Source organism: Aliivibrio sp. S3MY1 (genome assembly GCF_028765575.1).
GTDB lineage: Bacteria > Pseudomonadota > Gammaproteobacteria > Enterobacterales > Vibrionaceae > Aliivibrio.
Genome location: NZ_JARACO010000011.1, coordinates 1 through 57,671, shown reverse-complemented (window position 1 = coordinate 57,671; position 57,671 = coordinate 1). Strand labels below are relative to the sequence as shown.

The following is a 57,671-nucleotide window of genomic DNA, read 5'->3' as shown; positions in this document are numbered from 1 at the left end:
GGTTTTACCATTTTCAGGATCAAGCGCTTTAACAAGACCATCTCGACTTGCAACATAAACTTTTTGATAAGCATATACTGGTGTTAGGCGAGAAAAATAATGCCCAACACCATCGCCAATTGAACTTGTCCATTCCGTTGTTGGTTCAAATTGATTTTGAACCACAGGAACCGGTGCCATTACGATTGTATCTTCTTCGCTCGCACAGCCAAAAAGCATGGAGAAACCAAAGGTACATAATGCCGCTTTTTTTAACACCTTACGCATTCAGTTGTCCTTACTCTGCTAAGTCATCCAGTTTCATTTGAACGGCTTGGTTCATACCAGCTTGGAGTGCTTCTGTATAAGCAGAACGAGCCGTTGCTACATCACCTTGACGAAGAGCAATATCACCTTTTAACTCAGCAACACGAGCAGCCCAGCTCGCAGACGTAACACTCGCTAATGTCGCTAATGCTGCATCAAACTGTGCTTGTTCTGCTTGAATTCGAGCAGCACGCACTTGAGCTGTCGCAATTAATGACTCGTCTTTGCTGTTGCTTGCAATCCAGTTTAGTTGCTCAAGAGCGGCATCCAATTGACCTGCTTCTACTTGTACTTTTGCTAACTGAAGGGCAGCAAGAACTGCGTACTCACTGCTTGCATTTGCGCTAATAAACGCCTGAGTCGATTCAGCCGCTTCTGCACCAGACGCTTGCAAAGCCGTTAGGGTTTTCTCATAAGATATTGAAGCGATATCTTTCGCTTCAACTTGTGCTGATTGGTAATATTTCCAGCCTAAAATAGCACCTATACCAACAACGCCACCAACAACGACTGCCTTGCCATTTTCTTTCCACCAATTTTTAATGGCTTCAACTTGTTGTTCTTCAGTTTCGTAGGCTTCCACGTCCTATCCTCTTAAATCAAATCAGCTAATTTTGCGAATACGTCAGTTTGAGCGAACGTTTCTTGCTCACCTGTACATAAATCTTTTACGTTAACAGTCTGCTCTGCAACTTCACTCTCACCTAAAATAAGAGCAACAGCTGCACCTGCATTATCTGCACGTTTAAATTGCTTTTTAAAATTACCACCACCGAAGTGGCACATAACGCGTAAGCCAGGAACTTGTTCACGCAGTGATTCAGCTAGTTTCATACCAGCCATTAATGTACCTTCACCAGAAGTCACCATGTACACATCTACTGAGCGACGTACATTGGTTAATTCTAATGTTTCCATCAATAACACTAAACGCTCTAGGCCCATTGCAAAACCAACGGCAGGGGTTGCTTTACCACCTAGTTGTTCAACAAGACCATCGTAACGACCGCCACCACATACTGTTCCTTGAGCACCTAAACTTTCAGTGATCCACTCAAAAACAGTACGGTTATAATAATCTAATCCACGAACTAAACGTTCATTAACTTGATATTGGATGCCAGCAGCGTCAAGTAGTTCACATAATCCAGAAAAATGTGCTTTTGAATCATCATCTAAATACTCAGATAGCTTAGGTGCGTCAGCTAAAATAGCTTGTACATCTGGATTCTTCGTATCAAGAACACGCATTGGATTTGTATGCATACGACGTTTACAATCGTCATCCAGCACATCTAAATGCTGTTCTAAAAATGCAACTAATGCGATACGGTAGTTAGCTCGTGACTCTAATGAACCAATAGAGTTAAGCTCTAAACGTACATGCTTATCAATACCTAGTTCACGCCATAAACGAGCAGTCATCATGATAAGTTCAGCATCAACATCTGGACCATTTAAGCCAAAAACTTCAACACCAACTTGGTGGAATTGACGGTAACGGCCTTTCTGAGGACGCTCATGACGGAACATAGGCCCCATGTACCATAAACGTTGTTCTTGGTTATAAAGTAAACCATTCTCTATTCCTGCACGCACACAACCCGCAGTCCCTTCTGGACGTAACGTTAGGCTATCGCCATTACGGTCTTCAAACGTGTACATTTCTTTTTCAACAACGTCGGTTACTTCACCGATAGCACGCTTGAATAAGTTTGTTTGTTCAACAATCGGCATACGTACTTCGTTGTAACCATATGCACTAATTACGCGTTTTACGCTATCTTCAACTTTGTGCCACAATGGAGATTGTGTTGGAAGGCAGTCATTCATGCCTCGAATTGCTTGGATTGCTTTAGCCACGTTCACTTCCCGATGGATTTCATTTATATCTGGTTCGCTAATCAGTCAATCTGATTAACATCAATTTGGTTTTCTTTAGATAACATTGCTGCTTTCGCACGGATCTTAGCTTCTAGTTTGTCCACAATGTTGTCATTATCAAAGCGTTCTTTTTGACGAATTCCATCTTCATAGAATGCACTTTTTCGATTACTTCCGGCAATGCCTAAATGAGACACTTCTGCTTCACCAGGGCCATTAACCACACAACCAATCAAAGAAACATCCATTGGTGTGATTAAATCTTCTAGACGCTGTTCTAACTCATTAACCGTGCTAATAACATCAAACTCTTGACGAGAGCACGTTGGACACGCAATAAAGTTAATACCGCGCGAACGAATACGTAATGATTTTAGAATATCAAAACCAACTTTGATCTCTTCAATTGGATCAGCAGCTAATGATATACGCAATGTATCACCGATACCTTCAGATAGAAGTATACCTAAGCCTACCGCCGATTTCACAGAGCCTGCACGCGCACCACCCGCTTCAGTGATACCTAAATGTAATGGTTGAGAGATCTGCTTAGCCAATAGTCGATAAGAGTCTACCGCTAAAAAAACATCAGATGCTTTTACGCTGACTTTAAATTGGTCAAAGTTCATTCGATCCAAGATATCTACATGGCGCATTGCAGACTCAAGTAACGCTTCTGCTGTTGGCTCTTTGTATTTAACTTGAATGTCTTTTTCTAATGAGCCGCCATTCACCCCAATACGAATTGGAATGTTTTTATCTCTAGCACAATCAACAACAGAACGAATTCGTTGTTCATTACCAATATTACCTGGATTAATACGTAAGCAATCTACGCCATATTCTGCAACTTTTAATGCGATACGATAATCAAAATGAATATCAGCGACTAATGGCACAGATACTTGCTGTTTAATGATCTTAAACGCTTCTGCAGCATCCATCGTGGGTACTGAAACACGAACGATATCAGCACCTACTTTTTCAAGTGCTTGAATTTGAGCAACAGTTGCTGCTACGTCTGTCGTCAAGGTGTTTGTCATTGACTGCACTGCGATGGGTGCTCCATCACCAATAGGAACATTACCCACATAAATGCGAGTAGATTGGCGACGTTTAATTGGGGACTCTATATGCATGGAATCAACTCATTATTGAGGTAAGGTTAATCGTGCAACTTTACCTGCTGGATAAGCAGATAAATCAACAGGTTTGCCTTTATAAGTTAGTGTCACGGCACTTGGTGCGCCAATAATTAATTTATAAGGGGCTTTCCCTGTTAGTTTTAATGTTTGATTTGCTTTTTTTACGCCAGAATACAAACGATTGTTTGAAGCGTCTTGAACTTGTAGCCAGCAATCATGGTTAAAAGTCATCATTACATCTTCAGTAACGATAACTTTTGTCTCAACCATTTTTTCAGCTTTTTCTTCAACCGGAGAAATAAGCTTAGGATCTTCTTCGATTTGCTTTTCAAGTTCAGCAGGATCTGTTTCTAAATCAGAAATCTTAGTATCTAACTCAAGCATTTCAGCTTCTGTTAATGTTGGCTCCAGCTCTGTCGCAGTAGCATCATTTTCTGTTGGTTCAATAGCTTCTGCTGTTGGTTCAATTGCTTCTGCTGTTGGTTTAATTGCTTCTGCCGTTGCTACATCACTTATCAATGTAACATCCTGTGTACTTTCTAGTTGGGCTTGTTCTTGCCACCACCACAAAACAGACATACTTAAGATCAGAGTAAAAATAACCCATGTTAGTTTCATAATACGATTGTCATGTTTTTCTCTTTTTGTCTTACGAGAAAAACTTTGCATGTCATGCTCTTCTATTAAGGTTTTACCAAGCTGATCTAAGGCATTTAATACTTTAACTTCTGGTACGTTCACCACTTTGGCGTAAGAGCGATAATAGCCTCGAGTGAACGTGGCTAATTTCCCCATATCAAATTCGTCAGCTTCAATTTGTTGTAAAACTTCGACACGCAAACGTAAACGAGATGAAACGTCCTCAAGTGTTAGTCCTAGCTCTTCACGGGCTTCTTTCAATAATTGCCCTGGAGCAATAAGAGTCTCTTTTACTTCACTTGTTGTTTCAATATTTTCAGTAGTCATAATTTATATAGTTCTGATATTCGATGGAGTCCGGATAGTCTGTCCCAAGTATATTTGCGTACTTATTAACTAAGTGCATATTGCCTGCTTTTTTTTCTAATTCTATGAGTAAGCTTAGGCTAACGGGCTTATATCCGTACTTCTTATTAAATTTAAACAGTAAAACTCTCGGTTCTGAATAGTTGCCTTCATCAATATTCAATTTTGCTAATTGAAGAGTAGAACGAACACGATTTGGATCATGAGCCAGCGAGCGCTCAAAATACGTTTTAGCTGTCACTTTATCCCCACTACTCAATGCACACATTGCGGCATTTTCATAACTTGCAGAAACAAGATAGTAGTCAGGTAATTCGATTGCTTGAGAAAACTTTTGCTGAGCTTTCTCATATTCGCCATTTTTACAAAGAAAAACGCCGTAGTTATTTAATACATTACCATTTTTTGACGAAGAACGTAATGCTCGTTTGTAAGCCTTTTCAGCTAAAGCTGTTTCTTGGACTTGTTGGTAATAATAAGCGAGGGAGGTTTGAGTGCGGTAATAGTCAGGGGCATACTGTGCAGCTAATTCCAAATTTTCACGGGCTTTGATCATATCCCCCGCATTCAAATAGCTTAATCCAAGAGAAATTCGAGCTTCAGCCGCTCGAATTTCCTCTTCTTTGCTCATGTCATCTATTTTATTAACAGTGACACAACCAGCACTAATCAATAATCCAAACGTTATTAGTGCTGCTCGCCATTTTTTCATTCTGCCTTCCCTTGCTGTTATACACCAAGATTAAACAGTTTTAACAGGGATCCCTTCGCCTTGCTGTTTAACTTGAGTACGTTTCGTTCTATCGATTACATCACCTACCAACTGGCCACAAGCGGCATCAATATCGTCACCACGTGTTTTACGAACGGTTACCGTAAAATCATATTCCATTAGTGTTTTCATGAATCGGTCAATTCGTGAATTACTTGGTTTCTTGTATGGTGACCCAGGGTATGGGTTAAATGGAATCAAATTAATCTTTGCAGGGGTTTCTTTTAATAGTTCTGCGAGTTGTCTTGCATGGTTCATATCATCATTAACATGATCTAACAGTACATACTCAACCGTCACACGACCACGGTTAGCATTTGATGAGGCAATGTATTCACGAACACACGCTAAAAACGCTTCAATATTCCAACGGTCATTAATCGGCATAATTTCACTGCGCAATTCATCGGTTGGTGCGTGAAGAGAGATAGCTAAAGCAACATCAACTTTACCAATCATTTGCTCTAAACCTGACACAACACCTGATGTAGATACTGTTACACGACGTTTAGACAAACCAAAACCAAGATCATCAAGCATGATGTCTAGTGATGGGATCAAGTTTTTCATGTTTAGTAATGGCTCACCCATGCCCATCATTACAACATTGGTAATTGGACGGCGACCTGTTTCTTTTTCTAAACCAATTTCACGAGCTGCACGCCAAATTTGGCCTACAATTTCAGATACTTTTAAATTACGGTTAAAACCTTGTTGAGCCGTTGAACAGAATTTACATGCTAGTGCACAACCCACTTGAGAAGAGACACATAACGTTGCACGATCTCCATCTGGGATGTATACCGTTTCAACGTCTTGATCGCCAACTTTCATTGCCCACTTAATCGTACCATCAACTGAATGTTGAGCTTCAGATACGTAAGGTGCACGGATTTCACACTTGTGTTTTAGTTTTTCACGAAGCTTTTTGTTGATGTTATTCATTTGATCGAAGTCATCACAACCAAAGTGATACATCCACTTCATAATTTGATCGGCTCTGAATGCTTTCTCTCCTAATTCCTCAGAAAAAAATGCTCGAAGTCCTTTACGATCAAAGTCCAGTAGATTGATTTTAGCTGTAGTCATGTTGCCTCTCTGATAAATAACATCACCGCGAATATCGGGCGCAGAATTGTACAAGTTTTGAGAGAATATTACTAGAGGTAGAGCTATGAGGAAAAATCACAGAATAGAAACTATACGCACTTCGTGCCTAGATACTATAAGAGCAGATATGCAGACAGCATAAGCTACACTGCTCTTATAGGAAGCGAGGCGATTCGTTTCTAGTTAATCTAGAAAGCTTCGCTCACTTTTTAACATGACTTTATTCTGCTGGACGTGGGCAGATTTCATCATCAGCGAAGAAATACGCAATTTCACGCGCTGCAGATTCAGGACTGTCTGCACCATGAACTGAGTTATGACGCATGCTGATGGCATAATCTGCACGCAATGAACCACAAGCAGCTTCTGCTGGGTTAGTCTTGCCCATTAACTCACGGTAGCGAACAACCGCATTTTCCCCTTCCAATACCTGTACCATTACTGGACCAGACATCATATAAGCAACTAGATCATTAAAAAACGCTTTACCTTCATGCTCTGCGTAAAAACCTTCCGCTTGCTCTTTAGTTAAGCGCAGCATTTTAGCCGCTACAACTTGCATACCTGTTTTTTCAATACGACGATAAATAGCGCCAATTAAGTTACGTTTAACAGCGTCTGGTTTTACAATTGAAAAAGTACGTTCTATTGTCATTTTACTTTCCTTTAAAGTGTCTTTTTAGATCTTATATTAATTCCGAGCAGTACTCTTTATTCTCTTAAATCGACAATAAAAATACTGATGGGAATTATATAAAATAAAAAAGAAGACCGAGCATGACTCGATCTTCATTCTATTTATTTCGTTAAAAGGTTCGCTAATGTTCTTACACCAACCCCTGTTGCTCCTGCAGACCATTTATCTGATGGCGCAGTACGGTAAGTTGCTGAACAATCCATATGCAACCACCCTTTCTTATAATCATCAACAAAGTAAGAAAGAAAAGCTGCAGCTGTACTTGCACCTGGTGAATATGGACCAGAACCAATATTTGCTAAATCAGCAAAACTTGATGGCAACATCGTTCGGTGAAATTCCATTAACGGTAAGCGCCATAGCCCTTCATTTTCTTCCTGAGCAGAAGCTAATGCTTTTTGACTTAACTCATCATCAAAACTTAATAAAGAATGGAAGTCATTACCCACAGCCATTTTTGCAGAACCCGTTAAAGTTGCACAATCAATTATCAGTTCTGGATTTTGTGCTGAAGCAAATTGAAGACCATCAGCTAATACTAAACGACCTTCTGCATCGGTATTTAAGATCTCTACTGTTTTACCATTTTGGTAGGTAATGATATCGCCTAGCTTTAATGCTCGACCAGAAATCATATTTTCAGCACAACATAAAATCAATTTAACATGCTTGTCTAAACCACGAAGAATCGACATTGCAAGACCTGCCGTCGCTAATGCTGAGCCGCCCATGTCCGCTTTCATTGACGCCATGCCGCCAGACGGTTTAATACTGTAACCGCCAGAATCGAACGTAATGCCTTTACCAACCAAACATGCGAATACTGGTGCATTTTCGTCGCCCGTTGGATTGTAATCTAACTGCAACATGGCTGAAGTGCGTTCAGAACCGCGGCCTACGGCATAAATACCCGTCCAACCTTCAGTTAGTAAATCTTTATCTTTAACAATCTTCGCCGTAACGGTACCAGCAGGTGCCACCGATTTAATAAACTCAGCAGCCATTGTCGTTAACTGACGAGGGGCAACTTCTTCTGCCGTTTTATTGATAACTTCACGAGTCCAATTAGTCGTCAAAATACGATCATTCAACTCTTTTTCATCTGCCGCTGCAAGCGCAGTCCAAGTCACATCATTATTGCTTTTCGAATCACGGAAGCCTTGAACAAAAGACCAAATAGACTCTAAGTCCCATTCTGGACCTTCTAGTTCAACAGCAACAAGACCTTGGCCAGTTAACTTTCGAGCTGCACGTTGAATTTCGCTATAAACGTCGCTGTCAGTACAGTGGATAACAGCACCTTCAGCCGTAAATGAAAGCGGTGCGTTATCACCCCAATGAGTAGGTGCCGTAATTGATGAAAGTTGTACAGTCAACTTTTGTGACATGGTGAATCTCCTTTAAGCACGCAATAACTCCATACAATCATACAGATGAGCTCTGCCAATTATTTATATTGCGCTAATACAAAGCGGTAATAAGCGAACAGAATGTTCTTTTTAATATAATTTGCCTACTTTACCTTGGCGATACAAGAAATTTCAGCAAAATCTAAGAGATTGATCTAAGCAGTTGGTGGGAATTTAGTCGTTATAACTGAATCGATTAATTTTAGTAAACTAATCCCATTCATCCATCCAACAAAGAACTATCGCTTCCAGTACTTTCTCTCCAGAATGTTTAGGATCATCATCAAAGTCGTCTAACGCTAAAACCCATTGGCACAAATCCGTAAACCGTACTGTTTTTGGATCCGTATCCGGATACTTATCTGACAATTCAATCGCTATTTCTCTAGAATCGATCCATTTCAAACTCATTGTAAACTCCTTTTAAATTGGTCATTTTATCGCTAATAAAAAAGGCAAGCTTGAGGCGAGTAATCACTTACTTCTCAAAACTTGCCCTCTTATTAACATCTTAGGTTCTGAAGATTAATGATCTTCTGATGCTAAGTTTAGTGTATATTTTGGAATTTCTACCACTAAATCTTGTTTTGCCATTCTCGCTTGGCAACCAAGGCGAGATTCGGGTTCTAGCCCCCACGCTTTATCTAGCATGTCATCTTCAAGCTCATCACTTTCTTCAAGTGAATCAAATCCTTCACGGATAACAATATGACACGTTGTACATGCGCATGATTTCTCACACGCATGTTCAATTGCAATGCCATTTTTAAGGGCTACGTCTAAAACCGTTTCGCCTTCATTCGCTTCAAGTACTGCGCCTTCTGGGCATAACTCATCGTGTGGTAGAACAATAATCTTTGGCATTTCTATACCTCATCAATAGATTGACCGGCTAATGCGGCGCGAATAGATGCATCCATTCGACGCGCAGCAAACTCTTGGCTTGCTTCATCAGCGTGTTTAATTCCATCTTCAATTGCTTGCGTATCTGTACCTTGACGTACTGTGATCAACGCTTCAACTGCTTGTAAAATTTCTGCTTGCTCTTCTTTGGATAGTAATGTGTCACCATCATTATTAAGTGCAACAACTAACCCTTCAATCACACGGTCAGCTTCAACTTGCTGCTCTGCTAATGCACGAGCTTGCATATCTTCTTTAGCAAACGTCATTGAATCTTTCAGCATGTTCGCTACTTCATTATCACTTAAACCATAAGAAGGCTTAACTTGAATATGAGATTGAACACCGGTACTTTTTTCCATTGCCGTTACTGATAAAAGACCATCCGCATCCACTTGGTAAGTCACTCGGATATGTGCCGCACCGGCAGTCATTGGAGGTATACCTTTTAGTGAAAAACGAGCAAGAGATCGGCCATCGTCAACCATCTCACGTTCACCTTGAACAACATGAACCATCATGCCTGTTTGACCATCTTTAAAAGTGGTAAATTCTTGTGCTTTCGCTACAGGGATCGTGGTATTACGCGGAATGATTTTTTCAACCAAGCCACCCATGGTTTCTATACCTAGAGACAATGGAATAACATCAAGCAATAACATTTCAGCATCAGGTTTATTACCCACTAAAATATCCGCTTGAATGGCAGCACCAATAGCAACCACTTGATCAGGGTCGATACTGGTTAATGGCATTTTTCCAAAATAGTCACCAACAGAACTGCGCACGATAGGCGTTCTTGTCGAGCCACCAACCATAACCACTTCCATTACTTCTTCTGAAGTTATATCTGCATCTTTTAATGCTCGGCGACAAGCCATTAGTGTTTTCTTCACTAACGATTGAATTAATTGATTAAAAACATCAACCGTAATACTGCCTGACCATTCTTTAAAAGAAACAGTCACTGAATCGGCATCTGACAATGCCACTTTAGTTTCTGTTGCTAATGTCAAAAGCTCACGCTGCTCTTGATTAGAAAGTGCTGATGTAATACCTGCTTGATCTTTAATCCATTGCGCTACGGCATGGTCAAAATCATCACCACCCAGAGCAGAATCTCCACCTGTTGCTAATACTTCAAATACGCCTTTTGATAAACGTAGGATTGAAATATCAAACGTACCACCACCAAGGTCATAAACGGCAATAACACCTTCTTGGCCTGAATCCAAGCCATATGCAATTGCTGCTGCTGTTGGTTCATTCAGCAAACGTAAAACGTTTAAGCCAGCAAGTGTCGCGGCATCTTTGGTTCCTGCGCGCTGCGCATCATCAAAATATGCAGGTACTGTAATTACAACACCCTCAAGAGCACCACCTAACGTTTCTTGAGCTCGGTTAGATAATGATTTAAGGATCTCTGCTGATACTTGAACTGGGTTCACATCACCTTGAGGTGTACTAATAACAGGTAACCCATTATCACTTTCTGTAAATTGGTAAGGTAGATCAGGGTAACGTGCTTGAATGTCTTGTAACGAACGGCCCATTAAACGTTTTACCGAAATAATGGTATTTTGAGGATCTAAAGCCGCAGACTGGTAAGCGTTGGCACCCACACAAATTTTATCGTTTTGATATTGCACTACGGACGGAAGAATGACATTACCTTTTGTATCAGGTAATGTCTTTGCTTCACCACTTCGAACCGAAGCGACCAGTGAGTTAGTTGTGCCCAAATCGATGCCGACTGCTAGTTTATGTTGATGTGGTGCAGCACTTTGTCCAGGCTCAGAAATTTGTAGAAATGCCATGGGTAATATCCTTCACTTAATTAATCTAACAAAGATTAATTTAATAATTTATCTTCTAACTTTTCGACTTCTTGATTGAGCTTATCAATAAACTTTAGTTTACGTACGCTTTGTGCCGCCTCTTGCCATGCATCCGCGTCTAATTGCTGTTTCAACTCAGCCAATTGTGATTTACGCATTGCGGTAACATTTTCAGAAAAATCAAATAATGCACTTTCAGGATCAGAACTTGATGAGATATCTTCTAAATCTTCTCGTAGTTCCATTTGTTGCATTAAAAACATTGGATCTTGCATCGTCGTTTGTTCACCACGAATGTCATGACCTTGTTCTGAAAGTAGGTATTCTGCACGGGAGACTGGATTTTTTAGCGTTTGATAAGCGTCGTTAATTTGTGCCGCTTTTTGAACGGAAAGTAAACGGTCACGTTCTGACGAAGTCGCGAAGTTATCAGGGTGGAATCGTTTCTGCAATTCACGGAATTGAGCAGAAAGAAGGCCACCATCCAGTTCAAACTGGTTTGGCAGCCCAAATAATTCAAAATGATTCATAGTTAACGTTATGCTCTATACGTTGAAGCTTTCACCACACCCACATTCACTTTTTACGTTTGGATTGTTGAATTTGAAACCTTCATTTAGACCTTCTTTGGCAAAATCTAATTCTGTTCCATCCATGTAAGCTAAGCTTTTTGGATCGATGATAATCTTAACCCCAAACTCTTCAAACACTTGGTCTTCTTCGTTTAGTTCATCAACAAATTCAAGAATATACGCCATACCAGAGCAACCAGAGGTTCTTACGCCTAAACGTAGACCAATGCCTTTTCCTCGGTTTTCAAGAAATGTTTGAACACGGCTTGCTGCTGCTTCAGTTACTGAAATGGCCATACTACAACCTTTACTATATTTGTTTGTGGTCATGGGTGTCGTTAATCAATAACGACCTATATTAGGCAATAAAGCGCCGTATTTACACGATATCACGTAAACAAGACGCTTTATAATATTACTTAATCTTAGTGTTTATTACGGTAATCAGATACCGCAGCTTTAATCGCATCTTCCGCTAAGATTGAACAGTGAACTTTCACTGGTGGTAATTCTAGCTCTTCAGCAATTTCAGCATTTTTAAGCGCTGCTGCTTCGTCTAATGTTTTACCTTTAACCCACTCAGTAACTAGTGAGCTTGATGCGATTGCTGAACCGCAACCGTATGTTTTAAATTTTGCGTCTTCAATAATACCTTCTGGAGATACTTTGATTTGCAATTTCATAACATCACCACACGCTGGTGCACCAACCATACCGCTACCAACGGATGGATCATCTTTTTCAAATGAGCCAACGTTACGTGGATTTTCGTAGTGATCGATTACTTTTTCGCTATAAGCCATGATAAATACCTCTAAATTCTGGAACGTCCGTGTTAGTGGTGTGCCCACTCAACCGTGTTTAAGTCGATGCCTTCTTTATACATATCCCATAATGGAGACATATCACGCAGTTTATTTACTGCTTGGCTAATTTGTGTGATTGCATGATCAATCTCTTCTTCCGTCGTATAACGACCAAATGAGAAACGAATTGAACTGTGTGCTAACTCATCATTCAGACCTAACGCACGTAATACATACGATGGCTCAAGACTTGCTGACGTACATGCTGAACCTGAAGAAACCGCAAGATCTTTCAGTGCCATTAGCAGAGATTCACCTTCAACAAATTCGAAGCTGATGTTTAAGTTATGTGGTACACGTTGGTCTAAATCACCATTAATGTGTACTGCTTCCATATCTTTAACACCATCAAGAAGACGATCGCGCATTGCTAAACAATGATCATAATCTTTTTGCATCTCTTCTTTTGCGATACGAGATGCTTCACCCATACCAACGATTTGATGAGTTGCTAATGTACCAGAACGGAAACCACGCTCATGACCACCACCGTGCATTTGTGCTTCTAAACGAATACGCGGTTTACGACGAACGTACAATGCGCCAATTCCTTTAGGTCCATACATTTTATGAGCAGAAAGAGAGATTAAGTCCACTTTCATTTCTTGTACATCAAGAGGGATTTTACCTGCTGATTGTGCGGCATCAACATGGAAAATAATTTTACGCGAACGACAAAGTTCACCAATTGCGGTGATGTCTTGAATCACACCAATTTCGTTGTTTACATGCATAATAGAAACAAGCACGGTGTCTTCACGCATCGCTGCTTCTAATTTAGCTAGGTCAACTAAACCATTAGATTCTGGATCTAGGTAAGTAACTTCATACCCTTCACGCTCAAGCTGACGACATGGATCAAGAACAGCTTTATGCTCAGTTTTACAAGTAATTACGTGCTTGCCTTTCTTATGGTAGAAATGCGCAGCACCTTTAATTGCAAGGTTATCTGATTCTGTAGCACCTGATGTAAATACGATCTCACGAGGATCTGCATTTAGTAGGCTAGCGATGTTGTCACGAGCTGTATCAACCGCTTCTTCAGCCTGCCAGCCGTAACGGTGCGAACGTGATGCAGGGTTACCAAAGCATCCATCCATTGTCATATGTTGAACCATTTTATTCGCTACACGCTCATCAACAGGACAAGTCGCCGAATAATCAAAGTAAATTGGCAGTTTCATTTTCATCTCCGAGAATACAGACGTTTGACCGTCAAAGGCGGACATTAACACCCACAGAATTTATTATTTTAGAACCCGTTGCTAACCCATTATGTAAGGTTGCATCGATATTTTGTCTATCTGATACTTGTTGAACTTCATTATCGACCATCAGTTCACCAAGTGTAATTCCATCTAAAAAGCTACTAATACGTGAGCTTAAATCACGCCACAAGGTATGCGTTAAACAACGTGTTCCACCTTGACAGCCTTCTTTACCATGACATTTGGTTGCATCAACCGATTCATCAACAGCAGAAATAACCATTCCTACCGCAATATTATCGGCACTCAATCCCAAGCGATAACCACCACCCGGACCTCTAACACTCGCAACTAAGCCAGCTTTACGTAATTTAGAGAATAATTGCTCAAGATAAGATAATGAAATCCCTTGTCGCTCAGATATATCAGCAAGCGGTACTGGACCTTCTTTGGCATGCAGTGCAACATCAAGCATTGCTGTTACTGCATATCTTCCCTTTGAAGTTAATTTCATAAGTTACCTCATATCCACACTATTCGTATGGAATGAATCTTCCCATACTTGACTGTTTTGGTCAAGTATTTAACCCAGTATTTTAGTCAAGTATTATTTCTTGCTTATATTTTCGTCTTTCATGCTTCTTTCTACTGCAGTCAAGATCCCACGTAACGTACGTAATTCATGCGTTTCTGGACGAGCACGATTAAACATACGACGCATTTTATTCATTACTTGGCCAGGGTGAGCCTTATTAATAAAGTCAGTCTCTGTCATCACTTTTTCAAGATGCTCATAGAATAGCTCTAACTCGAAATTTAAAGGGTATTCTGCTTCTTTTGACTCCCCTTTATATGCTTGACTATCTAACCAAGCAACTCGAGCTTCATAACTGATTGTTTGTACAGCCATCGCTAAGTTTAGTGAGCTATACTCTGGATTCGCTGGGATACACACATGAAAATGACATTTCTGTAATTCTTCATTAGTCAATCCAACTCTTTCTCTTCCAAAAATAAATGCGATAGGGTGCGTTGGCGCCTCTTCAATCGCTTTAACTCCGGCTTCACGTGGTTCAAGCATTGGCCATTCAAGTGTTCTTGAGCGTGCACTAGAGCCAATAACCAAACCACAGTCTGAAATAGCTTCATCTAATGTATCAACAATACGAGCTCGATTCGCAATATCACTTGCGCCTGCTGCTAATGCAATGGCTTGACCATCAACTTCACATTCTGGTGCTACTAATACCATATTAGTTAACCCCATTACTTTCATTGCGCGAGCGGCTGAACCAATGTTTCCTGAGTGACTGGTACCAACAAGGACAATACGAATTCTATCTAACATGTTATTTTTCCATCTGATGAAAAGAGCCGCCGGATATTATCATAAAGCAATTACCCTTTCCTCTTTATATACCCGAGATTTTAACCCTGCCTCGATTTTTTGATAATAAAGCCACTAACTGAACAAAAAACAAACGCTTCCTTTTAATAACTACTTTGTGTATACTCGCCGCGATTTCGGTTCTTTAACATCTTTTGGGATATAACTATGCATCCAATGCTAAATATTGCTATACGTACTGCGCGTAAAGCCGGTGACTTTGTTGCTAAATCTTTTGAGCAAACTGACAAAATTGAAACAACAAAAAAAGGCAATAACGAGTTTATTACGAACATCGAAAACGATGCTCAATACATGCTTGTTGACATGATCAAGAAATCTTACCCTGATCACAGCATCATTTCTGAAGAGTCTGGCCTAATCGAAGGCAAAGACGCTGACGTTCAATGGATCATTGACCCATTAGATGGCACGACTAACTTCGTTAAAGGTATCCCACACTTCTCTATCTCTATTGCGGTTCGCATTAAAGGCCGTACAGAAGTGGCTTGTGTATACGATCCAATCCGTAATGAATTATTCACAGCTCAACGTGGTGCTGGTGCTCAACGCAACAACCAACGTGTTCGTGTTCAAGAATTAAAAGACATGAACGAAACAATTCTTGCGACTGGTCTTCCATACCGTCAAAAACAACACGCAGCAAGCTACTCAAAAGTATTGAGCGCAATGTTTGTTGAATGTTCTGATATCCGTAGCTCTGGTTGTCCTTCTCTAGATTTATGTTATCTAGCTGCAGCTCGCATCGATGGTTTCTTCGCTCTTGGCCTTAAGCCTTGGGAAATGGCAGCAGCAGATCTAATCGCTCGTGAATCTGGCGTTATCTGTACTGACTTCACCGGCAACACTGACTACATGAAAACTGGTAGCCTAGTAGCTGGTAGCCCACGTATCGTTAAGTCTATGCTTAAGAAAATCCGTGAAAACGGCAGCGAAGCAATGGCTAAATAATCTTAATTGATTATCAAGATTTGAATTGAAAATCTTAATTAAAAAAAGGGAAGTGAGTTTATCTCACTTCCCTTTTTTATTGTCTTTAACTCGGTATTCTATAACTCAATATCCCAATCGAACTCGACCATTAATCTCTGCCACGTTTCATCAACGTTTGCTTTTATTACGATATTTTCATTCGTGATTGGATGAGTAAAACTCAGCTCTGATGCATGTAATAACAAACGGTGACTATCCAAGTTCTCTTTAAATAATCGATTATGCTTACCATCACCATGACTCGTGTCCCCTACGATTGGATGACGCAAATGTGCCATATGGCGACGAAGCTGATGCTTTCTGCCCGTATGAGGTTTAAGCTCCATTAAGCAATAACGACTGGTTGGAAATTTACCGGTTGAATAAGGCAACTCTACCTTAGCTAATGGTTTATATTCTGTTATAGCCTCTTTGGCTTCAACTTCTTTTGAGGCCTTTTTATCGGCAATTTTATCCAACTCTTTTTTAAGAGGATAATCCAATGTATCCGCTTCTTCTATCCAGCCACGAACTATCGCATGGTAGGTTTTCTTAATTTCTCGACTCGCAAATAGCGGCGAAACTTGAGCTGCTATCTCACTTGATAATGCAAAGAAAAGTATGCCTGACGTTGGTCTGTCTAAACGGTGTAATGGAAAGACATGTTGACCAATTTGATCTCGTAATGTCTGCATCGCAAATACGGTTTCATGTTTATCAAGCCACGAGCGGTGTACTAACATTCCCGCAGGTTTATTAATCGCAATTAAGTGCTCGTCACGATAAACGATCTCAAGCTCAATTGGCTCAGCCTGCTCTTCTAATAACTCATCATGAGTTACTGCATTTTCTTCTGTATTCACTTTATTTACCTAATGCATCAATGGCGTGACATAAACGAACAATTTCAATGTAGCCATCAACATCTTTTAATGCTTCTTCAATATAAGGTGCAATCGAAAACCCTTTTGGCGTCGCTTGACCATGAGAAATTAGCTGATTCATTTTAGGAATGAAAATCCACTGTAGCCATTCAGTAGCAGATAAGGTGTCGATTGAAAAAGGTTCTGTACTTGATAAATCAGCTATCGATGGTGCTGTAATTTGCCAGTGTCCATGATAGTCCAATTGTTGAGCTAACTGCTCTAGTAACTCTGATAATACTAACGATGCTGTCATAACCGATTGAACTCGCACTCTCTGATACTTTTAATGACAAAGGATACCATCTTATCAAGGCTTGGGTATAATCACGATATTAACCATAGAATAAGACATATCATGGACCAGATTTATACGCTTAGCCAACTGATACAACAATCAGACTGTGAATACACTATTTATGATTTAGGCCGTCGTGTACAACTTATTTCAAATAAACAATTTGAATCCATAGAAGCGGCTCAGCAACCTTATCCTTACCCTCTTCAACGTCATGCTCATTTAGCGATTGCGTATTGGAATAAAAGTAAACAACCTTGGATTTGGTTTTTAAAACTTCCTTTAGATGAGCGTGGTTTATTGCAACAAGGTGATATCGGTAACTTTATTAAATATGTTGTTGAAGCTATTGGCGTATCATTAAGTGGCGATCTAAACGAAGAACAACAACAAAAGCTGTCAAGTAACCCATACACGTTTAAGCCTAAAGATGACAAGATGGCGATGTTTCACAGTGTATTACGTACCACGCTGAAACAACCAATGAGTCAGTATTACGAGCACGCTCAAACTTACCTCTCAGGTAATAATGGATGGGATAACTGGCAGTTTGTTGGGGTGCAAGGGTTAGCGGATGTCTGTGCAAATCTTGATAAAGAAAATAATGGCGTTGCATTACGTAAAGCATTACCGCATTTACCTACTACGGTTTTATATGCAACTCTTGGCTGCTTAGAGCACATTGAGCTACCAGAGAAGTTAGCGCTAAAACAACAAGAAATTATTAACGATCTTTGTGGTGATAATAGTGCTGATCTATTTTTACTATCTGCGCATATTCGTGCCCTTTCTGGTGCGGAAACAAAAATCTTATCTCAAGCATTAACTCAAATTTTATCGAGTGAACGTCTAAGCCACCCAGAAGTATTGGTCGCGATAGCTGGTCGTTGCTGGACAGGATTAGAAGATATAACGACTGCGAATTTATTTTTACTTCGTTTAGCTCAAACGGGTGATCAACAACTGTTCAACCAACTGTTTTCCGATTTAGTAATGCAACCTAAATTACGTATGTGCATGCTAAAGATCCTTCATGGTGAAGCGGATCCTAAACTAGCAGACGCATTATTAACTTTACAGCAAACCACTAAGAGCGAATGATATGGATAATCTTTTTGCGATACTTGGCTTAACTTTTTTCTGTTTTCTTTTTTGGCAACAAAGAAGACAATCAGAATACGCACATCAAGCTATCCAGCAATATTGTAAAAAAATGGAATTGCAGCTATTAAGTGTCGCAAGAGGATCATATGGCTTTCGCTTACCAAGTGGCAAGAAACGCTTATATACCATGTATGAATTTGAATTTTCTTCTGTTGGTGATGATCACTACACCGGCCAATTGATCATGATAGGCTTTAAAGCGGCAACGTTTAATTTACCCCCATATCGTATGGCTGAAGAATATTAAGATAACTTTTTAGCTTAAAAAAGAAAAACCTCATTAAGCCTTTGCCTAATGGGGTCATAACTCTACTCGCAGCGATCCGGCTACTTATGGTGCTCCATGCATCAAATCCTTGATAGTATAATGAAATCCGTCAGCGTATTCCTTTCATCGCTGTCCTAGCGGTGTCCATGACCTAATAGAGATCTCGCACATGCTAATTCCTATTTTTCCATTGACCTTTAACTATCCTATCTAAAATAGAGAGATCTAGATCACGTATTTATTCTTATAGTAGAAATGTTGATCTTTAGTTATCATGAGTTCATATGAAACATAGGACGTCATAATGAAAAACGTAACGGATGAACTGCAAAAAATATTGCAAGACTTGACCAATGAAGGAAAAAAACCAACAACGGCTCTTGTTCGCTCTCGATTAACAACTCAAGTACCAATGCCAGCCATTATTACTGCGGTTAAATCCTTTAAGTCCACTTCAAACATTCCAAAAATTGAAGTCAAAGAGACCCCATTAACAGCAGATGAACGTATTGAACAACTTGAACTTCAAGTAAAAGAGTTATCACAACGTTTAGCTGCTCTGGAGAACAAATAATGCAAATTTGGGTAGATGCTGATGCATGTCCTAAAGTCGTCAAAGAAGTACTTTGTCGCGCCGCTACACGTACTGGTATTCAACTGACTTTTGTTGCAAACCACTACATTCCAGTACCAACCGCTTTCAACATTAAATCAATACAAGTTGAATCAGGTTTTGATGTTGCAGATGATGAAATCGTAAGACGCTCAGAAGCAGGTGACTTGGTGATCAGTGGCGATATTCCTCTGGCGGCAGAGTTAATCGCAAAGAAAGTACAAGTATTAAACCCTCGTGGTGAGCTTTATACAGAAGCAACCATTAAAGCTCGACTGAACATCCGTGATTTTATGGAAACAATGCGCGCCAGTGGCATTCAAACTGGTGGCCCTGCTGCCCTATCGCAAACTGACCGACGTGAGTTTGCCAATCAGCTAGATCGTATTCTTGCTAAATTTAAAAAATAAATAGTTAAAAATAAATAGTTAAAAATAGAAAATAAAAATGGGAGCTCATTGTGAGCTCCCATTTTTTATCGCTATAATTGCTGATTAATATCAGTCTTTAAAATCCCAAGACAGATTACTGAGCAGTCGACACTCATCGCACTTAAAATCAAACACTTCATGAACGGGCTCTTCTAACGCCCACTCACCGTCACATACAGGACATTTACGAGCGAGTTCTTTTTCTTTGCTTTCGCCACCAACACGATAAATATATAGATACGTTGGGATGCGACTCAGTACTTCCATACGACGACACAAATCCCAACCACGTTTAAATAAACGGCTCTCACTTGAACTCACCTCATGTAATGCAGGGTGTTCAACAACAGAACCATTCATCTGCAATTGATCACAAGCACTCCAATCTTCCTGCCATTTAATGAACTGTTTTTGATCGCCATTAGCAACGGCTGGTAAACGATAAAGTGGGATCGGTTGAAATGTTTCACCGTGACGAATAGGCGAACAGGTATGTAAATGGGTAGTGTACAGAATTTGCCAACTCACCTTTTCACTCTCATCACTTGGATCCGAGTTCATGTCTTGACCCACAATCTTAACTTTAGGTTGTAGTAATCCAAATTCACTTAATTGTTTAAATGCTAGTTTTACTTGCGGACTATGATTATCTGGGTGAAGTGAATCTTCTTCAGGACAAACCACTCGAGCAACAAAATTGGTTCCTTTCATAACCACGGGTAACTCGCGCCCAATTACTTGTCCGTTATAACGTAAACAATCTAGACAATAATTGATGGCTTTCTCTACTGCTGCCATTGAGGTATCACAATACACTTCAAAATCTAATTCAGTTACAAACATTACCGCTTCTTTCCTAACATCTTTACAATAAAAATTCCGACAAATATATTTATCGGAATCTATTAAATAATGGCACTTTATCTAGCTATTTAACGCCAAGCTTACTCTACAACAGGTTCAAGCTTTTCTAAAAACTCAGCCATTGTTTTAGCCAATACGGTTCTTTTCTTGGTACCAACCGTATCTAAAATAATTTCACCCGTTTGATTACAAATAGAGATAACCTCCATTTCATCATCGGTAACCGCAATAAATAACGTTGGAACTAATTTTAATCGACGTTGCATGACAAGGTGACCTAGCATATTTCCTTGCAAGCGTTCTAAATCTTCATCACTCCATACTTGAAGCAACTCTATATTCATATCACCAAATTTTGCCATCATATCAGCACTGAATTGTGCGCCATAAAAAGCATGGAAATCGTCATGCAAATCAAGCTCAATACCTTGTTCAATATTAACTAAGCGAATGCTTTTATCACGATTAACTGGTTGCCATGAAATTTCTAAATCACGAGTTTCATCAATACAAGGAGAAGCTAATCCCACTAATTCTTCATTTATCGGAAGGCTATTATGTTTGGTTTTCCATGCTTCAACATAACGTTGACTAAAGTTAGCAAGCGCTTGCTCTACCGAAAGTGGCATTCGATTCTCCTAATAAGGCAAAAATTCAAGTAAACTAGGTTACATTAAATGAATAACGACTATTTACTCCGTTATTCTTATTCTAATCTACTTTTGGCATTTTCAATATGACTAAATACACCAACGCTGATGAGCTAAAATCTCTGACTCTTGGCCAAAAAACCGAATATAAACATAGCTATGAGCCTGAATTACTGCAAGCCGTCCCTCGTAGTTTAAACCGAGACGATCTTGAATTAGGTGATGAACTGCCATTTGTTGGTTGTGATGTATGGACACTTTATGAGCTATCTTGGCTAAACCAAAACGGGTTACCTCAAGTCGCTGTTGGCGATGTCACTTTGCCTGCAACCAGCCCTAATCTTGTTGAATCAAAGTCATTTAAATTATATTTAAACAGCTTTAACCAAACTAAATTTGCATCATGGGATGACGTTACTCGCACCTTAATTAAAGATTTAAGTGCCTGTGCTGGTGGTGATGTACAGGTTGAGATCCATCCAGTTCAAACTTACTCACAACAACCTATTGTTGATATGACGGGTGAGTGCATTGATAACCAAGATATCGTTATTGATAATTATGAATTTGATGCTAAATACTTACTATCAAGCACATCTGACGAGTTAGTTGAAGAAACCTTGCACAGTCATTTATTGAAATCTAACTGCTTAATTACAAACCAACCAGATTGGGGCAGTGTTGAGATTAGTTATGTAGGCAATAAAATTGATCGTGAAAAGCTACTTCGCTACTTAATCTCATTCCGCCAACATAATGAATTTCATGAGCAATGTGTTGAGCGTATCTATACTGATATTATGAAATTCTGTAAGCCTAGTTCGTTAACCGTATTTGCTCGTTATACCCGTCGTGGTGGCTTAGATATTAATCCATTCCGCAGTTCACATAGAGAGAAACCAGCTCATAACCTTCGTTTAGCTCGCCAGTAAAAAACGCTCTGTTTTGTCTACTAAGAATAGATCTTAGTAGACAAATCTCGCCACATCGCTAGTATGTAACGGTTGCTTTCTAATGGATTATTTACATGTCTTTGCGCCAATGTTTTCTGCTTATTTGTCTCTTTCTACCGCTTTCAGCTTGGGCTAAATTTTTTTCTGCGCCTATTTTAAATGACGCTTATCAATTGCTCGATACAAACCCTGAACAATCCCGCACTATTGCTAAACAATATTTAGAACAACGTCAAATCACCCCAAAACAAGACCCTAATCGCATACAAGTTAATAATGACTCAGAACGAACTATGCGTACTCCTATTAGCTCCGTAGAAGCATTTCAAATTAAAGCACTTGCAAATAAGCATCTTGGTCGTAATCGCGAATCAATAAAAGCAATTAAACAAGCAATCTCACTTGCTCAAGAGTATCGCTTACAAGCTGGCTACTTAGAGTCAAAATTGATCTATGCCGGGCTTTGGTGGAATTTAACCAATGATATCGATAAAACCAATACCATTTTGGATGTCATTAGTCGTGAGTTAAATGAGTTTGATAAGCAAATTTCGATTCATAAAAAACTCTATTTTGGGTTGGCATTAATTCATGCCGAAGTTGAATCTAAACAAAATAATAACAGCAAAGCTCAACAATATTATAAACAGGCTCTGTCTCACGGACGTTCACTTAACGACCCAAGTAGCATGATTTTTTATCACCTGTCTTATGGCCAACATTTTTTAAAAAACAAACAATTTGATCAAGCGTTGACTGAATTATTGAGCGCGTATTGGCAATCAATTGAAGCCGACCAAAGTGGTCAGTTAGCCCGTGCGAATTTTTTGCTTGGTCAACTATTTTTTCAAAGACAAGTACTGGATAAAGCATTAGAGCACTCCTCTCAATCTGCTGAGTTTTATGGTCGTTATAATAAGAGTGAGCAACTCTCTAATGTCTTAATTTTAATTGCTAAAATTCATTTGAAACAAGGGCGATTTAACTTGGCTCTAGTTCAATATTTTAATGCACTGGATCAGGAAAAAGAAAAAAACAACGTTAACAAACTCATTTCACTGCGCTTAGATATCGCTAATACCTATTTTTCACTTTATAACTATGCGTTAAGTGAGCATTACCTTAAACAAGCAAATAACCTTAATGAGTACGTTGAATTACCAAAACAAAAAGCCAATGCCGCACTACTGCAAGCCAAGCTTTACCTAGTTAAAAACAAAACAGATCTTGCCATTGAAAATATACAAGAAGCCATAAAATACGGTAAACGAGATAATGATATTTCGTTAAAATTACAATCTCAAAAATTACTTTCTACAACCTATGAGAAAATGGGTTTATATGAACTCGCGCTAAAATCCCAAAGAGAATATGAGAAATTAAACTCATCGATTCAAGCGGTTCAAAATGAAATTAACGAAGAAGTGTTTCGTCAACAAAAAAGCATTATTGAACAGTTTTTGCACTACCAAGGCTTAGAATTACAATTAAAAGATAATCACTTACAAACACGAAAAATCCAAAAAATTGCAGGCTTTCTTCTTGTATTATTAACCGTAATTTCTATCTATGCTTTCAGACAACAGCAAGTAAACCGTTTTTTGAAAAAGCGTTTACACCTGCTATTAAATAAATACTACACACACCCAAGAAGTGGATTACGTAATTTCCGCTTATTAACCGAAAGATTACCGTCATCTTTACAGCAAAGTAGTACGAATATAGAACAATGGCATTTAGGTGAGTTAATCAATGAACCGTTAAGTGATCGTCTTCGCTTTACTCTCTTTCATGTACCTATGCTACAAGAGTTGTATTTTACTCACGGTTACCAAGGTGGTTTAGCCATTGAAAAAGAGTTTGGGGACTACCTATCAACCGTAGTTACTTTACCTAGTCGCATTTATCACTTCTCTGATGCAAGTTTTCTTTACATTGAGCATAAATCCGATTCAACATGTAGTTCTCAAGAAATGGCTGAAACAATTCAACGTTGGATTAGTAATTTTGATTCTAAAGCCATGACCAACAGAATCGTAAATATAGGAATGGTTGAGTATCCTTTTTTACCACGAGCGTATACTGCTATTAATGATCGTGAACTGATCGATATTCTTCTTATGGCAACAAACAGCGCGTGTAACAATAATAAAGAAGGCACTGAAAGCCAATGGGTTCACTACCGAGCAATAGATAACGCACCAGCGGCAAGTTTTGCTAGTAATAATATACTCTCTGCGTGTGAGCAAGCGATTAATCAAGGATTGATTAAAGTGACAAGCCAAGGCATTAATGAATGATTTGGCTAACACATCACAAATTTAATAATATTCACAACTAACTGGTTATTAACTAAACAAATGTTGCGTTTTTTTAAACCTGTTACTTATAATTTTGTTATTATAAATAAATTGATCCTATCAATAGTTTAACAGTTTTTATAAATACAGGGATTGCCGCCTAGGTTATTATGATTGAAGTATCCATCGTTGCCTCTGAATTAAGTCAATTAAAGCAACAGCTAGATCAAACACGTTTATCACACCGTGATTCTACCTTGAAATCACGTCGTGAAATATTGCTATTAAAACGCATTATTTTGCGATTTTGTGCTGCGTGTAAACATCATGATAGCGAGCTAGATAAAGAGATTGTAGAACTTGCATCAAGTATCGAACAAGTAGAAAACACGTCCGATCTTACGGTACAAATCGCCACCTTTGAGCGTCTTATTAACCGCTATAAAATGACGGTACAAAGAGAACACTCAGTGATGGATGACCATATTTCATACTGCGGTGAAACTCTTCAACGTGTCGTAGGTCTTCCTGCTGGCCTTAAACGTGATTTACGAATTCTTCTGCAACACCCTTCTCAAGATAGCTGCAAGCATGTTCAGCGTATTGTCCGCTTAGTTGAGCTGTATGAACGCGCAATTAAATTTATTTCTGTCGGCAAGCTCTCTTCTGAAATCAACAGCAATGAAATTATTGATGTTGATACTCAAGAACAGTTAAGTAATGAATTACAGCATCTTATCTCAGAGCTTGATTTCAATAGTTCGTCAGGCAATAAGTTACTTGAGATCCGCAATAAACTATTAACCGGCACAGATGCGATCTCTCTTATTGATCTAGCATTGCAAACGCTGCAATTAGTTTTAGAGGGCACAAATAATGAACGTAAGGCATCACAAGTCTTCGTTGGTGATGTTAATATTCAAGTCGCTCAGATTATAAAAACCAGCGAGCAGAACCAAGCTCAGGGACAATCTTACTTAGAGCAACGTTCATTACTTAATGAAGAGTATTCGCTCTTAATTAAACAAGCTGAAGGCCTATTAGAAAGTAAAGCAAACGAGCGAGAGCATAAAGAAAAAATGGCGATACTGTTAAGTGAAATGCGAGACTTATCAGAGCGAAATAAGGCCATGCAAGAACGTGAGTCTGCATTAATTGAACGCCATGAATACACGACAAAAAAATTAAACCACTTGTATGAAGAAACGCTTGAATATCGTCGTCAGTTAGATGATCAACAGCAACGTGTATTTAAAGACCCACTAACCAAAGTATACAACCGCGCAGCTATGCATGAACGTTTAGACTTAGAGTACAAACGTTGGGTTCGTCATCAACACTCACTTGTTTTAACGATGATCGATATTGACCAATTCAAACGTATTAATGAACGTTTTGGTCACCTCGCTGGTGATAAAGCGCTATCAATTATTGCCAAAACTATTGAAAATCAAGTTGCTGATACTGACTTTGTTGCTCGTTTTAGTGGTGAAGAGTTCTTGATCTTATTTACAGAAACCGAAAAAGAAGAGAGAGAGAAAGTACTTAAAGCGATTCAATTAGCTATTTCAAAACTTCCCTTTAAGTTTAAAAACGATCATGTTCAGATCACTATCTCTATTTGCAGTTCCGAATTTACAAACAGTGATATTCCTGAAAAGGTAATCAAGCGCTCTATTGATGCTCTGTACAAACAGAAATCCAAGGGTAGTGAGCAACTCATATATTTGTAAACCTCTCATTTTTGTTGTCTTTTTCTCGCTAATCTTCCTATTGCTGTGTAAGTTAAATAACTAAACAATAATAAAAACAGCTAGGGAGACTCTATATGATCACTCATATTAGTCCTGCAGGTAGCATGGATTTGCTATCACAATTAGAAGTCGACCAATTAAAGAAAACCGCTTCTAGTGATTTATATCGAATGTACCGAAATTGTACATTAGCCGTATTGAACTCAGGCAGTCATACTGACAGTTCAAAAGAACTCCTTAATAAATACCAGTCTTTTGACGTATCTGTAACTCGTCGTGACCGAGGTATTAAGCTCGAGCTAAGTAACCCGCCAGAGCACGCCTTTGTTGATGGGCATATCATTAAGGGAATACAAGAACATCTCTTTTCTGTTTTGCGCGACATGATTTACGTTAATATGCAAATCGCAGATCACAACCGCCTAAATCTGACAAAAGATACCCACTTAACGAATCTTGTTTTCAGTATTTTACGTAATGCAAAAGCACTTCATACCGGAATTGAGCCTAACCTCGTTGTATGTTGGGGCGGGCACTCTATTAATCCTATCGAATATCAATACACACGAGAAGTGGGTCATGAGCTAGGGTTACGTGAATTAAATATCTGTACTGGTTGCGGACCAGGTGCAATGGAAGGCCCGATGAAGGGAGCCGCTATTGGCCACGCTAAACAACGTTATTCTGAAAGTCGCTTTGTTGGATTAACCGAACCTTCAATTATCGCCGCTGAACCACCAAATCCAATCGTAAATGAACTGATCATCATGCCAGACATTGAGAAACGATTAGAAGCTTTCGTTCGTATGGCTCATGGTATTGTGATCTTTCCTGGCGGCCCAGGCACTGCTGAAGAGTTGTTATATATCTTAGGTATCATGATGAACCCGGCCAACCGACAGCAACCAATGCCAATTGTATTAACTGGACCAGAAGAGAGTGAAGCTTACTTCCTTTCTATTGATACATTTATTCGTGAAACACTTGGCGAAGAAGCCACTCATTATTATGATATTGTGGTTGGTGATCCAGAGAAAGCAGCCATAATTATTAATCATGGCATCAAGAAAGTGAAAGAGTATCGTAAAGCGACTGATGATTCTTACAGCTTTAATTGGGCACTAAAAATTGAATCTGAGTTCCAGCATCCATTCGAACCGACTCATGAAGCTATGTCTTCTCTTGATTTACATTTAGATCAACCCACAGAGAATCTTGCAGCCAACCTACGCCAAGCATTTTCAGGGATTGTAGCTGGTAATGTCAAAGCGGAGGGTATCGCTGAAATAGAAGAGCATGGCGTGTTTAAATTGCACGGTGATCCTATCTTAATGAAAAAAATGGATCGTCTTCTTCAAGATTTTGTTGAGCAGGGTCGAATGAAACTGCCCGGTTCCAAATACGAGCCTTGCTATGAAATCGTTGTAGATTAGGGCTGGAATATCTCCCCTTCTGTAACGTACAATATAAAGCCTATGTTAAACCCATAGGCTTTTTCTTTTTTCTACATAGGAATGAATACGTTATGGCAATTCATCTGGTTATTATTGACGCATTAAATCTTATCCGTCGCGTTCACTCAGCTCAACCAAACCAAGATGACATTCAAGCGGTAATCACGACAACGAGCCGCACAATAAATCGTATTTTAAAAGAAACCGAACCAACCCATATCATCGCTGTATTTGACCACCACCTACAAGATAGAGGGTGGCGAGCAGAAGTGTTACCTAAATACAAAGAAGACAGAAAACCAATGCCTGAAGCACTACAAAAAGGCATGGATGATATTCAAGATGCATGGTGGAAACTCGGCATTGATTCCTTATTATCTGATGGTGATGAAGCTGATGATTTAGTCGCAACTCTTGCTAATAAAGTGGCCTCTCATAATGAACAAGTCACTATTATTTCGACAGATAAAGGGTATTGCCAATTACTGTCTCCAACGTTGCGAATTCGTGATTACTTTCAACATCGTTGGTTGGATGCCCCTTTTATTGAAAAAGAGTTTGGTCTAAAGCCTGAGCAATTAGCTGATTATTGGGGATTAGCTGGAATTAGCTCAAGTAAAATTACGGGGATCCCGGGAGTAGGACCTAAAGCTGCATTAGAAATTTTAACTCAATTTCCAACGATTGAAGCGGCAAACGAATCTGAAGAGTTAGCGAAAAAATATCGTAAGAAATTTGATGAGTATTATGAGACGGCTATTTTATGTAGAAAAGTGGCGGGATTAAGAACGGATATTGAACTTGGCTTTAATCTACAAGATATACGGTATGAAAAACCGGGACTAGGGACTAGGGACTCACAAGTATAATGAATATAATGTGCTTTTCTGCAAAAGAAAGATGGCTGTATTTGATGTGATGACCACTTCGATGACAAACAGTTTTTTTGCGCCAAAGCACACCATATTCAATATAGTATCAAAATAATCTCAACGCCGAATAACCAATCTGAAGTTAAATAAAAACGCCCGCAGAACATGACCTGCGGGCGTTTATTTTTATCTCTCAATAATTGGTATTACACCAATATTAGTGAGGAGAAATATTAGAAATCGCTTGGATATGAACCGTAATTTCTTCACGGTCATGGTACAAGTGCTTCGCTTGAAGCTTATATTGGAAGTTATTCTTCTTCAAAAACTCTTTTAAGTTTTCAATATCTTGAAGTACTTCATCGTAACGGCCTTTCATTGGTAATTTAAGGTTAAATAGTGCTTCTTTAGCCCAACCTTTAATTAACCATTCACCCATAAGGTGCGCAACTCGTGCCGGTTTTTCAATCATGTCACACACGATCCACGTTACGTTCTTTCTTGCTGGCTCAAATTTAAAGCCATCAACCATGTGGTGTTTAACTTGTCCTGTATCCATTAAGCTCTGTGCCATCATGCCGTTATCAATCGCATGAACAAACATAGAACGCTTAACTAATTGATAAGTCCAACCACCTGGACACGCCCCTAAATCAACACCCCACATGCCAGAAGCTAAGCGAGTGTCCCACTCATCACGTGGAATAAATACGTGAAACGCTTCTTCCAACTTAAGCGTTGAACGGCTTGGTGCATCAGATGGGAACTTCAGACGAGGAATACCCATGAAGAATTTTGAGTTATTGTTAGTGTAAGAGTAACCTACATAACAGTGACCCGGTGCAATAAAGCAAATATGCATAACAGGGATTCGATCTGAATCTCTTGGTGTTAGCATCTCTTTACCACGCAATGCTATGCGCATTGGTACTGTAAATTTACGACAGAATTTCAATAATTCTTTTGCTTCATTCGTATCAGGTGTTTCAATACGAATATCACCACAACAAGGTAAATTTTCAACATCAACTAATGCATTCAAAATTGGTGAGATACGGTCTTCAGAAGGTAAATCACTTAATTCAGTTGCTACCGCAAACATTTGACGAGCAAAAATCAGCTCATTAAATTTAATCTCACGGATCAATTTATCTGCATCGCCTTCCTGGTAGCATTCAAATAGCACATAGCCTGTATTATTTTTTAGGCGAGGAAAACCAAACACTTCAAGTTGAGTGGCTTTATCTTGGATCTCACCTGCACACTCTTTCTCAAAACCAGAGCGACAATAGAACATTACTTGTTTCACTTTGAAACCTCAGTCAAACGATAAGTTGAAACAGCCAGCGTTAGCCAACCGATAATAAAACAGAGTCCACCTAATGGAGTAATTGGCCCAAACCATTTTATTCCTGTGAACACTAATGCATATAAACTACCACTGAAAAGTAATATTCCAATGGTAAATAGCAAGGCGGCGTATAATACCCCTTTTGAAAATGAATTTCTCAACAAAATTCCACATCCAAACAGAGCAAGCGTATGCCACATTTGATATTGCACTGCAGTCTCATACACATCAAATAGATATGGAGATAAAACCGACTTTAAACCATGAGCCCCAAAAGCACCTAAACCAACCGTCAGTGCACCACTAAAACCCGCAATCAGTAAGCATAGGCGACTATTCATCATCAATGATCTCTTGTTCACTACGAGCTTTACTTAAGATCCACTCTCTAAAGGTCGCAATTCTGCCAGTGTCCGCCTGTTTTTCACTGCATACTAAATAAAAGGCATTTTTACTGACTAATACTTCTTCAAAAGGAGTAACCAAACGACCCGCATCTAACTCTGGTTGAGCAAGGACATTATTTCCTAATGCGATTCCTTGTCCATGTGCAGCCGCTTGTAGCACCATGGTTGAATGACTAAAAATAGGTCCATGATTAACATTCATACCTTCTAAATTGTATTGCTTTACAAACGACTTCCAATCTTTACGTGAGGTATCATGCAATAATGTATGAAAACGTAGATCATCAATCGTTGCTAACGGCTTTTCATTTAGCAACACTTGCGGTGAACACAAAGGTAATAATTGCTCTTGGTATAACAAATCGACACGTAAACCAGGCCAATTACCACGACCATAATAGATAGCAACATCCACATCTTCAGTCAAAGAGCCTTCATCCATATCAACCGCTTTAATTCGCACATCAATATCAGGCTCTTTATTATTAAAATCCGACAAACGAGGAACAAGCCATTGAATAGCAAAACTTGGAGGCAAACTAATGGTTAATGCACCCTTCGCGCTTCTTTCCAATACTTTATCTGTTGCTTCTGACAACGAAGAGAAAATTTCTTTAATATCTAAAAAGTAACTTTGTCCCTCTTCAGTAAGAAGTAAAGAACGATTACGACGTCGAAATAATTTCAAACCAAGAAATTCTTCTAACGCTTTGATTTGGTGGCTAACTGCAGCTTGAGTAACAAATAATTCTTCCGCAGATCGAGTAAAGCTTAAGTGTCTAGCTGCCGCTTCAAACACACGCAAAGAATTTAAAGGTGGTAATCTTCGAGACATAAGAACTCACATTCTGAACCATTAGTTTTTTTAATACCTAGTATTATAAATTGTCCATTGCCGAACTACCAGATAAAACCTAATATTGCTCCCGTAGTTTAGAGGAAAGACATATATTCCTCCCTGAGTATTTTTTATCCCTCTAAACTGCAATGTTGTGTTTGCATATTGGCTCGACTGTTAGAGCCCGAGTATTGATTACAACTATTTGTAAACAGTACCCAATTATTTCCTTTGTTTTTGACCTTTTGGTTAGAAAAATTATTAGCATCGTTTAATACGGTGCTTTTTTTTGTCTGTAATTTTGACTTACGAGACAGAAATCCGCATCATTCCCTCTGTTTGCTTACCCTTATTAAAGAAATCACTATGACTGCATTTACTGTTGACGCTGTTCGCTCTCAATTTCCCGCTTTAACTCAAGACGTTAATGGCCAACCTATTGCCTACTTTGATAGCGCAGCGACGACACAAAAACCATTATCGGTATTAACTGCGATTCAAGATTACTACCAAAAAAGTAATGCTAATGTCCACCGTGGCAGTCATCGTTTAACCGCCTCAGCAACACTGCAATTTGAGCAAGCTCGTGGGACCATTCAAGACTTTATTAATGCTAAAAGCTGTAAAGAAATTATTTGGACTCGCGGTGCAACCGAAGCAATTAATTTAATTGCCCAAACCTACGCTCGTAGTACATTAAAAGCGGGTGACGAAATCCTAATCAGTGAATTAGAGCATCACGCGAATATTGTGCCTTGGCAAATTGTCGCGGAGCAAACAAGTGCTCGCATTATAAAAATTCCAATGAAAACCGATTGCACATTAGATATGGATGCATTTGAGTCATTGGTAACCAAACGCACCAAGATTGTTGCCGTTGCTCAAGTAACTAATGTAACGGGCACATTAAACCCCGTCGATGACATCATTAAATTAGCCCATCAGGTAGGTGCCATTGTGGTGGTTGATGGCGCTCAAGGGATTGTTCATCATGATATTGATGTGCAAGCAATGAATGCCGATTTTTATGTTTTCTCTGGTCATAAATTATTTGCTCCTGCTGGTATTGGTGCTCTCTATGGCAAACAGCATTTATTAGAATCTATGCCTGTGTGGCATGGTGGCGGTAAAATGGTTGAAAAAGTCTCATTTGAACAAACTACCTTTGCCGAACTACCAGGGAAGTTTGAAGCCGGCACCCCAAACGTTGCTGGTGCAATTGCTTTTGCTACTGCGATTAACTGGATTAAGCAGTTCTCCCATGATGATCTAAATACTCATATTAGCGAATTACGCCAAATGGCGATTGATGGCATCAAAGATATTGAAGATTTACGATTCATCGGTTTGCAAGATAATGCGAGTCTATTTTCTTTTGTTATTGATGGCGTCCACCACCAAGATATAGCGACACTGCTTGATCAACAAGGCATTGCCGTTCGATCTGGTAATCATTGCGCCCACCCTATGTTAGATGCATTAGGGCTAACGGGGACTGTACGCGTTTCATTTGCCTTGTATAATACAAAACAAGATGTTCAACGTTTTATCGACGCGCTAAATAAAGCCGCAGATATGCTATAAGCTCAAATTTAAGGTATTTTATTTATGTCTACATTCCCATCGTCACCTTTTGGTTTTGACATTACTCACACCACGGTTCTCGATTTAATGAGTGAAGCAAAAGGGTGGGAAGATCGTTACCGTAACGTGATTCAATTAGGTAAAAAACTGCCTAAAATGCCTGAAGAACTGCAACAAGAGAACGTGACTATTTCTGGCTGTGAAAGCAAAGTATGGTTACAACATGACGTCGTTGATGGGGTTTATTTTTTCTGTGCTGATTCTGATGCAAGGATTGTTCGTGGGCTTATCGCGTTAGTAATGGCGGCGGTAAACAATAAAACGGCACAAGAGGTTAAGGCTTTTGATATGGATGGGTATTTTGCTCAATTAGGGTTAATTGAACATTTAAGCCCATCACGTGGTAATGGACTTAAAGCAATCATTGAAACAATCAATAAAACAGTATGCGCTAGCTAGAAACTATACGCTTCGCTAACTAGAGACTATAAGAGCAGAAAAGGCTGATATTGATAACAATATTTATCACACCAGCCATACACGCACTTATAGTCTCTAGTCTCTAGTCGAGTGTTTCTCAATCAACTTCTCTACAATTCTCGACACTGCAACAAAACCAAACGTCGCCGTTACCACCGTCGCTGCCCCAAAACCACTCGCACAATCCATACGTTTTGGACCGTCAGCGGTTGCTTTAGTCGCACATACAGAGCCATCCGCTTGTGGGTATTTCAAATGCTCTGTTGAGTAGACACAATCAATGCCAAATTTACGCTTTGGATTCTTGGTAAAGTTATGATGACGACGCAAGGTATCACGCAACTTTTTCGCTAATGGATCTTGAATTGTTTTGGTTAAATCAGTGATTTGAATTTGAGTTGGATCAGTTTGACCACCCGCCCCACCAGTCGTGATCACTTTAATCTTATTGCTCTTACAATAAGCCAGTAATGCCGCTTTAGGTTTCATGCTGTCGATAGCATCAAGCACGTAATCAAACTCTTTCGAAATGTATTCAGCTTGGTTTTCAGGCGTAATGAAGTCATCAATTAAATTAACTTTACACTCAGGGTTAATTAATTTAATGCGCTCAGCCATCACCTCAATCTTACTTTGGCCAATTGTGCCGGTCATTGCATGAATTTGACGATTAATATTAGTAACGCATACATCATCCATATCAATCAAGGTGATCTCACCAAGACCAGTACGAACTAACGCTTCAACCGCCCAAGAGCCAACACCACCAATACCCACAACACATACATGTGCAGCACGCATAATTTCTACTTCACTATTACCATACAAACGGCGAGTGCCACCAAAACGTTGGTCATAACTTTCAGAAGCAGGAGTGGTTAATTCGCGCATGGGGTTACCTTACTCAAAAACAAAAAAGAGCACGATTTATACGCACTCTTTTTTAGAAGATCAAGCTTTAAGAAACTCAGTATTATTTAAAGACTAATTCTTTTTTGGCATTTCCCATGGATTTTCTGTTTCGGAGTCTTTTAAACCCAACTTCCAAACACGGCCAAAATGTTTAAAGTGACCCGCAGCAATACCGGCCTCAGATCCCATTCCATAATACTGATCTAAATGATTTTCTTTTACTGCACCACCGGTATCTAACGACAATAATACTTTAAGCACATGTTTACCCGTCCACTTACCATCTTTATCTAATTGAGGTACCTCAGCAAGTATTGGGGTTCCCATCGGCAATAAAGAACGATCAGCAGCAACAGCGGCACCAGCAAGTAAAGGAATACCTGCAGTTCCTAGAACATGGTGTGCGTCTCGTGGTGAAAAGAATACATAAGATGGATTGGTTTCTAACAGTTCACGAACTGTCGCTTCATCATTCTTAGCAACCCACTCTTTAATTGCTTTTAGCGACATATCTTTACGTTCAACTTCGCCGCGTTCAATCAATACTTTACCAATACTTACGTACGGATGATTATTTTTACCACCATAGGCAAAATACTCTAGTTTGTCATCATCACCAAAATGAATAAAGCCACTGCCTTGAACTTCCATGATAAACGGATCAATCATATTGTCAGAATAACCAAGCTCTAAACCTAAACCAGATAATGCACCGGCATTAATTTCGGCACGGGTTGGACAATCAGAACCACAATCAGGTTTATCGTATACAGGGTACTTAAACGTTTCATTTGGTGTATGGCGCATTTCAATTACAGGTGAAAAATAACCAGTAAACATCACATTCCCTTGCTTATCCCCTCCCCCCATTTGAGCAAATTGAATGCCATAAGCTGAAAGTTCAGCAGGATTTGAGCTTTCATCAATCCACTTTTGCAATTGTACGTACAACTCTTCATAACGTAATGACATTGACTCTGAGCGCTTAATTACCTCTGCACTTTGTTTTTTAAAGGCACTAAAATCAGAAGGCTTATCAGAATGAATTTCACTTACTTCATTTAAGTTACTACTGAACCCACCATCTAAATATTGCTGAGCACGTTCAGTAGGGCGATCAGCACAACCCGCTAAAGCCAGAAGAACACACACAAGAGAAAATTTACGAAACACAATAAAACCTTATTGATAAATAATGCGAGAAGAATGACAAACAAATAAGAAGAGAGCAATTGCTTACACTGCAATAAATGTAAGAAAAGGATAATTTTGACAAAACTTGATACAAACTAGAAAGAAATTCTCCAAGTAAGCCACTGCAAAGCACTTACTTGGAAGGCATAACGATTACTGTTTACTAAAACTGGATTTATAATGTGTTGGTTGAATTCGAAGCAATTTTGCACCATCATTATCTTCAACCATATAGACATATGTCGCTCCACCATGATTATAGCTTAATTGACTACCATCAAAATCAAACTTGGTACTAATTAGACGGCCATGTGTATAAATCCCACCCGCACTAATAGTAAAGCTATCTCTAGCATAGCTAGGAACCCCTTGCTCAACCCAGCGACCATACAATTGAGACGCAGGCATTTGTGCAAAAACACCGGTTCTAAACATTGCCACAAGTATCGAAGCAACTAAACCCATAGCAACAAATCCAATTAATAGCATTAATCGGATTTTTCTTTTTCTCAACTCTTTTTCTTGAGCTTGATTCATTGTAATGCCTAATAAAACCAACAGATATATTAAGCATATCGGCAAATATCAAAAATATTGAGAAAAACTTGTGTGAGCTTGTACTAAACACTTGTAGATATAAAAATAAATAGTCATTATAACCACATAAAAAATCACTCATGGATGGCGTATAGTGAAATTTCGTAGTACCGCTTTAGTCAAAGGTTTTCGTCAGTCGGCTCCCTATGTCAATGCACACCGCGATAAAACGGTTGTGATTATGCTTGGTGGTGAGGCTATTGCTAATCCTAACTTTGCTAATATCGTCAATGATATTGCCCTTTTAAATTCACTCGGTTTACGTATTGTTATTGTTTACGGTACTCGACCTCAAATGCGTGAACAACTTAGATCAACCGCTCATCATGCGCCTTTCCACAAAGGAATAAGAATTACCGATGAACAAACCTTAGAGTTAGTCAAACAAATAGCAGGTCAGCTTCAACTCGACATTACCGCCCGCCTCTCAATGAGTTTAAATAATACACCTATGGCTGGTGCACAAATTAATGTCATTAGTGGTAACTTTATTATTGCTCAACCTCTTGGTGTTGATGACGGTATTGATTATTGCCACAGTGGACGTGTTCGTCGAATCGATACCCAAGGGATCAATCGAATGTTAGATCAACAATCTATTGTTCTACTTGGTCCTGTTGCGAGTTCTGTTACTGGCGAATGTTTTAATCTTTTATCAGAAGATGTCGCCACTCAGTTAGCTATCCGCCTAAATGCCGACAAACTCATTGGTTTCTGTTCAGAGCAAGGTGTCCTTAATGAAGAAGGACAGATTTTAGCGGAATTATTTCCAAGTGAAGCTGAAGAGATCCTTCAACGTCTTGAAAAAGAATTAACACAAGAAAATGGAAAACTCACGGGCACAATGCGCTTTTTAAAAGGAGCGATATCTGCATGTAAAGCTGGGGTTCCTCGTAGTCACCTAATTAGCTACAAAGAAGATGGTGCATTAATCCAAGAGTTATTTTCTTTTGATGGTATTGGTACTCAAGTGGTTATGGCGAGCTCTGAGCAAGTTCGTGATGCAGAAATTGATGACATTGGTGGCATATTAGATTTAATTCGCCCATTAGAAGAAGACGGTATTTTAGTTCGCCGCTCTCGAGAACAGTTAGAGCAAGAAATTACACAATTTACGATTATTGAAAAAGATGGACTCGTTATAGCGTGCGCCGCTTTATATCCTTTCCCAGAAGAGGGGATGGCAGAAATGGGCTGTGTTGCTGTTCATCCTGATTATCGCGATGGTGATCGTGGTGTGACCTTACTTACCCGTTTACGCACCAAAGCAAAACAGTTTAAATTGTCGCAGCTCTTTGTTCTTACTACTCGTAGCCTGCACTGGTTTAGAGAGCAAGGCTTTATTGAGGTAGAGGTTTCCCACTTACCAATGAAAAAACAAAAACTGTACAATTTTCAGAGAAAATCAAAAATTCTTGTTTTAAAAGGATTATAAAAAAGGCCGCAGAAGGAAATCCCTTTGCGGCCTATTTATTTGTTCTTACGGAATAACTTAAACTATCCAACGTTTAGATTAACGGCTAATGACCCGCCGTTTTCGATAATAAATTAACAACAAGAACACCAGACAAAATTAAGCTAATCCCAATGATCCCTGCGAGATCTAATTTCTGTCCGTAAGCAAAATATCCAATACCTGCGACTAAAACAATTCCAGCCCCACTCCATATGGCATATACAATTCCAACAGGCATGCTTTTGACTGTGATTGAAAGTAAAAAGAATGCAATAGCATAACCGACACCAACAATTAAGCTTGGCGTTAATTTGGTAAATTGTTCTGTTTTAGGAATGTAAGAGGTCGCTATCACTTCTGAAATAATAGCAATAATAAGCGCCATAGCTGGCGGCATTGAAACAAGTAATTTAAACATATAGCAGTAAAACTCTAGATCCAACCATTAATCATCTAATTAACATGGCTGGTAAAAATAGAATATCCGAGATTCCTTCCGAATTTTATTGGTGTAATTATATGCATTTAGTCACTATTTACTAGAGGCGCTGACGAAAATCATTGTTACGTATATGAAATAATACAGTGGTTGATATTTACATTATCAACCACTGTCATTCACTTAACTCATCAACGACGTTAAGCCACTATTCCTCTGAGTTTTAATCATTACCCCTCGTGCCACCACTTTTTCTGTTGCGAACAGATCGAGTTTTTTCTTCGCACGAGTTACTCCAGTATAAATTAACTCACGCGTTAAGATTGGACTAAACTCTGCGGGTAGCGCCAAGACGGTATGTTCAAATTCAGAGCCCTGAGATTTATGGATCGTCATAGCATAAACGGTTTCATGCTCAGGTAACTGGCTTGGTAACACACCACGAATCGAACCATCCGGCATATCAAAATAAACTCGTAAACGTTGATCAATAGGATCTGGCATCGCAATACCAATATCACCGTTATACAAACCAACGCCATAATCATTTTGTGTCACCATTACAGGACGACCTGAATACCAAATCTCGTCACCATGGGGAATTAAATCGGATTTTTTCAGCGCTTTTTCGATACGTTGATTTAAACCAACAACGCCGAAATCCCCTTCTCGCATCGCACATAATAATTGAATTTCACTAAATGCTTTAAGCACCGTTTCAGGGTTGTCACCCGCGTGGATATGCCCTAAATAACTACGGTAACCATTCACCATCATGGTGATCATTGCGTTATAGCTGTCATTACTTAAATCATGAAAACGAATGTCTGAGAACCCTTTAGCCCATACTGCTTCTACTTTAAATTTACTGCCTTCATTAATCGCTTTGGCAAGTTGTCCAATACCTGAACGCGCATCAAAACGGTAACTCTTTTGCAGCATGCATAAACTGTCTGCAACGGCGTTATTATGCGGCTGAGCAGGCAGATTAAAGCCAGTTAATTGAGATAATTGTTGGGCTTGATTCTGGCTGTAACCCATTTTGGTAAACTGACAAATATCACCTAACACAGCCCCCGCTTCAACCGAAGCAAGCTGATCTTTATCGCCTAATAAAATAACACGAGCATGCTCTGGTACCGCATCGAGTAGTCGTGCCATCATAGGCAAATCGACCATAGACGCTTCATCCACCACCAATACATCAAGATGTAATGGGTTGGATTTGTTATGACGAAAGTCCACTTGGTTTGGAATATAGCCAAGTAAGCGATGCAGGGTACTTGCATCCGTTGGGATAGCCTCTTTTACTTCTGGCGCTAAGCCGATAGATTGCACCGCCTGACCAATGGATTCTGTCAAACGTGCCGCCGCTTTACCGGTTGGCGCAACCAGTTTAATTGCTATGTTTTTATTGTCTTGCTGAGCTTGTGTCACTAGGGAGGCCAAAAGCTTGGTTACTGTGGTTGTTTTACCCGTTCCTGGACCACCCGAAATTACCGAAAATCGACGAGTTAACGCCACAGCTGCCGCGACTTTTTGCCAATTAACACAGTGGTTATTTGGAATTAATTGATCTAACGTTTCGAGTTCAGAGGATTTAGTCGCCGCTAACAGAACTGCATCAATTGCCTGCCAATTAAGATCATCTGATTGAACAATATCAAGCATATCGCACACCAATTGTTGGCGAGAAACTTGATTGTTATTCTCCAACTTTTTCAATGCTGAAAATAAAAAATGATACTGACGAGCAAACAACTTATCCAATGTATTCGATAACTGAGGATTTACCGCCACACTTTGCGCCGCTTTAGTAATACGGTTAGAGACACGTTGCTCAAACGCCCAGTAGCGTTGTAAATACAAGCGAGTACCATCAAAAGCTAAAGGGGTTGCTTCTGTACCATTTGATACTGTAGAGGCATTGGTTAATTCATAAATCCAGCGACTTTTTTCTGGAACTAATTCCAATAGCGCATCACGATACTTTGCAGGTAGAGTAAAAAGATCGCCCTGCTCTATCTGCTCAATATCAATACAGACGTGACCTTTTCCTAACTCATGACTTACTATCGCTGCTAGCAACATAATTAGATTTTGATTACTGTTTTTTTCTTGTTGAGAAATAAATTTGGCAAATTGAAGATCCAATGGGCGAAGTACACCATGAGCCATTAAGTGTTGTAATTGCTTAAGCATTGACTGTTTCTCCATCTACCAATTTCTCTAACTCTTCTAACAAAGCTTTGCTCGGTTTTGAATAAAATACCCCATTAGAATTTGCATCACGCCCTTCATGAGTCTCTTCAACACCACGTAAGAAAATATAATACGCACCACCAAAATGGGTATCGTAATCATAATCAGCAATGCGGCTTTTTAAAAATCGATGAAGTGCTAAGGCATATAATTGGTATTGGAAGTCATAACGATGATCTCGCATCGCCTCAACTAAGGCATCACCACCGTAACATTCTGGCGAGTCTCCTAGATGATTTGATTTCCAATCAAGAACGTAATATTTACCTTCATGCTCAAACACTAAATCGATAAAACCTTTTAGCATGCCGCTAACCGTAGAGAAACCAAGATCCCCTGCTCGTGCTGATACTTCATCATGTTTGGCGATGGTTTTATTAACCAAGCTTGAGTTCAATAACGTGATAGGAAGTAAAAACTCCATTTCAACCAAGCGTTGAGTTGGGCCTTTACTTGATAAACATAAATCTTGGCCATCCAACGGGTAATCTAACACTCGCTGCATCATGCTTTGAACGACCTCTAACCATTCAACATCGTAATTTTCTTTCTCTAACAACTTAATGATAATTTGTGTATTTTCTTCGCTGTTAATTGGCTGAGTAAATTCAACCTCTTCAAACAATGAGTGTAAAAACGTACCCGCTCTCGCACCACGAGGGAAAGTAAATATGGTGCGTTCAGGCTCTAAATCTAACTCTTTTTCGTCTTTATCTTCTGCTGAATCAATATCCAAATTAATGAGCTCTAACGAGGCATCATTGTGATGATTACCTTGTTTTACCAAACCTGAATAACTGGTCATCCACCAATTGCTTTTCACTGGCTCAATTAATTTATTAGCATGCAGCTCAATGTGATCATCTATCACTTCTTGGTATAACACGTCGGTTACCATTTGAGGTGATTGGATCACCATAGGCGAATTGCCTGCAATTAGCTTTTCAAGACACGCTTGTAGCTCGTCTACATTACATTCATCTGCTTGCTGGATTAGATAACCTAGCCCCGATAAATGCACACCTGTTGGTGATTTTTTAGAGATACCTTTGGTGATAGGTGCCATGCCGATATAACAAGCATAAACCGCACGAGTCAGGGCTACATAAATCAAACGTAAATCTTCAGCTAAACGCTCTTTTTCTGCTTTTTCGACAGAATCATCTTCTTTTAATAAATCCAATACCGAGTAACGGTTGGTTTCATCATAAAAGCTGACTTCACCTTTTTTATCTATCGCACGATAAGAACAAACAAACGGTAAAAATACTAAATCATATTCCAACCCTTTGGACTTATGGATAGTGACGATTTGCACCAGATTACGCTCTGATTCTAAGCGCACAGTCTGCTCTTCTGAATCCCCATTAGGCTCCGAGATAGACTCAGATAACCAACGCAATAAACCATAATCACTGTCTAAGGTTTGACTGGTTTGTTGCAGTAATTCACCAATATGCAGTAAATCAGTTAATTGACGCTCACCGCCATTTTCAGCTAATAAACGCTCAGAGATCCCTTGCTGGGTAATGATTTGATGCAACATCGGCATGATACCGCGCTGTAGCCAATGCTTACGGTAGGCGCGAAACTCATTAACCGCTTGCTCCCACTGCATTTCATCGATATTAAATTGATGCAGTTGATCGGCAGTATAAGCAAATAATGACGAGGCCAGCGCTGAACGAACCGCCCTTGCATCTGTCGGCGTCATGGCCGCTTGCAATAAACGCAATACATCTTTCGCTAATGGAGAAGAAAATACACTGTCGCGGTTAGATAAATAAACACTCGCAATACCTTGTTTTGATAAGGCTTCACGAACCAATTTACCTTCTTTACCAGTACGAACCAAAACCGCAATATCCCCCGCTTCGATGGCTTGTTTTTTCTCACCATTTTGTAAATACGCTGAGCCCTGTTGCGCTCCTGTCAAAATAGTTTGAATTTGTGCCGCGGTTGATTCTGCCATCACACGCTGATAGGTCGTTTTATTTACCGGATTGCCATCTTTACTCTCTTGCAACCAAAAGGTCATGGCTGGCTGAGTTTGGTTCTCTAACGCCCATGATTTTTGCTCGGCATTAATTGGATTGTATTTAACCGGATAAAACGGAATATCGTCATCGTACAAAAAAGGCTGTTTGCCATGTTCAAAAATACGGTTTACTGACGACACCATATCTGCGGTCGAGCGCCAGTTTGTATCCAAAGTATAATGATCAGCGACTTGGCGACGAGCTTGAATATAGGTAAAGATATCCGCACCACGGAAAGCATAAATCGCTTGTTTTGGATCGCCGATCATAAATAAACCACACTGTGGCTGATCTTGATAAAGCGTACTAAAAATCGAATATTGCAGCGGATCGGTATCTTGGAATTCATCGATCAAAGCGACTGGGTATTGCTCACGGATCTTTTCTAACAATAAGGCGTTTTCTTTATTTTCTGCGGCTTCTGATAACTGACTTAATAGATCATCAAACGATAACCAATTTTTTTGCTCTTTGGCTTGCTGTAAGGTTTTACGGCATTGATGGATCGCCAATGATAATAACGGCTGTTTGATCTCTAATGGCTGAGAAAGAAAATCATCAATGAGTGTAAATACAGCATGCTCTGGCGCTTCGCCTTTTTTGGTTTTTTCAATTAATAATTCTTGAGAAAACTTTTCTAGCTTATCGTGTACTTGCAATGAGGTTGTAGGGTTATTGGCCCACGATGACACTTGTTCTAACCAATTAGGTAAATTCTTTTTAGTGTAGCTGCGTTTATCTACACCTGAACCTGAAATTAGCGCTTCAAAATCGACACAATGCTCTGACCACTGTTTTTTTAATTCATCAATACGACTAATGCCTTGCTGACAAAATTCTTCTAATGAACTCTCTAGTGGCTCAACGGTTAAATGCTTTGGTACACCGGTAAGACTATTACCCATATCACCTAATAATGCCGATGGATTTGGCCAGCAATCATACACACTTTCAGCCACCATTTTTGGCAGATGATAAAAACTGCGACGCCAAAAATCGGCAGCCACTTGATGCATTAATTTGGCTTGGTCAGTAACAAATTCACTCTCAAACTGCGCACCCGATTCAAAGGCATTTTGGGTTAGCATACGCTGACAAAAACCATGAATGGTGAAAATTGAGGCTTCATCCATGCTGCGTTCTGCGTTCAATAATATGTGTGCTGCTGATTTATGGTCGCTAATAGAAGCCAGCAAAGGATCGATAACCGGATCACCACTCTTATAACCATTGTTATGCACAGCACGAGCAAAGGCTAAACGAGCATCATGTATTTTTGCTCGGATACGCTCTCTCAACTCTGCCGTTGCCGCTTCTGTAAAAGTTACTACCAATATTCTATCTACGGTTAACTCTTCACTATGACGGCTATTGTCCTCGCCATGTCCTAGCAATAAACGTAAATACAAACTGGCAATGGTAAAGGTTTTACCGGTACCGGCTGAAGCTTCAATTAAACGTGTTCCATGCAAAGGAAACGTCATTGCATTCAATTGATTTGGAGCTGCGATTGTCGTCATCGAACATCACCGTTTTAAACATCAATATCCTGTTTTTACAAGATATTTGTGTGATCCATATCGAAATTCATTAGGAACAACGATAATAAAATTAATAAAGCCATCAATGTGAGATCTTTCTCACGGTTCACTTTTTATGCTTTGTTACACTCAGCGCCACTTACAAAGAGCCCATTAAATGTGCATTTGTAATCAGGATTCGGTCAACCTCTGACCTGTGGCCGTACAGCGAACGCCCTACACTAACAATGATTTACTGGCGGCCACTCTACTCCTACCAATAACAACGCTTCTTTTGATTACAGCTTTTCTTTCTCACTATGTAATAACGCATCGTGCAATACTTTTTGAGCATTCTCAAAAATAGTCTGACCAAACTCATCATTCCATTCTGGCCACATACGCATTACATAATCATTGCTATTTTCGCCCGCATAACGAGTGCCATTGTATTCATCTGCCATTTTTTTCAGTGCTTTTTGATGTGTTTCTTCATCATCATTCCACACACCTTTTTTATCAAAATGCGCTTCAAGTCCTGCTAATGCCGCTTTAGGTAAATAAGGTAATGGTGCACAGTTACCCGAAATATAAAGACTTAAAATGGTTTCTAAATGCTGGTACGCTTTTTCTTTCTCAATCGCTTCAAAATGATAAATCGCATCGGTACCAAATAGGTGGGTAAATTGCGGCTGGCCCATGGCACATAAACAAAGATGATAGATCCAAGTAGCTAAAATTTCATGCGAGCGAATTTTACCACCACGATAACGCAACATTCCTGCCTGATAACGCTGCTTTAACCAACCTTGTAATTCCATCTCACCATGAGGAAAAGTAAAGTGTAAACGCACTTCTTGATCGTCTAATGGTGAGCTCGTTAATGGTTGAATATGAGCAACCAAATCTTTAACGGTGTTCACTTCTTTATCTGCCGCTATCTCACCAAAACTACCAATCGGTAATTTACCTTGAGCTTTTTGCTGCTGATAAAAATCACGAGAGATTTGAGATACTTGGTTAGGATCATCATAGGCCAATAAGTCCTCCAGTAGATCCGATTTCATACCATAGCCAGTACGACCATCGATAGTAAATGGCTCATCATCTTCAACTCGACTCTCTACTGTTTCAAAAAAGACTTTCAATCCACGGTTAAAGAAATACGCAACAGGTAGACGCCAAAAACGTTGTAGCTCTGTGAGATCTAATTCTTTTGTTTCTGGTGCATACACTAATGGCGCAGTCTGAAACTCAGGTGCCGCTGCCCCTTCTAATTTTGCGGTGGGTAACCACTCACTGGCATAACTGGTGTTATCACCAATAAAACTTTGTTGGCTATACGGGACTAATGGGTGAACAATGGTTAATTGTTTAACTAAACGCTCTGCTGATTCTTCAGGGTTTAATGATTCATCGCCCTTTAGGCTGTAACCTTGTTGGCAATATTCAAGTAACTCACTGACCAACACTGACGGTGCTTTTTCTGTGTTATCGCGAATTGAGCGTCCAATATAACTTAAATAAAAGGCTTTATTTGCCGATTGCAGCGCTTCTAAAAACAGATATCTATCATCATCTCGACGTGAACGGTCGCCTGGTTTCATGCGCTTTTGCATTAAATCAAAACCTTCAACAGGCATGGTTCTAGGGTAAGAACCATCCGTCATCCCAAGCAGACATACCACATCAAATGGAATAGAACGCATTGGCATTAAGGTACAGAAATTAACTTGTCCGGCTAAGAATCGTTGACTCGCTTTACCGCCAGATAAATTATTTTTTAGGTAATTATTAATAATTGGTGCAGAGATTGGTGCATCAAAACCAGCATCTTCTAGGTTCTCTTCTAGCTTTTGCAGTTGATCTCGAATGCTTTTAACCACCAACTCTCCTTCTAACTCTACGTTTAAAAAGTCATCCATTAATTGGTTAATAATGGTTCGCCATGCACTAATGGTTTGCGCTTGGCCTAGGGTGATCTGATAAGTCAAAAGCTGATCAATAAAGTGCGCCAAGTTACCAGCGATTTCGGCATTCATGCCTTGCACTTGCTCATAACTTGCCATACCTTCAAATAAGCCAATCTCTTGCTCCATGGCATAACCCAATAACATTCTCTGGATACCAAATAACCATGAATTTTGGTTGTGCTCTGGAAGATCAAAATGTGCTGAAGTACTGTTATCTAATCCCCAACGAATACCGGTCTCTTCTGCCCAGCGTTTAACTATCTCAAATTGCTCGGTCGTGAATTTAAAGCGCGACATTACGGCAGGAACTTCAAGCAAACTCAATAATTCCGAAAGGCCACAGCGATTCTCAGGCAACGCCATTAAGCTCATAAAAGCCAATAACACTGGGTTTTCTTGCTCAGCACTTTGGTCTGAAATGGCAAAAGGAATATAACGATCAAAAGCCGCATTTCCAAATACCGCTTGAATCGCTGCACTGTAGACATTGATGTCTGCCACCATCACGATAATATCGCGTGGTTTTAGTTTTGGATCGTTAGCAAACATATCTAAGAGTTGGTCATGCAATACCTCAACTTCACGCATTGGGCTATGACATGAATGCAAAAGAATCGAACGATCATCAGAACTGATTGGCTGTTTATGCTGACTGTTATCAAGCACATCATCACGACTATGCTCTTCAAGATTTAAAATATCCGATTGGATAGAGTGCAGGAGGTTATCCTTATCTACATCAACAAAAGCATCTATTTCTTGTGCTTCCATTTCTGATAACAAACAAAGATTATCTCGACCTAATTTACCCCATGATGCGAGCAGTGAATTACCCACTTCTGAAGTATGTAATTCATCCTCAAAATTTGCATCAAGCGATCCTTTTAATTGTTCTGAATCACCAATTTTCTCACTGTGATCCTCTAGCCATTTTACTTGCAGGCGATTACGCGCTTCTAGGCGGGCGAGATACTTTCTGTCTCGAATTTCACCCCAGTAATAACGGCAAGGATTGGTAAACATTAAATGCACATCAATATGTTGCCCTAGCGCCGCAAGTGCATCTAAATAACGTGGAGGCAATGAAGTAATGCCCACCACAAATAAACGCTTAGGCATCCCTTTTGGCAAGGTGCCCGTTTGTAGGTAGTTATCTAAGGTTTCAATAAAGTGCTCAAACATATTGGCACGATGATAAGGGGAGTGACCCAGTGCTAGCGTTTGATCATACAAGGCTTGCCATAAAATAGGCTGCCAAGGGTGCTCGCCTTCTAGCTCAGCGATTTCTTCACCCGCTTCCCACTTTTGGATCCACTCTGGGCGAAATACTAAATATTGGTCAAAGATATCCGCAATTTTTGCCGCTAATTGGTAGCACTTAAGTTGGTTTTCATCATTTTCTAAATAGCGCTGTAGAGGTGCAAATTCATCTTGTGTTAATAACTCAGGTAATAATGTCACTATCTTCCATGTCATTGCTTCTTTATGAAAAGCACTGCGCTTTGGCACATCATCAAGAACCTGAGTAAACAAGTCCCAAATAAAAGTAGCAGGAAGAGGAAAAGTAAGATTGGCGGCAATGCCTAGCTCTTTTGCGAGTTCTATTTTAAGCCATTGTGACATGCCCGGACTTTGAACGAGGATTTGCTCATGCTCAAATGGGTTATCTAGAGGGTTAAGACGAATTAATTCAACGACAAGTGATTTAAGAACATCAAGTTGATTTGAATGATAAACAGTAAACACACCCAGCTCGCTTATAAAGAAATGAAAGTCTCTATAGCTTAACGTAACTGGATGTGTTTTAAGAGAAAAAGATTACTAATTTAATGTGCGGGTTTAGGGTTTGCTAAACGATTAGTCATACGTGTTATTGGACGATAATGTGCTAGATAATGCGCTGCAACATAACTCACCACGCAAGTAGCAACCACTAACTCAACTGCCGCTAGTGTTCTTACTTGGTAGACATAATTAGCAGCAACCCCTTGAGATAACATCCAGTTCGCCGTTTTAAATAATGCCGTTGCACCTATCACCATTGGGAAGGTAAATGCTGCATAACCAGGGCTAAATGGAAGTCTCATGAGTTTAAAGAAAGCCATATAAATCACGCTTGTCATTAATACTGCAATACCAAATAGAAGTGCAATTATCACAGGTGATGGAGAAGCCGTCACCGTTAAATAACCTGCCAATGATAAGCTTGCTGGTGCCGCCATAATTGCGATGGTTGGTTTTGCAGCGTCAGGTACTTCATGACAAAAAATCAAACGATACATCATAACGGGTAGCATGATTGCGTAGATAACTAAACCAAACATAAGAATCCAATGTGCGACAGGGGCTAATGCTGGATTGCCAGAAAAAGACACATCAGCAACCACTAGACCTACAGGTGGAACAAACCAGCTAGGGACCATATGATGCAATTCAAAATCTTTTGCTCTGTGGTAAATAAAAGAGACCAAGAAAATAATATGAAGTGCGATGGCGGCAAGCCATAACGCATCACCTGCTACTGGATAAAAATGACCAATCGAACTTGATACCACCATTGTGCCCATAGCAAAGGTTGGAGCGACACTACCGACAACAGGATGAGCAAGTTCGCCCCATAATACCGTTGGGTGCAATAAAAATTTAATCGCTAATACCAGTAATAAAACAGAAGCAATAGCTGCTGAAATCCATTGAGCATAACCATTGAGCGGCAATGCGTTTTCCCAGCACCAACCTAAACTTGCAATCCCAAGAGCTAACCCTGCCATTGGCGTTGGAGCACCTACTACTTTTTGTTTTGTGTAATTAAGCATGACATTGTTCTCTTTACTATTTAACGATGACGCTATTTTACTTCTTACTCATCATTAATAAAATTTGAATAAACTTAAAGTTACGTTAATATAAACTAAACGACTTAAGATTGATTTATTAGGACTTCTTGTCATGAGAATTTCACTAAAACAGCTCAATGTATTTACTGCCATTGCTCAAGAAAAAACAATGACTAAAGCTGCTGAGCGACTTTTCATTACAAAGCCTGCGGTAAGCCTTTCGCTTTCTGAGCTTGAAAAAAACCTTGGCTACAAGGTCTTTGATCGGGTAAATAATCGATTGGTATTAAATAGTGAAGGACGCCAACTTCTTCCTTTAGCGGACGAATTACTAGAACGAGCAGAGGCTATCGAGCACCAATTTACGGCAGATAGTCAGCTAACCGGTTCATTAAATATTGGTGCTAGCGATACTATTGGTAATCATATCGCCCCCGTTTTACTGAGTGAGTTTCAACAACTGCACCCTTGCGATATTCAACAACTGTTTATTTCAAATACAGCACAAATTATTAATCGACTGCTAGAATTTCAACTTGATATCGGTTTGGTTGAGGGTAAAGCGCATCATCCAAAATTAAATATGATTGAATGGCAATGTGACGATATGTACATAGTGTGCGCCCCTTCTCACCCTTTAGCAACTAAGAGCCTGGTGACTCTGGATGATTTAGAACATTCAACTTGGTTACTGCGAGAAGAAGGTTCGGGTAGCCGTGAATATTTTATTAATCATATCGCCGCTAATTTAAATGATTGGCATGAATCATTACAACTTCATACCACTGAAGCTATAATTAATTGTTGTGCTGAAAATATGGGATTGGCATGTATTTCTCAACTCGCTGCACAAAATGCCATTAATGATGGGCGCCTAGTTAACATTTCTTATGAAAAACGATTAACTCGTCAATACTGGTTACTATTGCATAAAGAAAAATATCAGACTCCACTACTAAAGCGGTTTCTCTCTTATTGCAAAGATAGTTAGCTCCAATTTTACCACGACAAAGTGGACATAAATGCTCAGTTACTGTATAAAACACCAGTTAATTTTAAAGGAGAGACGACCATGGCTGTTATCGTCAAATATGTAGTTGAGCGCAACGGAGAAGAGAAGATGACTTTTACCTCTAAAACTGAAGCCGATGCTTATGACAAAATGCTGGATGTTGCAGATGAACTTTTTACTCTGCTAAATGAAAGCAATTTAATTGAAGATGAAGAGAAGCAAGAAGAGTTGTCTCTTTACCTAGCAAAACATAAAGAAGATGTATTAGTTGCTCTTGGTGCTAAACGTAAACCAGCACCAAAAAAAGCAAAGATTGAAGCGGTAAAAGACGAAGAATCTGACGCGGCTTAATTATAAAAAATACATATTAAAATAAAATAGCAGCCTAATGAGCTGCTATTTTATTTTCTGCTCCCTAACTATAGTTCCCCTTTTCTTACACTTTTTCTCCCTGCATCGTAAATATTTCTTACTTTCGCCCTTCTATATCACAGCAACTCTCTTTATGATGTGAAGTAAGATTTATTTTTAAATACTCATAATTATATGGAAATGGAGAATCATTACATGGCTCATTTTGCTCTTGCCTTTGGTACTGCAACAAAAAACCGCGACAATAAAATCATTGAAGCATTTTTCCCACATCCAGTATTAAACCCTTCTGAAGCGCTAGTTAATTCTATTGCTCAAGCAAGTGGTTATGCTGAAGGCAATCAAGCTATCGAAGTTTCTTCTGAAGTTTGTACTGAACTTGCTAATGCATTTGCAGCAAACGGGGATATTGCTAATGCTGCGTTTGCAGAAAAAGCAGTTCAATCTAAACAACCTCTTGTTCTTGTTGTTCTAGCGACTGATGAGCAACCTCAATCTGTTGCTGAAGGTTTCTTAAAGCTTCAACTTATCTCTAACCGTTTAGTTAAGCCACATGGCACTGTATTAGATGGTATTTTTGGTCTTCTGCATAACATTGCTTGGACTAATCAAGGTCCAATCGATCTACCTGAACTTGCTGATCGTCAAATCGAAGCTCGTCTAGCTGGCGAAACTCTGACTGTCGATTGTGTTGATAAATTCCCTAAAATGGTGGATTACGTGGTTCCTACTGGTATTCGTATTGCTGATACTTCACGTGTACGCCTAGGTGCTCATGTCGGTGAAGGCACTACTGTTATGCACGAAGGTTTCATCAACTTTAACGCAGGTACTACTGGCGTGAGCATGGTTGAAGGTCGTATTTCTGCGGGTGTTGTTGTTGGTAATGGCTCTGATATCGGCGGTGGTGCTTCTATCATGGGAACACTTTCTGGTGGCGGTAAGATGGTTATCTCGATTGGTGAGAATTGTCTGCTTGGTGCAAATGCTGGCCTTGGTTTCCCAATGGGTGATCGTTGTACGATTGAATCAGGCCTATATGTTACTGCTGGCACAAAAGTAAGCATGCTAGATAATCAAGGCAAAGAAGTTGAAATTGCGAAAGCTCGTGATCTTGCTGGTAAAACAGACCTTCTATTCCGTCGCAACTCTATCACTGGTCAAATCGAATGTTTAACGAATAAATCTGCGGTTGAACTAAATAGCGAATTGCACAGCAATAACTAATTTTTAGTCTAATGGCCTGAGTATATTCATGCTCTATTCATAAAGACTAAGGTAACCTTATGGTCAGTAACTTACTTGTTACTGGCCATTTTTATTAATATAGGAAAAAAAATGAGACTACTACTTGCTTTATTACTGCCTTGGTTACAATTTTTCACGATAGGTCGTCCATTTAGCGGCATCATTTGTCTTATCTTACAAATAACCTTAATCGGCTGGATACCTGCCGCTATTTGGTCGGTTTATGCGCTAAGCCAATATAAAACCGATGAAAAAATTAAAGACGCTTTTGGGCGATAACCATTAAATCCCAAACGCACAGAATTTAAGTCCTATAAGTAATCACGCTTTTTTCAATGGTTTGAATAAGTAATTCTTTGAGCCATTGATAGCGTTTATTCTCTTTATTTCTGGTTTGCCAAATCAATTGAATATCAAACTCACCGATATTAATTGGAGGCTCTGAATGCACTAATTTTTCTGAGAAAAGATCTAATTGAGCCATCAACTCAGGCACCACACAAATTAAATCTCTTTTTTTCATTAAATGTCTTATGGTTAAAAAATGTTTAGATGCCACGCTAACAGCACGATTCACACCTAACGCTTTTAACTCTTTATCTACCCCTGTTTTTAATGCGCCATCAGGACTTACTAACGCGTGAGGTAAAGATATATAATCTCCAAGTGTTATCGGCGTGTTAAAGTGATGTCGCTGACCATCCCACATACATACATGTTTTTCTGTATATAATGTTTGATATTGAAATTCTTTTTGCTCAGGTCTCATGCTACCAATCACTAAATCAAGTGGCTCAGAATCAAATCTATCTTGATAATTGGCTTTATCTACTGTGGTAAAACAGAGCTGTGAATTTGGCGCTAATTGATGAATTGCATCAAAAATATCAGCGGCAAAAAGAAGTTCTGCGTAATCTGTCATCCCGATTTTAAAGGTGCCGGAAAACTCACTCGCTTCAAACGTATCCACCTTTAAAATATCACCAGAGATTGTCTGTAATACCAGTGTGATCATTGGATAGAGCTGATTAGCTTTAGCGGTTGGGATCATTTTATGCCCTTGTCGTTCAAACAAAGGATCATTTAATAATTCACGTAAACGAGCAAGACTATGACTCATCGCTGACTGACCTACAAATAATTTATTCGCCGCTAATGAAACGCTTTTGGTTTCCATTAATGCACTAAACACGACCAATAAATTAAGATCTACCGCTTTCCAATTAATTTCATTCATAGTTAGTAGTAATTTAATCGATTTGAATAATTTGATAGTAACTCGTAATCTTTATCCCATCAAAATGGAATGTCCGAATTTGGATAATACATCAAAAGTTGAGTAGATTATGTTTGAGATATTTAAGCGATTTTTTTTATTAGGTTGGGTTAGCTTCGGTGGACCTGCCGCTCATATCGGTTACTTCCGCAATGAATTTGTACAAAAACGAGGCTGGATAAGTGAGGAAGAGTACGCTCAACTGATCGCCTTAAGTCAGTTCTTACCGGGTCCAGGTTCAAGCCAAGTCGGCTTTGCTTTGGGTTATCACAGAAAGGGGCTCTTTGGTGCTCTACTCGCATCAATTGGTTTCACATTACCTTCAATTCTTATCATGGTGTTATTAGCAAATATAAGCCATTCATTCTTTGGTAATGACATATTTGAAAGCATCATTCATGGATTAAAATTATTAGCCGTTGTTGTCGTTGCCGATGCAATCATGGGAATGTATAAGAGTTTTTGTAAGGACAAAATTACCGTACTTTTAGGTATTATGACGGCGAGCTTGTTATTAATTTTTCCTTCAATAAGCACTCAATTAATGGCCTTATTAATTGCCGCTATCGTTGGTCGAATTTATCTAAAATCAGATCAAATAACAGAAATTAAAAAGGAATCAAAAGGTATTAATTGGATACCGCTCGCTATCTTTGCTCTTTGTTTCTTTGCTTTGCCTGCTATTGTTAATCACTCACCTTTGCTTGTACTTTTTTCAGATTTTTTTCAAGCAGGTAGCTTAGTGTTTGGTGGTGGTCACGTAGTTCTTCCATTACTGCAAAATATTGTTGGTGATCAAATTAGCACTGATAGCTTTTTAACTGGCTATGCTGCTGCACAGGCGGTTCCAGGTCCAATGTTTACCTTTGCTACTTTCTTAGGTTACGAACTATGGAGCGAGCAACCTGTTCTTGGTGCTTTAATTGCAACAGTAGCTATTTTCTTACCGGGTTTTTTATTAGTACTTGGCGTATTTAGTCATTGGCAGGTTCTTGCTCAAAAACCAACATTAGCAGGGGCAATTACGGGAATTAATGCTGCTGTCGTAGGTTTGCTAATCGCTGCATTGTACGACCCTGTATTTACAAGTGCTGTAAGCTCAGGGCTAGATATGGCATTAGTCATTATTGGTTTTGCATTATTAAAAGTAGTTAAACTACCGATTGTAGGTTTGGTAAGTTTCTTCATTGCCGCTGGAGCCATGTTACCTTTCGTTGGATGATTTATAATAAATTAGGTTCAAGCAATCGTTTGAACCTAATTAAATTCACTGTACCTTGATATCATTGTTTGTAAAACCACCTCTTGAGTTTCACCCCACCGATTCTCCCACTGCGATTTTACTTGTATCTCTTTTAAATTAACGACCATCGTCCCTGAAATAATTGTTGGCAGACTATCAATAACAGACCAAGTGACATGATAGCCATTAATTAATTCTGCTGATTCTTGTGTGGTAATCGATCTAAATGAAATCGTCCTGCCTTCACCATCTATTGATCGGGTTCTAAAATACTCTAGCTTTGATTCTGCAGCATATAATGCACCAATACTGGCTGCGGCGTATTCTGACTTTTTATCAATAAATACCTGTAGCTTAATTAAGCCAATGACACCGACAGTAAGCAAAACAAACGAAATAAGAACGTCTAATAAACTAAAACCTTGTTGTTTAAAAGTCATGCCACGATCCCTCTTTCCAGCGAGGTTGAACTAGTTCAGAAATAAGGTTTTGGATGATATCGCTATTGTATTTAAAACTAGCACTAGTATAAAAAATGGCTGACTGATCTTGCGTATCAAAAAATTGTCCGCCATTTAATGTAAAGGAACCATGTTGATAAAAAGAAGCGTTAGATAAAAAAGATGATGGAAAAATAGAGTTTATAACTCCCCCGTGTGGGTATAAGTAATTATAAGCATCCGTCCCAATCCAATTTGAACCATCTTTAGGTACTTTATAATCATAGTTAAAATGGAAGATAACCCCTTTCATCTTTTTTGCAATAACACCACTTGGAGCCCCCATAACAGAAAACGAACCATCATGAATCATAATAAAACTGCCATCCGTATGCTTATTCATCGCCTCACTAAAATCTTGGTATTCCACTGAGGTGATCTCACAACTTCCTTCAACCCAAATAAATTTATTATTGGCATTTAGTTTATTTATTAATTGCGTGCCACAATTGGATAGGCGTTTTCCTGCCGGTGTTCCAGTTCCATATAGCACAGTAAACTTACCATTATCTCTTATCGTATTATGCTTACTAGGGTCTATCCCAAAGATATCTTTAAATGGCGAAATCGACACATCTTTTTGGAAATCTGATTTAAGCCCTAGACTTCCCATTGAGGTATTTGTTTTATAGTCAGTGTTACAATCTTTACCTTGGTGATTAAAGTCTCTACTAGATGTAATACTTGTTTTCACTCCTTGGTTTACAACACTGCCATTGGCACCAATCAAATTTTTATATCTCACTGCGATACACTCCCAACCATCGTTACCTAAACGGACAGGATCTGGAACATCTATTGAAATGCTGCTATGAAAATACAAATTAGACGATGATTTAATGACACCATCACCACCTGTTCCTCCTATGATAAAGGCCTTTTTTACTCTCTGAGCATTCTTCACTGATTCAATTTGATAATTAGTCTCTTTAACGATAGTTAGTGAACTTAAAGATAGCGCTTTGCACTCTTCAATATCTCCATGAGGAAGCGCCCCTAATACCATTACTTTTGCATATACACATTCAATCCCTCCTTCTGCCGCCCAATACCCCTTTCTCGCTTCAATTTCATTTTGAGCTCGTTTTATTTGATAAAAAATATGCTGATAACTGGCTAACGAAAGTATTAAAGAAGCCATTAAAATACCACTAGATACAAGTAAGGTTATTGCACCTTGTTGTTTAGTTATCATTACCAATTCCTCTGCGTAAGCTTAATTTGAGAGGAGTGTTGATGAGAGGTATTTTTAAGCTTTACTGTCGCAGAAATAGATAAGTAAGCAGAACTTACTGAATGATTAAGGGAGGTTTGAACAAGTGTAAAATCCGTCATCGTCATGATATTTGTATCTAACAAAGAATAAAAACGAGTACAAAAATGAATATCGGGTATCGATGGCAAGTTAGATTTCGTACATATTTTTAATGTGTCAGACGCATACTTTATGCTAATACCTCGCCATTGCTCAGGTAACTCAGACGTTTTATAAACGTAACTTAATTGCTCACCTGAAACGTGTATGACGTTACTTGCTCCAGAAAGTATCGCTGAATAGTGACTACTTCCATTAAAGCCTGCTCGATGACTCTCTTCTTTTATCAAGCGCAATGCATCATTAAGCTCTTGAATTAGTAGAAGGTTCTGACTTCTATCTGCATATAGCTTTTGTCCTTTTAAATAGATACTCCCAATAAGTGTTAACACTATGATCCCTATAGTAGAAGCGACAAGCAATTCAATCAAAGAAATGCCACATTGTTTTTGTCTAACACTTCTTATAACCATAGTGTTCCTCCCCTTCAGCACATATTCTGATCCGCCCCGTAATATGGTGAATTAATAGTTTCACTTTTTTATTTCTATCTTTATAAAGCAAAAAACTGGCTGGCATATGAGGAGTGGCTCTAACAGGGTTCAATACAAGCGCTGACATATTTGAGGAAAGTAATAACTGAGGGTAATTTGTTGAATGTAAATAAATAATAGCGGATATTTGAGCTTCAGAAATGGTTGTTAATACACTACCTTCAGGATTAAGAGAGAGTATCCAATCATTCGATTCCTTTATGTAAAAAATCTTAAGGGCTTTATTTTGCAATACTGATTCTGACTTTGCTTGAATTAAAAAACCTTCTAGATCACCTAATAGCCGTTTTATTTTTTGCTGTTCAAGAAGAGAAGAAAAACTCGGCACCGCTGACATCAACAAAGTGGCAAGTACAATAATAGTGATAAGTAATTCAAGTAGAGTAAAGCCGCGAGGCATTTCGCAATTTCCTTTGCAATTTTCCGATTTGGAATTTTCATCTTGCTAGGAAGAGTAGCACTGTTTAAAACTAGTGATATTACCTTTCAATGAGTTATCGGAATGATTCGAATTTTCAGTCTGTCAAAAGCTCTCAAGTTTCATAATGGCGTGACATTGGTCGAATTACTTATCGTTGTTGCCATAATGTCTATCTTAGCAAGCGTTGCTTATCCTAATTACATGGTACACGTATTAAAAAGTCATCGGATGGAAGCGGTGTCGGCATTAATCAAGACCCAACTTCATATTGAAAGTTTATATTCAACAAGAGCAGAAACTGCGGCAAAAGATCGCTATAAAGCTCTACTAGAATTAGTGATCAATAAAGAAATAGGCTCTTGTTTAATCGATAGTGTGTGTGGCATTGATAATAAAAGATACCACTTATCTTATGATCTCTTAGGATCAGGAAGTAACACCTACATTCTATCAGCCACTCCACAAAGTGCTTTAGGACAAAATAAAGATTCTTGTGGGATATTGAGCCTCAATGCAGCAGGTGTTGGCTCAGGAGAAGATACACACTGTTGGTAAATAGGATGTATCTGTTCTTATGGCGGGGGAATCCGCGACTCTTTTCTCAAACTCCAAATAGCAAAAAGTCCCATATCTTTCGATATGAGCCTTCTAAATATGGCAGGGGTGGAGAGATTCGAACTCCTAGCACGCGCGTTCTTATGGTGGGGGAATCCGCGACTCTTTTCTCAAACTCCAAACAGCAAAAAGGCTCATATCTTTCGATATGAGCCTTCTTTAATATGGCAGGGGTGGAGAGATTCGAACTCCTAGCACGCGCGTTCTTATGGTGGGGGAACCCGCGACTCTTTTCTCAAACTCCAAACAGCAAAAAGGCTCATATCTTTCGATATGAGCCTTCTTTAATATGGCAGGGGTGGAGAGATTCGAACTCCTAGCACGCGCGTTCTTATGGTGGGGGAATCCGCGACTCTTTTCTCAAACTCCAAATAGCAAAAAGGCTCATATCTTTCGATATGAGCCTTCTTTAATATGGCAGGGGTGGAGAGATTCGAACTCCCAACACGCGGATTTGGAATCCGCTGCTCTGCCAGTTGGAGCTACACCCCTGTAGTTCTTTTAAAGACTTAACTCTGTCTATAAATAAGTGGCGGAGTGGACGGGACTCGAACCCGCGACCCCCGGCGTGACAGGCCGGTATTCTA

At 39.3% G+C, this 57,671-nt stretch carries 57 protein-coding genes and 1 tRNA gene (1 of these 58 running past the window's edge); 19 read left to right on the top strand and 39 right to left on the bottom strand.

Annotated elements, in window-relative coordinates; genetic code table 11:
- The 18 genes from bamB to trmJ all read right to left on the bottom strand — a co-directional run.
- On the bottom strand, positions 1 to 267 hold the start of the coding sequence (gene bamB / locus PVK62_RS09335; protein ID WP_274443953.1) for an outer membrane protein assembly factor BamB. The gene continues 891 nt to the left of window position 1, outside the view; 267 of the gene's 1,158 nt are visible here — the first part of the coding sequence; it begins with the start codon at positions 265 to 267; the stop codon falls past the left edge of the window.
- Positions 268 to 277: 10 nt separating this feature from the next.
- Positions 278 to 889, bottom strand: a complete 612-nt coding sequence (locus PVK62_RS09330; protein WP_274443954.1) for a YfgM family protein — start codon at positions 887 to 889, stop codon at positions 278 to 280.
- A gap of 11 nt (positions 890 to 900) precedes the next feature.
- Positions 901 to 2,169 carry a histidine--tRNA ligase gene (gene hisS, locus PVK62_RS09325; protein WP_274443955.1) on the bottom strand — a complete coding sequence of 423 codons (1,269 nt, stop codon included), beginning with the start codon at positions 2,167 to 2,169 and terminating at the stop codon, positions 901 to 903.
- Positions 2,170 to 2,210: 41 nt separating this feature from the next.
- Positions 2,211 to 3,329, bottom strand: a complete 1,119-nt coding sequence (gene ispG, locus PVK62_RS09320) for a flavodoxin-dependent (E)-4-hydroxy-3-methylbut-2-enyl-diphosphate synthase (protein ID WP_274443956.1) — start codon at positions 3,327 to 3,329, stop codon at positions 2,211 to 2,213.
- A gap of 12 nt (positions 3,330 to 3,341) precedes the next feature.
- On the bottom strand, positions 3,342 to 4,301 hold the full coding sequence (gene rodZ, locus PVK62_RS09315) for a cytoskeleton protein RodZ (protein WP_274443957.1): 960 nt from the start codon (positions 4,299 to 4,301) through the stop codon (positions 3,342 to 3,344).
- Positions 4,291 to 5,052, bottom strand: coding sequence for a type IV pilus biogenesis/stability protein PilW (pilW, locus tag PVK62_RS09310; protein WP_274443958.1), 762 nt, complete (start codon positions 5,050 to 5,052; stop codon positions 4,291 to 4,293). The genes rodZ and pilW overlap by 11 nt, the downstream gene beginning before the upstream one ends.
- Before the next feature lie 30 nt (positions 5,053 to 5,082).
- Positions 5,083 to 6,201, bottom strand: coding sequence for a bifunctional tRNA (adenosine(37)-C2)-methyltransferase TrmG/ribosomal RNA large subunit methyltransferase RlmN (locus PVK62_RS09305; protein WP_274443959.1), 1,119 nt, complete (start codon positions 6,199 to 6,201; stop codon positions 5,083 to 5,085).
- 241 nt (positions 6,202 to 6,442) lie between these two features.
- On the bottom strand, positions 6,443 to 6,877 hold the full coding sequence (ndk, locus tag PVK62_RS09300) for a nucleoside-diphosphate kinase (protein ID WP_274443960.1): 435 nt from the start codon (positions 6,875 to 6,877) through the stop codon (positions 6,443 to 6,445).
- Between the two features lie 143 nt (positions 6,878 to 7,020).
- Positions 7,021 to 8,307 carry an aminopeptidase PepB gene (gene pepB / locus PVK62_RS09295; RefSeq protein WP_274443961.1) on the bottom strand — a complete coding sequence of 429 codons (1,287 nt, stop codon included), beginning with the start codon at positions 8,305 to 8,307 and terminating at the stop codon, positions 7,021 to 7,023.
- Positions 8,308 to 8,538: 231 nt separating this feature from the next.
- On the bottom strand, positions 8,539 to 8,739 hold the full coding sequence (iscX, locus tag PVK62_RS09290) for a Fe-S cluster assembly protein IscX (RefSeq protein WP_274443962.1): 201 nt from the start codon (positions 8,737 to 8,739) through the stop codon (positions 8,539 to 8,541).
- 114 nt (positions 8,740 to 8,853) lie between these two features.
- Complete coding sequence (fdx, locus tag PVK62_RS09285) at positions 8,854 to 9,192, bottom strand: ISC system 2Fe-2S type ferredoxin (RefSeq protein ID WP_274443963.1); 339 nt, start codon at positions 9,190 to 9,192, stop codon at positions 8,854 to 8,856.
- 2 nt (positions 9,193 to 9,194) lie between these two features.
- A complete protein-coding gene (hscA, locus tag PVK62_RS09280) occupies positions 9,195 to 11,048 on the bottom strand; it encodes a Fe-S protein assembly chaperone HscA (RefSeq protein WP_274443964.1) in 1,854 nt (617 codons plus the stop codon).
- A gap of 35 nt (positions 11,049 to 11,083) precedes the next feature.
- The gene (gene hscB, locus PVK62_RS09275) at positions 11,084 to 11,599 is read right to left on the bottom strand and encodes a co-chaperone HscB (protein WP_274443965.1); all 516 of its coding nucleotides are present in this window, start codon (positions 11,597 to 11,599) and stop codon (positions 11,084 to 11,086) included.
- 15 nt (positions 11,600 to 11,614) lie between these two features.
- Positions 11,615 to 11,938 carry an iron-sulfur cluster assembly protein IscA gene (gene iscA, locus PVK62_RS09270; protein ID WP_274443966.1) on the bottom strand — a complete coding sequence of 108 codons (324 nt, stop codon included), beginning with the start codon at positions 11,936 to 11,938 and terminating at the stop codon, positions 11,615 to 11,617.
- Between the two features lie 128 nt (positions 11,939 to 12,066).
- Entirely contained in the window at positions 12,067 to 12,444 is a 378-nt protein-coding gene (gene iscU / locus PVK62_RS09265) for a Fe-S cluster assembly scaffold IscU (protein ID WP_045101377.1), read from the bottom strand.
- 32 nt (positions 12,445 to 12,476) lie between these two features.
- Positions 12,477 to 13,691 (bottom strand): IscS subfamily cysteine desulfurase, encoded by a 1,215-nt coding sequence (locus PVK62_RS09260; RefSeq protein WP_274443967.1) that lies wholly within the window; start codon positions 13,689 to 13,691, stop codon positions 12,477 to 12,479.
- Between the two features lie 31 nt (positions 13,692 to 13,722).
- Positions 13,723 to 14,229, bottom strand: a complete 507-nt coding sequence (gene iscR / locus PVK62_RS09255) for a Fe-S cluster assembly transcriptional regulator IscR (RefSeq protein ID WP_274443968.1) — start codon at positions 14,227 to 14,229, stop codon at positions 13,723 to 13,725.
- 93 nt (positions 14,230 to 14,322) lie between these two features.
- Positions 14,323 to 15,063 carry a tRNA (cytosine(32)/uridine(32)-2'-O)-methyltransferase TrmJ gene (gene trmJ, locus PVK62_RS09250; protein WP_274443969.1) on the bottom strand — a complete coding sequence of 247 codons (741 nt, stop codon included), beginning with the start codon at positions 15,061 to 15,063 and terminating at the stop codon, positions 14,323 to 14,325.
- Positions 15,064 to 15,270: 207 nt separating this feature from the next.
- Here trmJ and suhB point away from each other — a divergent pair, with 207 nt between their 5' ends.
- Positions 15,271 to 16,074 (top strand): inositol-1-monophosphatase, encoded by an 804-nt coding sequence (gene suhB, locus PVK62_RS09245; RefSeq protein WP_122036009.1) that lies wholly within the window; start codon positions 15,271 to 15,273, stop codon positions 16,072 to 16,074.
- 98 nt (positions 16,075 to 16,172) lie between these two features.
- On the opposite strand, the gene truC is transcribed toward suhB, so the two are convergent.
- Both truC and PVK62_RS09235 read right to left on the bottom strand, forming a co-directional pair.
- Positions 16,173 to 16,958 carry a tRNA pseudouridine(65) synthase TruC gene (gene truC / locus PVK62_RS09240; RefSeq protein ID WP_274443970.1) on the bottom strand — a complete coding sequence of 262 codons (786 nt, stop codon included), beginning with the start codon at positions 16,956 to 16,958 and terminating at the stop codon, positions 16,173 to 16,175.
- A 1-nt stretch (position 16,959) separates the two neighbouring features.
- Positions 16,960 to 17,274 carry a YqcC family protein gene (locus PVK62_RS09235; RefSeq protein WP_274443971.1) on the bottom strand — a complete coding sequence of 105 codons (315 nt, stop codon included), beginning with the start codon at positions 17,272 to 17,274 and terminating at the stop codon, positions 16,960 to 16,962.
- Positions 17,275 to 17,376: 102 nt separating this feature from the next.
- Between PVK62_RS09235 and PVK62_RS09230 the strand changes: the two genes are divergently transcribed.
- The 4 genes from PVK62_RS09230 to PVK62_RS09215 all read left to right on the top strand — a co-directional run bounded on the left by PVK62_RS09230 (position 17,377) and on the right by PVK62_RS09215 (position 19,771).
- Positions 17,377 to 18,417 carry a DUF3549 family protein gene (locus PVK62_RS09230; protein ID WP_274443973.1) on the top strand — a complete coding sequence of 347 codons (1,041 nt, stop codon included), beginning with the start codon at positions 17,377 to 17,379 and terminating at the stop codon, positions 18,415 to 18,417.
- A 1-nt stretch (position 18,418) separates the two neighbouring features.
- Positions 18,419 to 18,727, top strand: a complete 309-nt coding sequence (locus tag PVK62_RS09225; protein ID WP_274443974.1) for a DUF3301 domain-containing protein — start codon at positions 18,419 to 18,421, stop codon at positions 18,725 to 18,727.
- Between the two features lie 325 nt (positions 18,728 to 19,052).
- Positions 19,053 to 19,322 (top strand): hypothetical protein, encoded by a 270-nt coding sequence (locus PVK62_RS09220; RefSeq protein WP_274443975.1) that lies wholly within the window; start codon positions 19,053 to 19,055, stop codon positions 19,320 to 19,322.
- Positions 19,322 to 19,771 (top strand): YaiI/YqxD family protein, encoded by a 450-nt coding sequence (locus tag PVK62_RS09215; protein ID WP_061005246.1) that lies wholly within the window; start codon positions 19,322 to 19,324, stop codon positions 19,769 to 19,771. Before PVK62_RS09220 ends, PVK62_RS09215 begins: the two co-directional genes overlap by 1 nt.
- 90 nt (positions 19,772 to 19,861) lie before the next feature.
- Here PVK62_RS09215 and PVK62_RS09210 read toward each other — a convergent pair whose 3' ends face one another.
- On the bottom strand, positions 19,862 to 20,635 hold the full coding sequence (locus PVK62_RS09210) for a Zn-ribbon-containing protein (protein ID WP_274443976.1): 774 nt from the start codon (positions 20,633 to 20,635) through the stop codon (positions 19,862 to 19,864).
- 101 nt (positions 20,636 to 20,736) lie between these two features.
- The gene (gene syd, locus PVK62_RS09205) at positions 20,737 to 21,285 is read right to left on the bottom strand and encodes a SecY-interacting protein (RefSeq protein ID WP_274443977.1); all 549 of its coding nucleotides are present in this window, start codon (positions 21,283 to 21,285) and stop codon (positions 20,737 to 20,739) included.
- A gap of 107 nt (positions 21,286 to 21,392) precedes the next feature.
- On the opposite strand from syd, the gene queF reads away from it, so the two are divergent.
- From queF to xni, 5 genes are all read left to right on the top strand, one after another.
- Entirely contained in the window at positions 21,393 to 22,238 is an 846-nt protein-coding gene (gene queF / locus PVK62_RS09200) for an NADPH-dependent 7-cyano-7-deazaguanine reductase QueF (RefSeq protein ID WP_274443979.1), read from the top strand.
- Between the two features lie 95 nt (positions 22,239 to 22,333).
- Positions 22,334 to 24,559, top strand: coding sequence for a tetratricopeptide repeat protein (locus tag PVK62_RS09195; RefSeq protein ID WP_274443980.1), 2,226 nt, complete (start codon positions 22,334 to 22,336; stop codon positions 24,557 to 24,559).
- Positions 24,560 to 24,729: 170 nt separating this feature from the next.
- Positions 24,730 to 26,292: a GGDEF domain-containing protein gene (locus PVK62_RS09190; RefSeq protein ID WP_274443981.1), complete on the top strand. Its 1,563-nt coding sequence runs from the start codon at positions 24,730 to 24,732 to the stop codon at positions 26,290 to 26,292.
- 95 nt (positions 26,293 to 26,387) lie between these two features.
- Positions 26,388 to 27,746, top strand: coding sequence for a nucleotide 5'-monophosphate nucleosidase PpnN (ppnN, locus tag PVK62_RS09185; protein WP_274443982.1), 1,359 nt, complete (start codon positions 26,388 to 26,390; stop codon positions 27,744 to 27,746).
- A gap of 92 nt (positions 27,747 to 27,838) precedes the next feature.
- A complete protein-coding gene (gene xni, locus PVK62_RS09180) occupies positions 27,839 to 28,636 on the top strand; it encodes a flap endonuclease Xni (protein ID WP_274443983.1) in 798 nt (265 codons plus the stop codon).
- A 220-nt stretch (positions 28,637 to 28,856) separates the two neighbouring features.
- Here the strand turns inward: xni and rlmM are convergent, their stop codons facing one another.
- Genes rlmM through PVK62_RS09165 form a run of 3 tightly spaced genes read right to left on the bottom strand, consistent with a single transcriptional unit; the run spans position 28,857 to position 31,232 of the window.
- Positions 28,857 to 29,948, bottom strand: a complete 1,092-nt coding sequence (gene rlmM / locus PVK62_RS09175; RefSeq protein WP_274443984.1) for a 23S rRNA (cytidine(2498)-2'-O)-methyltransferase RlmM — start codon at positions 29,946 to 29,948, stop codon at positions 28,857 to 28,859.
- Positions 29,945 to 30,331, bottom strand: a complete 387-nt coding sequence (locus tag PVK62_RS09170; RefSeq protein ID WP_274444010.1) for a DUF423 domain-containing protein — start codon at positions 30,329 to 30,331, stop codon at positions 29,945 to 29,947. The genes rlmM and PVK62_RS09170 overlap by 4 nt, the downstream gene beginning before the upstream one ends.
- The gene (locus PVK62_RS09165) at positions 30,324 to 31,232 is read right to left on the bottom strand and encodes a transcriptional regulator GcvA (protein ID WP_274443985.1); all 909 of its coding nucleotides are present in this window, start codon (positions 31,230 to 31,232) and stop codon (positions 30,324 to 30,326) included. The genes PVK62_RS09170 and PVK62_RS09165 overlap by 8 nt, the downstream gene beginning before the upstream one ends.
- 369 nt (positions 31,233 to 31,601) lie before the next feature.
- On the opposite strand from PVK62_RS09165, the gene PVK62_RS09160 reads away from it, so the two are divergent.
- Entirely contained in the window at positions 31,602 to 32,819 is a 1,218-nt protein-coding gene (locus PVK62_RS09160) for an aminotransferase class V-fold PLP-dependent enzyme (protein ID WP_274443986.1), read from the top strand.
- A 24-nt stretch (positions 32,820 to 32,843) separates the two neighbouring features.
- The gene (gene csdE, locus PVK62_RS09155; RefSeq protein ID WP_274443987.1) at positions 32,844 to 33,278 is read left to right on the top strand and encodes a cysteine desulfurase sulfur acceptor subunit CsdE; all 435 of its coding nucleotides are present in this window, start codon (positions 32,844 to 32,846) and stop codon (positions 33,276 to 33,278) included.
- Between the two features lie 96 nt (positions 33,279 to 33,374).
- Here the strand turns inward: csdE and tcdA are convergent, their stop codons facing one another.
- The 3 genes from tcdA to PVK62_RS09140 form a co-directional block, all read right to left on the bottom strand.
- A complete protein-coding gene (gene tcdA / locus PVK62_RS09150) occupies positions 33,375 to 34,190 on the bottom strand; it encodes a tRNA cyclic N6-threonylcarbamoyladenosine(37) synthase TcdA (protein WP_274443989.1) in 816 nt (271 codons plus the stop codon).
- 93 nt (positions 34,191 to 34,283) lie between these two features.
- Positions 34,284 to 35,384 carry a murein transglycosylase A gene (mltA, locus tag PVK62_RS09145; protein ID WP_274443990.1) on the bottom strand — a complete coding sequence of 367 codons (1,101 nt, stop codon included), beginning with the start codon at positions 35,382 to 35,384 and terminating at the stop codon, positions 34,284 to 34,286.
- A 174-nt stretch (positions 35,385 to 35,558) separates the two neighbouring features.
- Positions 35,559 to 35,942 carry a DUF2850 domain-containing protein gene (locus PVK62_RS09140; protein ID WP_274443991.1) on the bottom strand — a complete coding sequence of 128 codons (384 nt, stop codon included), beginning with the start codon at positions 35,940 to 35,942 and terminating at the stop codon, positions 35,559 to 35,561.
- A gap of 154 nt (positions 35,943 to 36,096) precedes the next feature.
- Between PVK62_RS09140 and argA the strand changes: the two genes are divergently transcribed.
- Positions 36,097 to 37,437 (top strand): amino-acid N-acetyltransferase, encoded by a 1,341-nt coding sequence (gene argA, locus PVK62_RS09135; protein ID WP_274443992.1) that lies wholly within the window; start codon positions 36,097 to 36,099, stop codon positions 37,435 to 37,437.
- Between the two features lie 85 nt (positions 37,438 to 37,522).
- On the opposite strand, the gene PVK62_RS09130 is transcribed toward argA, so the two are convergent.
- From PVK62_RS09130 to PVK62_RS09110, 5 genes are all read right to left on the bottom strand, one after another.
- Positions 37,523 to 37,855, bottom strand: a complete 333-nt coding sequence (locus tag PVK62_RS09130; RefSeq protein WP_443111769.1) for a DMT family transporter — start codon at positions 37,853 to 37,855, stop codon at positions 37,523 to 37,525.
- Between the two features lie 225 nt (positions 37,856 to 38,080).
- The gene (gene recD, locus PVK62_RS09125; RefSeq protein WP_274443994.1) at positions 38,081 to 40,099 is read right to left on the bottom strand and encodes an exodeoxyribonuclease V subunit alpha; all 2,019 of its coding nucleotides are present in this window, start codon (positions 40,097 to 40,099) and stop codon (positions 38,081 to 38,083) included.
- Complete coding sequence (recB, locus tag PVK62_RS09120; protein ID WP_274443995.1) at positions 40,092 to 43,718, bottom strand: exodeoxyribonuclease V subunit beta; 3,627 nt, start codon at positions 43,716 to 43,718, stop codon at positions 40,092 to 40,094. The genes recD and recB overlap by 8 nt, the downstream gene beginning before the upstream one ends.
- Positions 43,719 to 44,017: 299 nt before the next feature.
- Positions 44,018 to 47,437 (bottom strand): exodeoxyribonuclease V subunit gamma, encoded by a 3,420-nt coding sequence (gene recC / locus PVK62_RS09115; protein ID WP_274443996.1) that lies wholly within the window; start codon positions 47,435 to 47,437, stop codon positions 44,018 to 44,020.
- An 80-nt stretch (positions 47,438 to 47,517) separates the two neighbouring features.
- Positions 47,518 to 48,507 (bottom strand): TDT family transporter, encoded by a 990-nt coding sequence (locus tag PVK62_RS09110; protein ID WP_274443997.1) that lies wholly within the window; start codon positions 48,505 to 48,507, stop codon positions 47,518 to 47,520.
- 133 nt (positions 48,508 to 48,640) lie between these two features.
- On the opposite strand from PVK62_RS09110, the gene PVK62_RS09105 reads away from it, so the two are divergent.
- The 4 genes from PVK62_RS09105 (at position 48,641) to PVK62_RS09090 (ending at position 51,439) form a co-directional block, all read left to right on the top strand.
- Entirely contained in the window at positions 48,641 to 49,519 is an 879-nt protein-coding gene (locus tag PVK62_RS09105; protein WP_274443998.1) for a LysR substrate-binding domain-containing protein, read from the top strand.
- An 81-nt stretch (positions 49,520 to 49,600) separates the two neighbouring features.
- Complete coding sequence (locus PVK62_RS09100; RefSeq protein ID WP_045101344.1) at positions 49,601 to 49,891, top strand: YebG family protein; 291 nt, start codon at positions 49,601 to 49,603, stop codon at positions 49,889 to 49,891.
- Between the two features lie 216 nt (positions 49,892 to 50,107).
- Positions 50,108 to 51,139 carry a 2,3,4,5-tetrahydropyridine-2,6-dicarboxylate N-succinyltransferase gene (dapD, locus tag PVK62_RS09095; RefSeq protein WP_274443999.1) on the top strand — a complete coding sequence of 344 codons (1,032 nt, stop codon included), beginning with the start codon at positions 50,108 to 50,110 and terminating at the stop codon, positions 51,137 to 51,139.
- Between the two features lie 111 nt (positions 51,140 to 51,250).
- Positions 51,251 to 51,439, top strand: a complete 189-nt coding sequence (locus PVK62_RS09090) for a YqaE/Pmp3 family membrane protein (RefSeq protein ID WP_005417846.1) — start codon at positions 51,251 to 51,253, stop codon at positions 51,437 to 51,439.
- Between the two features lie 25 nt (positions 51,440 to 51,464).
- On the opposite strand, the gene PVK62_RS09085 is transcribed toward PVK62_RS09090, so the two are convergent.
- The gene (locus PVK62_RS09085) at positions 51,465 to 52,397 is read right to left on the bottom strand and encodes a LysR family transcriptional regulator (protein WP_274444000.1); all 933 of its coding nucleotides are present in this window, start codon (positions 52,395 to 52,397) and stop codon (positions 51,465 to 51,467) included.
- Positions 52,398 to 52,506: 109 nt separating this feature from the next.
- Between PVK62_RS09085 and chrA the strand changes: the two genes are divergently transcribed.
- The gene (gene chrA, locus PVK62_RS09080; RefSeq protein WP_274444001.1) at positions 52,507 to 53,658 is read left to right on the top strand and encodes a chromate efflux transporter; all 1,152 of its coding nucleotides are present in this window, start codon (positions 52,507 to 52,509) and stop codon (positions 53,656 to 53,658) included.
- A gap of 35 nt (positions 53,659 to 53,693) precedes the next feature.
- Here chrA and PVK62_RS09075 read toward each other — a convergent pair whose 3' ends face one another.
- Genes PVK62_RS09075 through PVK62_RS09060 form a run of 4 tightly spaced genes read right to left on the bottom strand, consistent with a single transcriptional unit; the run spans position 53,694 to position 56,448 of the window.
- Positions 53,694 to 54,119, bottom strand: coding sequence for a type IV pilus modification PilV family protein (locus tag PVK62_RS09075; protein ID WP_274444002.1), 426 nt, complete (start codon positions 54,117 to 54,119; stop codon positions 53,694 to 53,696).
- Positions 54,109 to 55,374 carry a hypothetical protein gene (locus PVK62_RS09070; RefSeq protein ID WP_274444003.1) on the bottom strand — a complete coding sequence of 422 codons (1,266 nt, stop codon included), beginning with the start codon at positions 55,372 to 55,374 and terminating at the stop codon, positions 54,109 to 54,111. The genes PVK62_RS09075 and PVK62_RS09070 overlap by 11 nt, the downstream gene beginning before the upstream one ends.
- Entirely contained in the window at positions 55,374 to 55,967 is a 594-nt protein-coding gene (locus PVK62_RS09065) for a PilW family protein (RefSeq protein WP_274444004.1), read from the bottom strand. The genes PVK62_RS09070 and PVK62_RS09065 overlap by 1 nt, the downstream gene beginning before the upstream one ends.
- A complete protein-coding gene (locus PVK62_RS09060) occupies positions 55,948 to 56,448 on the bottom strand; it encodes a prepilin-type N-terminal cleavage/methylation domain-containing protein (protein ID WP_274444005.1) in 501 nt (166 codons plus the stop codon). Before PVK62_RS09060 ends, PVK62_RS09065 begins: the two co-directional genes overlap by 20 nt.
- Before the next feature lie 102 nt (positions 56,449 to 56,550).
- On the opposite strand from PVK62_RS09060, the gene PVK62_RS09055 reads away from it, so the two are divergent.
- Positions 56,551 to 57,024 carry a type IV pilin protein gene (locus PVK62_RS09055; protein ID WP_274444006.1) on the top strand — a complete coding sequence of 158 codons (474 nt, stop codon included), beginning with the start codon at positions 56,551 to 56,553 and terminating at the stop codon, positions 57,022 to 57,024.
- Positions 57,025 to 57,499: 475 nt separating this feature from the next.
- Here PVK62_RS09055 and PVK62_RS09050 read toward each other — a convergent pair.
- Positions 57,500 to 57,576: transfer RNA gene (locus PVK62_RS09050), tRNA-Trp, on the bottom strand.
- Positions 57,577 to 57,671: the final 95 nt, after the last annotated feature.

What these genes read in the sequence shown, in the direction of transcription:
- recD (WP_274443994.1), bottom strand. Translation starts at nt 40,099, where the DNA reads ATGCTTAAGCAATTACAACACTTAATGGCTCATGGTGTACTTCGCCCA.
- PVK62_RS09170 (WP_274444010.1), bottom strand. Translation starts at nt 30,331, where the DNA reads ATGAATAGTCGCCTATGCTTACTGATTGCGGGTTTTAGTGGTGCACTG.
- dapD (WP_274443999.1), top strand. Translation starts at nt 50,108, where the DNA reads ATGGCTCATTTTGCTCTTGCCTTTGGTACTGCAACAAAAAACCGCGAC.
- PVK62_RS09230 (WP_274443973.1), top strand. Translation starts at nt 17,377, where the DNA reads ATGGACCAGATTTATACGCTTAGCCAACTGATACAACAATCAGACTGT.
- PVK62_RS09075 (WP_274444002.1), bottom strand. Translation starts at nt 54,119, where the DNA reads ATGACTTTTAAACAACAAGGTTTTAGTTTATTAGACGTTCTTATTTCG.
- suhB (WP_122036009.1), top strand. Translation starts at nt 15,271, where the DNA reads ATGCATCCAATGCTAAATATTGCTATACGTACTGCGCGTAAAGCCGGT.
- PVK62_RS09160 (WP_274443986.1), top strand. Translation starts at nt 31,602, where the DNA reads ATGACTGCATTTACTGTTGACGCTGTTCGCTCTCAATTTCCCGCTTTA.
- PVK62_RS09110 (WP_274443997.1), bottom strand. Translation starts at nt 48,507, where the DNA reads ATGCTTAATTACACAAAACAAAAAGTAGTAGGTGCTCCAACGCCAATG.
- trmJ (WP_274443969.1), bottom strand. Translation starts at nt 15,063, where the DNA reads ATGTTAGATAGAATTCGTATTGTCCTTGTTGGTACCAGTCACTCAGGA.
- recB (WP_274443995.1), bottom strand. Translation starts at nt 43,718, where the DNA reads ATGACGACAATCGCAGCTCCAAATCAATTGAATGCAATGACGTTTCCT.
- xni (WP_274443983.1), top strand. Translation starts at nt 27,839, where the DNA reads ATGGCAATTCATCTGGTTATTATTGACGCATTAAATCTTATCCGTCGC.
- PVK62_RS09195 (WP_274443980.1), top strand. Translation starts at nt 22,334, where the DNA reads ATGTCTTTGCGCCAATGTTTTCTGCTTATTTGTCTCTTTCTACCGCTT.
- PVK62_RS09065 (WP_274444004.1), bottom strand. Translation starts at nt 55,967, where the DNA reads ATGGTTATAAGAAGTGTTAGACAAAAACAATGTGGCATTTCTTTGATT.
- iscA (WP_274443966.1), bottom strand. Translation starts at nt 11,938, where the DNA reads ATGGCCATTTCAGTAACTGAAGCAGCAGCAAGCCGTGTTCAAACATTT.
- csdE (WP_274443987.1), top strand. Translation starts at nt 32,844, where the DNA reads ATGTCTACATTCCCATCGTCACCTTTTGGTTTTGACATTACTCACACC.
- hscB (WP_274443965.1), bottom strand. Translation starts at nt 11,599, where the DNA reads ATGAATCATTTTGAATTATTTGGGCTGCCAAACCAGTTTGAACTGGAT.
- PVK62_RS09140 (WP_274443991.1), bottom strand. Translation starts at nt 35,942, where the DNA reads ATGAATCAAGCTCAAGAAAAAGAGTTGAGAAAAAGAAAAATCCGATTA.
- PVK62_RS09130 (WP_443111769.1), bottom strand. Translation starts at nt 37,855, where the DNA reads ATGCCGCCAGCTATGGCGCTTATTATTGCTATTATTTCAGAAGTGATA.
- hscA (WP_274443964.1), bottom strand. Translation starts at nt 11,048, where the DNA reads ATGGCATTTCTACAAATTTCTGAGCCTGGACAAAGTGCTGCACCACAT.
- PVK62_RS09060 (WP_274444005.1), bottom strand. Translation starts at nt 56,448, where the DNA reads ATGCCTCGCGGCTTTACTCTACTTGAATTACTTATCACTATTATTGTA.
- PVK62_RS09090 (WP_005417846.1), top strand. Translation starts at nt 51,251, where the DNA reads ATGAGACTACTACTTGCTTTATTACTGCCTTGGTTACAATTTTTCACG.
- PVK62_RS09190 (WP_274443981.1), top strand. Translation starts at nt 24,730, where the DNA reads ATGATTGAAGTATCCATCGTTGCCTCTGAATTAAGTCAATTAAAGCAA.
- queF (WP_274443979.1), top strand. Translation starts at nt 21,393, where the DNA reads ATGACTAAATACACCAACGCTGATGAGCTAAAATCTCTGACTCTTGGC.
- PVK62_RS09165 (WP_274443985.1), bottom strand. Translation starts at nt 31,232, where the DNA reads ATGTCTCGAAGATTACCACCTTTAAATTCTTTGCGTGTGTTTGAAGCG.
- PVK62_RS09085 (WP_274444000.1), bottom strand. Translation starts at nt 52,397, where the DNA reads ATGAATGAAATTAATTGGAAAGCGGTAGATCTTAATTTATTGGTCGTG.
- PVK62_RS09100 (WP_045101344.1), top strand. Translation starts at nt 49,601, where the DNA reads ATGGCTGTTATCGTCAAATATGTAGTTGAGCGCAACGGAGAAGAGAAG.
- PVK62_RS09105 (WP_274443998.1), top strand. Translation starts at nt 48,641, where the DNA reads ATGAGAATTTCACTAAAACAGCTCAATGTATTTACTGCCATTGCTCAA.
- PVK62_RS09305 (WP_274443959.1), bottom strand. Translation starts at nt 6,201, where the DNA reads ATGACTACAGCTAAAATCAATCTACTGGACTTTGATCGTAAAGGACTT.
- PVK62_RS09055 (WP_274444006.1), top strand. Translation starts at nt 56,551, where the DNA reads ATGATTCGAATTTTCAGTCTGTCAAAAGCTCTCAAGTTTCATAATGGC.
- tcdA (WP_274443989.1), bottom strand. Translation starts at nt 34,190, where the DNA reads ATGCGCGAATTAACCACTCCTGCTTCTGAAAGTTATGACCAACGTTTT.
- ndk (WP_274443960.1), bottom strand. Translation starts at nt 6,877, where the DNA reads ATGACAATAGAACGTACTTTTTCAATTGTAAAACCAGACGCTGTTAAA.
- PVK62_RS09070 (WP_274444003.1), bottom strand. Translation starts at nt 55,374, where the DNA reads ATGATAACTAAACAACAAGGTGCAATAACCTTACTTGTATCTAGTGGT.
- PVK62_RS09225 (WP_274443974.1), top strand. Translation starts at nt 18,419, where the DNA reads ATGGATAATCTTTTTGCGATACTTGGCTTAACTTTTTTCTGTTTTCTT.
- pepB (WP_274443961.1), bottom strand. Translation starts at nt 8,307, where the DNA reads ATGTCACAAAAGTTGACTGTACAACTTTCATCAATTACGGCACCTACT.
- PVK62_RS09235 (WP_274443971.1), bottom strand. Translation starts at nt 17,274, where the DNA reads ATGACAGCATCGTTAGTATTATCAGAGTTACTAGAGCAGTTAGCTCAA.
- PVK62_RS09215 (WP_061005246.1), top strand. Translation starts at nt 19,322, where the DNA reads ATGCAAATTTGGGTAGATGCTGATGCATGTCCTAAAGTCGTCAAAGAA.
- PVK62_RS09260 (WP_274443967.1), bottom strand. Translation starts at nt 13,691, where the DNA reads ATGAAACTGCCAATTTACTTTGATTATTCGGCGACTTGTCCTGTTGAT.
- iscX (WP_274443962.1), bottom strand. Translation starts at nt 8,739, where the DNA reads ATGAGTTTGAAATGGATCGATTCTAGAGAAATAGCGATTGAATTGTCA.
- ppnN (WP_274443982.1), top strand. Translation starts at nt 26,388, where the DNA reads ATGATCACTCATATTAGTCCTGCAGGTAGCATGGATTTGCTATCACAA.
- syd (WP_274443977.1), bottom strand. Translation starts at nt 21,285, where the DNA reads ATGCCACTTTCGGTAGAGCAAGCGCTTGCTAACTTTAGTCAACGTTAT.
- pilW (WP_274443958.1), bottom strand. Translation starts at nt 5,052, where the DNA reads ATGAAAAAATGGCGAGCAGCACTAATAACGTTTGGATTATTGATTAGT.
- iscU (WP_045101377.1), bottom strand. Translation starts at nt 12,444, where the DNA reads ATGGCTTATAGCGAAAAAGTAATCGATCACTACGAAAATCCACGTAAC.
- iscR (WP_274443968.1), bottom strand. Translation starts at nt 14,229, where the DNA reads ATGAAATTAACTTCAAAGGGAAGATATGCAGTAACAGCAATGCTTGAT.
- PVK62_RS09210 (WP_274443976.1), bottom strand. Translation starts at nt 20,635, where the DNA reads ATGTTTGTAACTGAATTAGATTTTGAAGTGTATTGTGATACCTCAATG.
- chrA (WP_274444001.1), top strand. Translation starts at nt 52,507, where the DNA reads ATGTTTGAGATATTTAAGCGATTTTTTTTATTAGGTTGGGTTAGCTTC.
- rodZ (WP_274443957.1), bottom strand. Translation starts at nt 4,301, where the DNA reads ATGACTACTGAAAATATTGAAACAACAAGTGAAGTAAAAGAGACTCTT.
- PVK62_RS09220 (WP_274443975.1), top strand. Translation starts at nt 19,053, where the DNA reads ATGAAAAACGTAACGGATGAACTGCAAAAAATATTGCAAGACTTGACC.
- fdx (WP_274443963.1), bottom strand. Translation starts at nt 9,192, where the DNA reads ATGCCAAAGATTATTGTTCTACCACACGATGAGTTATGCCCAGAAGGC.
- ispG (WP_274443956.1), bottom strand. Translation starts at nt 3,329, where the DNA reads ATGCATATAGAGTCCCCAATTAAACGTCGCCAATCTACTCGCATTTAT.